The sequence below is a fragment of the Geobacillus sp. BK01 genome (assembly GCF_052220245.1).
Taxonomy (GTDB): Bacteria; Bacillota; Bacilli; order Bacillales; family Anoxybacillaceae; genus Geobacillus.
In genome coordinates this window covers 1-52788 of record NZ_JBQPTH010000017.1, presented here as the reverse complement: position 1 = coordinate 52788, position 52788 = coordinate 1, and the positions used below count along the sequence as shown (strand labels likewise).

Below are 52788 nucleotides of genomic sequence, written 5' to 3'. Positions count from 1 at the left end.
GGCACGCCGCCAGCGTTCGTCCTGAGCCAGGATCAAACTCTCCAAAAGAAAGTTGATTGGCTTCATTAGCGTCGACACCGAAGGTGTCGAAACGCTCGCGCTTCGTTTCGTTCAGTTTTCAAGGAACGATTTTACATTCCTTTCTTCATGGAGCGGGTGATGGGAATCGAACCCACGACATCAGCTTGGAAGGCTGAGGTTTTACCACTAAACTACACCCGCATAATATTTGGCTTAACATCCGCCACGCTTCTTCCATACCTCTTCCTCTGCAAGCATATTCGAAGATGCCAAGTGCGTCGAGGCAACTCGAAGCAGATTCGATGATGTAATGCTCGTGGCTGAGGTTTTACCACTAAACTACACCCGCATAATAACAATTCAAAGATGTTCAAATCGGGAAGACAGGATTTGAACCTGCGACCCCATGGTCCCAAACCATGTGCTCTACCAAGCTGAGCTACTTCCCGATCATGGCGCGCTCGAGAGGATTCGAACCCCTAACCTTCTGATCCGTAGTCAGATGCTCTATCCAATTGAGCTACGAGCGCAATATTTTTTAAAGAGAAACAAAATCTATTTTATCATTTTCATTTGTCTCTGTCAATGTTTTTTTATTTGAGTAAAATGCGGTCGAGAGGACTTGAACCTCCACGGGGTTGCCCCCACTAGGCCCTCAACCTAGCGCGTCTGCCATTCCGCCACGACCGCGTATTTAATTGAGTGCGGGTGGAGGGACTTGAACCCCCACGCCGTGAGGCGCCAGATCCTAAGTCTGGTGCGTCTGCCAATTCCGCCACACCCGCGAAATGGTGAGCCATGGAGGACTCGAACCTCCGACCCTCTGATTAAAAGTCAGATGCTCTACCTGCTGAGCTAATGGCTCATATTTTCAATAACACTCTGAGTATCGCTTTGCTCTACCTGCCCCTTCCTCTGCAAGCTTATTCACGGAAGTCAAGTGCGTCGGGGCAACTCGTAGCCTATTCGACGATGCATCGCTCGTTGCTGAGCGAATGGTTCATAAAACTCCCACCGGGCTGGTCGCCCGAGGTATGTATTAATAATAAAAATGGCTGGGCCAGCTGGATTCGAACCAGCGCATCACGGAGTCAAAGTCCGTTGCCTTACCGCTTGGCTATGGCCCAGCGATTGGTGTAATGGCGGTCCCGACGGGACTCGAACCCGCGATCTCCTGCGTGACAGGCAGGCATGTTAACCACTACACTACGGGACCGTTCTCGCGGGGAATCCCCGCGCTGTAAATGACCCGTACGGGATTCGAACCCGTGTTACCGCCGTGAAAGGGCGGTGTCTTAACCACTTGACCAACGGGCCACGCGACTATTGAAAGTGGCGGAGAAGGCGGGATTTGAACCCGCGCGCCGTTAAGTCACGACCTAACGGTTTAGCAAACCGTCCCCTTCAGCCACTTGGGTACTTCTCCATACGATGGCTCCGCAAGTAGGATTCGAACCTACGACCTACCGGTTAACAGCCGGTTGCTCTACCGCTGAGCTATTGCGGAATAATGCAACCAAATCTTTATCCACTGTTTCGCAATCGACATTGTTTATTATATTGAGCTGTTGATTCTTTGTCAACATGTTTTTTGCTGTTTGTTTCATCGCCGTTTGGCGACGGCTTTTATAATTTAGCATATTTCCACTTCAATTGTCAACCTCTTTTTTGCAAAAGGTGATGCTGATGTCTTTTCGAAGAGGAAGTCCGCATGTCCGTGCCGTGATACAAGAACTCCATAAAAAGCTTCGTTTCCTTCGCGAGAAACACGTCGAATGTTCTTAAAAGGGTTCGGCATAAGCAAGGAAGCGTTCAACAGAGCTGACCTGTTAGTTTAAGTCGGCCATGGCAACGTCCGCAGACGTAGCGGGCGATGTTCATGCGCTTTTTTCGGGTGTACGTCAGGCCGCAAGATGTGCAAATGTATGTATAGATCGTTTTCGGCCTGTCTGTTTTTTGGCCGAGCGGGCGGCAATAACGAGGCGCGTCTACTTTTTTTAACAGCTCGCGGAAGTCGCGGTCGCGGTGGCGATATCCCTTTCCTTCCAAATGCAGATGGTAATGGCATAGTTCATGTTTAATGATAGCCACGAGTTCTTCTTCGCCGTACGTGTCGTAATGTTTTTTGTTTAACTCAATGTTATGAGTTTGCAACACGTAGCGCCCGCCGACGGTGCGGAGCCGAGGGTTGAAGGTAGCGGTATGGCGGAACGGCTTGCCAAATGTGCTCATAGAAATTTGTTCAACGAGTGTTTGCAACCGTGTTTGATCCATGGCGGGCGTCCTCCTCCATCTTTTTGGCACGAGACAATGTATAGCTACATATATTATATACTACCTTTCCGTTGTTAGGGGGGTGACTGCTTTGCCTACATGGCTGAAAAATCAGATGAGACGAGCCTATTATGAGAAAAATCGCGATCAAATTAAACTGTTAAACCAATGTTGGTTTTTTTATCGGAGAAGACACTGTTCGTGAAATGTGTTTGGGGCTGTCCCACTGTTTATTGAACAGTATGGGACAGCCCTTCCGTCTTATTCCGGCGGAAGCATCGATAATGAAATTCTCCCTTTCGCTGCGTCTACACTTTCTACCCACACTTTGACGACGTCGCCGACGGAGACGACATCAAGTGGATGGCGGACGTATTGTTTGCTCAGTTTGGAAATATGTACAAGCCCGTCCTGTTTGACGCCGATGTCGACAAAGGCGCCAAAGTCGACGACGTTGCGCACCGTTCCTTCGAGCTCCATGCCCGGCTTTAGATCTTCCATCTTCAAGACGTCTTTTCGCAATATCGGTTTCGGCAGCTCATCGCGCGGGTCGCGCTCCGGACGGCGCAAGGCATCGATGATGTCATGGAGCGTCAGTTCGCCGATGCCGAATTCAGCCGCCGCTGCTTTCACGTCGATGGCTTGGAGCGCTTGGCGAAGCTCATCGCTGCCGATGGCGGCGGCTGTAAATCCTAATTGTTGCAACAACTGCTTCACTTCCGCGTAGCGCTCAGGGTGAATTGGCGTGCGGTCAAGCGGCTCGTCGCCGTCGACAATGCGCAAAAACCCGATGCATTGCTCGTATGTTTTCGCCCCAAGACGCGGGATCGCTTTCAGCTCCTCGCGGCTGCGGAATTTTCCTTGCTCTTCACGGCGTTTGACAATGTTTTCCGACACCGTTTTCGTCAGTCCCGAGACGTATTGGAGCAACGAAACGGAGGCGGTGTTGACGTTGACACCCACTTGGTTGACGACCGTCTCCACGACGAAACGGAGCGACTCAGCCAACTTTTTTTGTGAGACGTCATGCTGGTATTGGCCGACGCCAACCGATTTCGGGTCAATCTTAACCAGTTCGGCGAGCGGGTCTTGGACGCGGCGGGCGATGGAGACCGCGCTCCGCTCTTCAACTTGCAAATCGGGAAACTCGGCGCGCGCAAGGTCGGAGGCTGAGTAGACGCTCGCCCCGGCTTCGTTGACGATGAGATAAAAGATGTCGCGCTCGACTTGCTTGAGCGTGTCAGCAACAAACTGCTCCGTCTCCCGCGATGCTGTGCCGTTGCCGATGGCGATCATATCCACATGATAGTCGTCAAGCAAACGAAGAAGCTTTGCCCTCGCTTCATCCTTTTTCTCTTGCGGCGGGTGCGGGTAAATGACATCAATACGAAGCAGCTTCCCTGTTTCATCAACGACAGCGAGCTTGCATCCCGTCCGGTAGGCCGGATCGACGCCGAGCACCGTTTTTCCTTTCAATGGCGGCTGAAGAAGCAGTTTGCGTAAATTCTCGGCAAAAATATGGATCGCCCGCTCTTCCGCCTTTTCTGTCAGCTCGTTGCGGATGTCGCGCTCAATGGCGGGCTCCATCAGCCGTTTGTATCCGTCTTCCACCGCTTCGGCCACGAGCCAGGCTGCTGGCGATAACTCATTGGCGACTGTTTTTTGCTGCAAATAGCGGATGATTTCTTCGGCAGGCGCTTGGACTGAGACGCGCAGCACGTCCTCTTTTTCGCCGCGGTTTAGCGCCAGGACGCGATGGGGAACGATTTTCGCCACCGGTTCTTCGTAGTCGTAATACATCTCGTATACGTTTTTTTCGTCCTTCTCCGGCGCCTTCGCGGTGGACACGATCGTCCCTTTCCGCCACGTCTGTTCCCGCACCCATTGACGAAGAGCAGCATCGTCGGCCACCCGCTCGGCGATGATGTCTTTCGCCCCTTGCAGCGCCTCGTCTGCCGTTGCGACCCCTTTTTCTGCGTCAATGAACACCCGAGCCTTCTCTTCCGGAACCGGGGCGGCAGGGCAAGCGAGAAGCCAATCGGCAAGCGGCTCAAGCCCTTTTTCTTTCGCGATCGTCGCCTTCGTGCGCCGCTTTTGCCGGTATGGGCGGTACAAATCTTCGACTTGCTGCAGTTTCGTGGCGCTTATAATCGCCTTTTTTAGCTCTTCGGTCAATTTCCCTTGCTCATCGATCAGCCGAATGACCTCTTCTTTCCGCTGCTCTAAATGCTGCAAATACTCCCAGCGCTCAAGCACCGCACGAATTTGCACTTCATCAAGCGCCCCGGTCATCTCTTTCCGGTAGCGAGCGATAAACGGGATGGTGTTGCCTTCTTGATGAAGTGTAATGACATTCTCGACTTGTTTCACCGCCAACTGTTGTTCGGCGGCAATGATTGAAATGAGCCGCTGTTCGTTCGCCAAGCGTTTCCCTCCCTTGTGTACGGCATAAAAAAAGAGCTACCTGTCCGCAGCTGCTTTGTGCACCTATATAAAAGCGGAAGGACAGACCGTTATGGCAGCCGATCTGCCCATCTTTGCCATTGGCGCGAAAATTCCATCATAACGCCCGGCGTCGCACGCCAATGCCGCTTCTCCTATCCGCCCGTTTGCCCTTGGCAAACAAAACATCGCTCCTCCTACTGTTTAACTCGCTAAAGCAGGGGGCTTCATACCACGGTGAACGACTCACCACTTAGCGAACGCTTGAAGTGGGGGCTTCTCCGTTCCACGGTGAACGCAACCTTTCATCTCCCTGAGCGTGACTTCGGGTCGTTCCCACCCTAGTCATCCGATGATTCGGAGTTCTTTCGCACCTCGGATCTTTTCCGCATGAAAGGCTTTGCTTGGTTTTCGCATTGGGTTTTCTCCATGCAACCCCCTCATCTCCCGTTCACAACGAACATGATCGAGACGGATTGTATCATGCGTTTTGACTGAAGCCAGCCGACATTCCTCTCCCACCTGCTCACTGGGCTGTGCCCCTCACGTTCCTTGAGGCGGGAGACTTCTTTTGGAAATTCGTTAAAAGTCGATCAGTCCTAAGCTGATTTGCAGCGCTTCATCGACTTTGTCCATCATCTCATCATCCAGGTGGGTGATTTTGTCAGTCAGCCGCTGCTTATCAATCGTACGGATTTGTTCAAGCAAAATGACCGAGTCCCGCTCAAACCCGTAGCGCTTCGCATCGATCTCGACATGGGTCGGCAGCTTCGCCTTCTGGATTTGCGCCGTGATCGCCGCCACAATAACCGTTGGACTGAAGCGATTGCCGATATCGTTTTGGATCACCAACACGGGGCGCACGCCGCCCTGCTCTGAGCCAACGACCGGGGAAAGGTCCGCAAAATAAACGTCGCCACGTTTGACAATCAAAGCATTACCCCCCGCTAACTAAGCGTTCAACGGTGTGGTCGGCCTCATATTCAGCATGAAACGCTTCAGAAGCAATAGATAAATTGATTTTGGCCATTTCCATGTAGCCTCGTCTCATCGCCTCGCGAATTTGCCGTTTTTTCCGCTCACGAATATACATTTTCGTCGCCTGATAAATGAGTTCATTGCGATTGCCGTTCTCCTGCTTCACAAGCCCGTCCAGTTCCGTCAGCAGCGACTGCGGCAAACGAACGATGATTTCCGTTGTTGCGCCAGATTCCGACACGAATCATACACCTCCACGAACTGCAGCCATTCATTGCTTCCATTTCATGATACCATTAAACAACGGCGCTGCAAAGTCATTTCTCCATTTTCTATCCTTTGTCTTCTGAAGCAGATTATGCACCGCTTCACCCGTGACAAACAGCATTTCTCAATTCCATTATACGCTTATTTCGGAAAAAAATACGGGGCACGCGGTAACTGATCGTACAAGGCACTTCATAATTAATCGTTCCCAAATGGCGGGCGACGTCATCGATGGAAATGGTTTCATCTCCCTGATGGCCAATGAGTGTCACCTTTGTGCCGATTGGCAACGGTTCAGGCAGGCGGATCATGCATTGATCCATGCAAATGCGCCCGACAATCGGCACCTTTTGTCCGTTCACAAGCACATGAAAATGTTGCAGGCGGCGCAGCCATCCGTCCGCATAGCCGATCGGGATCGTGCCGATCCACTCTTCCGCTTTTGCGGTATATGTTGCTCCGTAACTCACCTTTTCACCCGGTTGCAGCTTTTTCACGTGTACGAGGCGGCTATGGAGCGAGAATGCCTCCTTTAGTTCGTATGGAAGCAGCGGCTTGATGTCTGTCGACGGGGCGAGCCCATACATGGAAATGCCAAAGCGAACCATATTGAATGCCCGATCGGGGAAGCGGAGCGCCGCCGCGCTGTTGGCACAGTGAACGAGCGGCGGCCGCGCTGGCAGCCATTCAAGCATATGCAAAAAGCGGCTGTATTGATAAGAAAGATAGTCTGTGTTCAATTCATCGGCCGTCGCAAAATGCGTGTATGCACCTTCAAGGATAAAGCGGGGGTGGCGATTAATCAGCGTCATAATGCGCTTTGTCTCCTCCCCGTCTTTTACCCCAAGCCTTCCCATTCCGGTATCCATTTTTAAATGGAGGTAAACCGGGTCCGGACCGGTGTAAACAGATGACGCCTGTTCTAACCAATCGGCACGAAACACAGTTAGCGCAATACGATGTCGAGCGGCTAGCGCCACATCCATCGGCCGGGACGCCCCGAGCACTAAAATGGGTGCATTGACACCTTTTTTCCTTAAAGCGAGCGCCTCGTCCAAAAAAGCGACGGCTAAGTAGGAAGCGCCGGCTTCTAGCGCCGTTTCCGCTACTTGGGCGTCACCATGTCCGTAGGCATTCGCCTTTACAACGGCCATAACCCGCGTGCCATCCGGCAAAAAGCGGCGCAAATTCGCGACGTTGTCGTGAATGGCATCCAAGTCAATTTCCGCCCATGTATCCCGGTGAAAATCGTCCATCCTCTCTCGCTGCCTTTCTAATCACGCAAGTTTGAAAGCGTTTGAATCCGTGTTTATCCTTTCTTAGTTTACCACGTCTTTGACGAAGAAGAAATAGTTGAACGTCAGAAAAGCGCCTGAACACAACGGAAAAGGCTGGTTGCCTTGTTCCCGCTCATGAGACAGCCTATGCCGGCTGTTAGCACGCTGTTTTTAGATGGTGACACCGACTTCTATTCGTCCGGGTCTTGCGCGTCGAAAAAATAAGGCGGCTTTCCGCTCTGAAAGCGAAAAGGCGCGCCTTTTTCACCAGTCGTACGGTTATTTTGTTGCTTTTTCTTGCACTGAGCTGGCGACCATCACCATTTCCTCCGGAGTGAGATCATCGGAAGCGAGCGTAAATTCCACTCCGTTGTACGACCATGTCAATGTTTGGTCCGTGAGGGCGCCAACCGTAAAGCCTAAATCAACCGGATCCCCGTTGACAAGCACTGGCATGCTCGTTGCCGGGAGCACTTCCGCTTTTTCTTGAACGAGCGTAAACGATTTCTTGCCGCCAAATGTCATAATGACTCTTGTGCCGTCTTCGCTTTTCACTTCTTTTTCCTCAAGCGCTTGGACGCCTTCCGGGAGCTGGCTCGGATACATGACTTCCATCACTTGTTCTTTCCCTTCCGCCATCGCTGGCACTTCGAGACGCGCCCCGGTCATGTTTTTCGACGTATCGAATGCATCATCATCGAATTTTTTGTTAAATTCAACGTTGGAAAATTCCACTGTCAACAGCGCCTTTCGGTCTGTATCCATCACTTTGACCGAGACAGGCGTCAAATCTTTTTTGCTCAATGTAATTTCCTGGGTCGGAACGACTTCGCTATTTGGATAGTTCGTTTTTGTCTCAAATACATAGTGATCCTTCGTCGCCTTAAACTTCGCCTTTGAGTCGCTTAAAATGTCTTTGACGAGCGATTCATACAAATACGCTTGGCTGCTGTTCTTCGGCCAGTCGCTGACAAACTTAAAGCTTTTGTTGAGGGCAGGTGTAAAGACGAATACTCCCTCATCGTTGCGCAAAATCATTTGACTTTGCCCTTTGTCGGCGTTTTTCAAGCTGACGCGGTAATACGACGGCTGCTTATGCCACACTTCCACATGGTACACTTGCGGCTCGGCGCCGGTGCGGAACGTCATTTTCGCCTCAGCTTGGTAACCTGTCATCTCATCCATCTTTTCATTGAGCGCCTTGAGCACTTCCTCCTGTGATTTCGCCCCGCACCCGGCTAAAGCAAACAAAAAGATGATGCCGACCAATGCCAAAAGCACCTTTCTGCCCATCTCTTCAACCCCTTTGCCTCATATATCGATTTCTGCACATGCACTACAATATATGAGACAACACCCGGGAATATGCAGACTAGCCGTGGCAAGCATCCGATGGCCCGTTCAGCCCGAAGCGCTCAATGATGACTTGGGCGACCGCATAATCCCGGCTATGGGAAATGGACAAATGAATGACTTCCCCGCTGCGGCGGGCGGCAATGCTCGGCTTTCCATACGCATCAGAAACAACCTCGATATCCTGAAACGAGATGTGCCGCCCAATCCCTGTCCCAAGTGCTTTGGCGTACGCTTCCTTCGCCGCAAACCGTCCGGCGAGAAATTCCACTTGCCGCGCGGGCGGCAACTCATCAAACCGCGCCTTTTCCCGCGGCGTTAAAATCCGGTCAGGGAATTTACCGTTGCGCTTAAGGAGCGAATGAACCCGCTGCAACTCTACAATATCAATGCCGATGCCAACGATCATCACTTTCCCCACCTAATCCGTGCTATAGAGTCCGATCGATTTTTTGCAATCTTTGCGCATAAGATGGCTTATAGAACATGGACATAGCCTCTAGCCACATCACCCTGCCTACGAAAGGATAAACGATTTTCGATAAAGAAGGGAGACAAAAGTATGTTTCACTATACTGGGGGCGTCCGCTCACTCATCCGTCTCTGCCCGGTCGTATCAACCTTGCTGTTGGCGCATATCGTTTTGTGGTTGTTGTTCGTCATCCCCCTCTCGGCACTTGAACCGATTTGGCAGCATGTCATCGGGACGAATGATGCCCTCCGCAACGGGGAGTATTGGCGGCTGATTAGTCCGCTCGTGCTGCACTACGATTTCAACCATATGGCGGCCAACAGCCTTTCGTTATGGCTGTTCGGCCCCTGGCTGGAACGCGCGCTCGGGAAAGGGAAATTTTTACTTCTTTATCTTGGGGGCGGTGTCGGCGCCAATATCGCTACCGTATTGCTTCTACCGCCGATGTACAGCCATGTCGGGGCGTCAGGTGCCATTTTTGCCTTATTTGGCATGTACAGCTATCTCGCCCTTTTTCGCCGTGACCTCATCGCCCCCCGGCACGCCCAGTTGCTGTTGGCCGCTATGGCCATCAACCTGCTGCTCGGCTTGATGGAGCCGGACGGCAACCTCATCGCCCATCTGTTCGGCTTTGTCACCGGCGGGCTGCTCGCTCCGTTTTTGGCTGTCCGCCCCGGACCGCCGTCGTTTCATGTGGTTCGGCCATGAAAAAACGGCGCTTAATGCGCCGTAATCCGCCGTTTTTTCGTCCGGCCGCGCGCTGAGCTGTCCGGGCGGCCGCCTCGCTTTTTCTCCCGTTTGACCGCTAAAGGCGGCTCTTCCGTCAACTTCACCGGCGTCGTGTCCGGCTCGCGCGTCAACATTTTCAGGCAGGCCGCGACGATCGTTACCGAGTCATGCTCTTCAAGCAATTCCTCGGCGGCCCGCTTGTAAAATGATAAGTTTTCCGTTTCCGCGACATTGAGAAGCTTTTCAATGGCGACGCGCTGTTGGCCTTCAAGCGCCTCGTCGAGGGTTGGCGGCTTCATCCGCTCCATTTTCCGCTTCGTCGTCCGCTCAATATGATGGAGCTGACCGATTTCCCGCGGTGTCACAAACGTCATCGCCATCCCTGTCTTGCCGGCGCGCCCGGTGCGTCCGATCCGATGGACATAGCTTTCCGGGTCTTGCGGGATGTCAAAGTTATACACGTGCGTCACGCCGGAAATATCGAGCCCGCGCGCGGCAACGTCCGTTGCGACTAAAATTTCAATCGATCCTTCCTTAAATTTGCGCAACACCGACAGCCGCTTTGCCTGGCTCAAATCGCCATGGATGCCTTCCGCCGCATAGCCGCGCAAGTTGAGCGCCTCGGCAAGCTCATCGACGCGCCGCTTCGTGCGGCCAAACACGATCGCCAACTCCGGCGCCTGGATATCGAGAAGCCGTGTCAAAATGTCAAATTTCTTTTTCTCGTGCACTTCTAAGTAGTACTGTTGAATGTTCGGCACGGTCATTTCCTTCGCCTTCACTTTGACGAGCTCCGGCTCATTCATGAACCGCTCGGCAATGCGGCGGATCGGATCCGGCATCGTCGCAGAGAACAACAGCGTCTGCCGCTCGGTCGGCACATGGCGTAAAATCGCTTCAATGTCCTCAATAAAGCCCATATTCAACATTTCATCGGCCTCATCGAGCACGACGGTATGCACGTGCTCAAGGCGCAGCGTGCCGCGGTTGATATGGTCAAGGATGCGGCCCGGCGTGCCGACGATGACGTGCGGATGTTTTTTCAAGGCGCGAATTTGCCGCTCAATATCCTGTCCGCCGTAAATCGGCAGGACGCGCACCCGCTTGACCGCGCCGATTTTATACAGTTCTTCCGACACTTGAATGGCGAGCTCCCGCGTCGGTGCAACGACGAGCGCTTGAACGGCGCCGTTTTTGACGTCCACTTTTTCGACGATCGGGATGCCAAACGCTGCGGTTTTCCCGGTTCCGGTTTGCGCTTGGCCGATCACATCTTTATTTTGCAGGCTGAGCGGGATCGTTTTCGCTTGAATCGGGGTCGTTTCTTCAAACCCCATCCGCTCGACAGCTTTCATTACGTCTTGACTTAATCCTAGTTCTTGAAATGTCGTCAATGTTATCCAAACTCCTTATAAAAAATCGTCCCTAAATTCGTGAGAAAGGTTTGACAGTTATCATACCATGTTATGCCGTCATTTGCAATGATAGGCGGCGCACAAAAATTTTTCCGTCTCGGCAAACAGCGTGTGCCGGTCGACGCTATGACAGACGTGGTGATACGAATTCGGCAAAAGCAGCAGTTTTTTTTCGGGCGAACCGATCCGTTCATATAAATAATAGGCACTTTTAGGCGGCACAATCCCGTCTTTTTCCCCTTGGACGATGAGTACAGGTGCCTGAACATGCGGAAGACGGGGACGTACATAGCGGACGAGTTTGTGAAATTCCCTGACAGCTGAAAGCGGAGTCGCTATCATTTTGTTTCGGTAACGGAGAAACAGCGGGTGCTCCCGCGCTCCGCGCCAGCCGTTGGCAAACATCTCACGGATGTCACACCACAATTGGCGCGGATTGACGTAATAAAATGCTGCACTTAACAGCACGAGCCTGGCAACCGGATATTTTTCCGCCAACTTGACAGCGATCACCCCGCCCATCGAGAAACCGATCACATATACCGTATCACAACGCTGATAAAGCGCTTGGAACGCTTGCTCAGCCGCTTCGACCCATCGGTCATATGTAATCCCTTTGAGACTCAACTCGTCCCCGTGCCCAGGCAATGTGGGCGTTTCTACGACCCAATCGGTCCGCTCCCGCAAATAATCAGCCAGCGGCGCCACTTCTTCCGGGTTGCCGGTAAACCCGTGAATGCATAAACAGCCGATCATCATCTCCACCCCCGCCTGAGTGAAAAGCGGCGCCGATGACGCCGCTTTTAGTTTTTCCTCCACCCGACCGATTTTACACCCAATGACGGAGCAGTTCTTCCAATTTCATCCCGCGCGAGGCCTTCAACAACACGATATCGCCCGGAGAAGCGACGGAACGCACCGCTTCGGCCAATGCCGCCTTATCGTCGAACGCCCGCACCTGACCATCGGCAAAAAACGGTGCGGCGGCCGCTGCAATATGGTGCGCCAGCGGCCCATAAGCAAATACGTAATCCGCCATCTCCGGCCGCAGCATCGCCCCGATCTCTTCGTGAAACTCGGCTTCTTTTTCGCCAAGCTCAAGCATATCACCTAGCACCGCAATTTTTTTTCGATAGCCACCCAGTTCCCTAAGCAGCGTTAACGCCGCCCGCATTGAAGTTGGACTCGCATTGTAAGCATCGTTAATCACCGTGAAGCCATACTTTGTTTTAACGACTTCGGTGCGCATGCGCGTCACTTGCAGACGGGACAAGGCCGCATCAATGCCGTCCCAGCCGATGCCAAAAAAGCGAGCTACCGCAATGGCCGCGAGCGCGTTGTATACATGATGTTTTCCCAACACCGGCATAAAGAGCGTCCGATCCGGAAGCGCGTTAATGGCAAATGACGTCCCCCCCGCTTCAATGCGCACATCGGTCGGGTAGTAGTCGTTTCTCTCCTCTGCTCCAAATGTCGCGACATGGCGGGGAAGAGACAAGTTCGGCACCCGCTCAGCCAACAGCGGTTCGTCGCCGTGGTAGACGAACAAACCATCGCGGTGCACCCCCGCCAAAATTTCCAGTTTGGCCTTGGCGATGCCTTCCCGTGAGCCAAGTTCCTGCAAGTGCGATTCACCGATATTTGTGATCACGGCCGCATCCGGTTTGGCAATCGAGGTGAGCCGCTCAATTTCGCCAAATCCGCTCATCCCCATTTCCACGACAGCAATGTCCGTTTCCTCATCGAGCGCGAGGAGCGTGAGCGGTACGCCGATATGGTTGTTTAAGTTCCCTTCTGTTTTTTGCACGCGATATTGGACTGCAAGAAGAGCAGCGATCATATCTTTCGTCGTCGTTTTGCCGTTGCTGCCGGTCACGCCGACGACTTTCAACCCGAGCTGTTGGCGGTAGCGGGCGGCGAGACGCTGCAGCGCCGAAAGCGTATCATCGACGACAATCGCCGGGACACTCTCCGGCGGCGTCCCTTCCGTTTCGGACCATAGCACTGCCGCCGCTCCTTTTTGCACCGCCTCGTTCACAAAGGCGTGGCCGTTAAACTTCGCTCCAATGAGTGGAACGTACAAGTTGCCAGCTTGGATCGTTCTCGTGTCCGTCGATACGCCGCTGACGGCGATCATCTCCCACTTCGGCTTCGCGCAACGGCCGCCTGACATCTCGGCAATTTGCCGCACCGTCCGTTTCATCATCCGCTCTCACCCTCTTTATTTTTCAAATGTGTACGTAATCGTCTGCTTTTCTTGATGCCGTTCTAGAGCCAGCGCAATGAGGCGCTCGATCAGTTCCGGATACGGCACGCCGCTGTGCTGCCAAAGAAGCGGGAACATGCTGTATGGCGTAAATCCTGGCATCGTATTGATTTCGTTAATATAAACCGTGCCATCTTCGGCGAGGAAAAAGTCGGCACGCACGAGCCCGGACAAGTCGAGCGCTTTAAACGCGGCAATGGCCATTTCCTTGATCGTCTCATACTGCTCTGGCGTCACTTTGGCAGGAATAATTAATTCCGTTTGCCCGTCTTCATATTTCGCCTCATAGTCGTAAAATTCCTTTTTTGGCACAATTTCTCCGACGACCGAACAAATCGGTTCATCATTGCCGATAACGCCGATCTCGATCTCCCGGCCGACGATCGCTTCTTCAATGATGATTTTCCGGTCATACTTAAACGCCTGAGCAAACGCTTGGTGCAAATCGCCGCGCTGTTTACATTTCGAAATGCCGACGCTCGATCCGGCATTGGCCGGTTTGACAAAGCACGGGTAGCCAAGCTCTTGTTCGATCCGGTCGTAGACGGCTTCCCCGCCTTTTTGCCAGTCATATTTGGTCACCGCTACATATTTCGCCTGGCGCAGCCCGGCTTGGGCAAACAAGTTTTTCATCATCACCTTATCCATGCCGACGGCCGAGGCAAGCACGCCGTTGCCCACGTACGGGAGGTTTAACATTTCGAGCAGGCCTTGTACAGTTCCGTCTTCGCCGTTTGGCCCATGCAAAAGCGGGAAGATGACGTCGATCGTTTCCTCGCTGTCCGCAGGCGACGATTCCGACGCCGGCACCTGGTTTAAAGATACCGGGATCATAGCCGTCGCTGTCGACGTGAACTGCAGCTGTTTCACTTCTTCGACCGGTCCAGTCAATCGTTTTCCTCTGATCCACTGTCCTTCAGGGGTAATATAAATCGGAATCACATCAAATTTATGAGGATCAATGGCGTTCATCACTGCCATCGCCGTTGACAACGACACTTGATGTTCCGGCGATTTCCCGCCGTACAACACTCCGACTCTCGTTCTCATCCTTGTTCCTCCTCTTTCCTTGGCCATCGTTCCTATTGTATCACGTTTCGCACCCAACGGCCTGATATTTTATATGTACGGTGCAGCTTGTTTCGCCACCCCTCTGGTGCATCCGCCCAACACAAAAAATGCCATCTAACGTCCGTTAGATGGCCTACGCTACGGGTGAAGCACACGCCAAACCAACCGCCGCGGCATCGCTGTCACCATTTCAGCGAGCGCCTCTTGTCCCGTTTTCTCCACCCCGGCGAAATAGTCAGACACGCGGCGAAAAAACCGGTTTTTCTCGACGTCATCATTGAGCAAGCGGAACATGTTCTGCTCGCCGCCATTCGGTTCAGCTAAATCGTAAATCAAACCGTTCCGCTGCAAATATTGCAAATTGATGCGCTCCTGACCCGGCAGACAATCGATCGTAAACATCGGAATGCGCTTATGGAGCAGTTCACTCACCGTCACCCCGCCCGGCTTTGTCACCACCGCGTCCACCTCATCGTACAGCCGGTTCATTTCTTGCGGATCGGCAATGTACGGGAGCGGACGGATGTGGGGGAGCTTCCAGCTGGCAATTTCGTCGTACAACTCGCGATTGGCGCCGCATAGCACCGAATAACGAAACAGCGTCGATGCCCGGGCCGCCCGCAAAAAAGCCATCATATTGCCAAGCCCCTGGTTTCCGCCGGCGACAAGTATATGAATCGGCCGCCTCTTTCGCCGCGTCTCCACCGTGTTCATAAACACATCATGAACCGGGATGCCTGTGACCACGATGCGCCCCTCGTCAACCCCGTACTTTGTGACCAGCTCCCATTTCGCCTCTGGATGGGGGACGAAGTGATAATCGATAAACCGTTTTCCCCAGACGCTGTTCATGAAAAAATCGGTATAGACGTTCACCACAGGAACAAACAGCGCCTGTTTCCGCTTGAGTTGCTGCAAAATGCGCGATGGAAACGAGTGGGTGCAAACGATCAGATCCGGCCGTTCCTGCTCGAGCATTTTTTTCATTTTGCTTTCGAAATATGGCAGCCACGGCTCAAATGAAACAAACTCGAACCGCGGTGGCTCTTGATACATAAACGTTTTGTACACGCGATGATAGGAAGTGGGATGTGAGCGAATCCAGCGCAAGTAGGCTTCTGACACCATTTTTTCCATCAACTCATTGCAATAGCTTAAAAAATCGATTTTTTTGCTTTCGACCGCCGGAAACTGGCGGCGCAAAAAATCGATCAGCGTATCCGCGACTTTATGGTGTCCCGTGTTCATTTGAAACAACGGCAAGAACAACACTTTCATCATCGATCGCACCCTTTAGCCTTCGAAAGATTTTTTGCGCCTCCGCTGCCCAATCCACGCCACAAGCAAAAACAGCAAAAACAACGCCAATCCGACAAGCGGAAAAGAAACGAGGGGAATATGAACATGGCGACCGAGCAGCAACCCAATGAACATCAACGGAGCGACCCATCCGGCCGTTCCGAACGCCGCAAGCAGCAAAAACGACCGAAATGGAAACCGGCTCACTCCTGCCATATACGGGCAGATTTGCCGGACACCTGGCGCATAACAGCCGAACAAAATGCCCCATTTCCCATAGTGGCGGAACCAAAGCTGGGCCCGCCCCCACCGTTCGTCCGTAATTCCGACGTATTTGCCGTACTTTTTCATAAACGGCGCGCCCCACCATCGTCCGACGCCATACGCCGCCACCATGCCGACCATCGCTCCTCCCCAACATGACGCGAGCGACGGCCAAAGCAAAAGCTGCTCTTTGGCGACGATCAAACCGACGAAAAAAAGCAAACTTTCCTCCGGCGCCGGGATGCCGACAATGCCGCAAAATAAAAACAAAAACAGCATCACATATCCGTACGACTGAACGTACGGCAACCATACACTCGTTTCCATGGCTCCCCCATCACATCGACGAGATTCGTTTGTTAGTTTGCGCGTTTCTCATTTCTGTAATCGTCACCCAGCGCATCTTTTTCGCCGCTTCATCTTTCAGCAACAGCTCAAGCGCTGACAACATTTGCTCCGGCGCGCGCCGGTCAGCGCCTAATGCATCGCCGTTGTCGTGAAGAACAATGACCGCTCCGCCGCGCACTGCTTCTTTTAACCGGCGGAACAACTCCATTGCCCCCAGTTTGGCGTTCCAGTCGCCAACAATATGCGTCCATAACACGGTCGTATACCGTTTTTGCACAATGGGCGTCCATGCGTTAAAATGTCCCCACGGCGGGCGGTAATAAACCGGTCGTTGGCCTGTCGCCCGCTCAATCGCCGCAGCGGCGCGGCGCACCCCCCAATCGAGCCAAAGCGGCGGCAAAAGCCAGTTGCTCATATGGCGGTAATTGTGAATGCCGATTTCATGGCCTTCCTCCACCATGCGCCGCACAATATCCGGGTAACGCTCCGCTTTGCGGCCGACGACGAAAAACGTCGCCTTGACGCCATATTTCTTTAATAAATCTAACAGCTTTGGCGTATAATACGGGTCAGGGCCGTCATCAAACGTCAAAGCAAGACAATCCGGGGCTGTTCCTTCCCGAAACAACAGCACCCGCTTTTTGCGAATGACGATCGTCGGCACAACCCCGTAAACGACGATTCCAATAAGCAGACAACCAACAAGCCATGCCAACATCGTCTTTCACCTCTCGATAGTACTTTATCAACATTTCCTTCCTTTGAAAATAGGAAGCTAGCCTTTTATTTAAATAAATACACTGCTAGACTTATAAGCATATAGAAGCAGAACAAAAAAACAACGGGAAAATAATGCTAGCCCTATAGGATCGGGTTTGTACAAGTTTTCTTCACTTCGTACGAAATACAAGGCTGCCCGGTTTCCTCCCTAAATGATATGGCATCTGCTATAATACATATCGGTATACGACACCGAACGTGCGAAGAGCGATCGGTTCTCCAGTGTGTCCGCTCATCGGATGGAGCGAAACAACGGTATTCCATGTTTCCATAATTGCAAAAAAGACAGGTGATTTGCATTGCGAAAGAAAATCGTCTTAACCGGCGGTGGCACAGCCGGCCATGTGATGGTCAACGTCGCCTTGATTCCGAAACTAAAAGAACAAGGCTGGGACATCGTCTACATCGGCTCTCACGAGGGAATTGAGCGGGAGATCATCGGCCGCATCGACGGCGTGCCGTACTATTCGGTTTCGACCGGAAAACTGCGCCGTTATTTTGACTGGAAAAACTTCAAAGATCCGTTTAACGTACTAAGGGGGGTTTTTCAGGCGTACCACCTCATCCGAAAAGAAAAGCCGGACGTCGTTTTCTCCAAAGGCGGATTCGTCTCGGTTCCCGTCATTCTCGGCGCCTGGCTGAACGGTGTGCCGTCGGTCATTCATGAATCCGACTTGACGCCCGGCCTTGCAAACAAAATCGCCATGCCATTTGCGACGAAAATTTGCCTCACCTTTCCGGAAACGAAGCAACACGTCAGCGCCGATAAAGCGGTCTACGTCGGCGCTATCGTCCGCGAGGAACTGAAGCACGGCAGCGCTGCCCAAGGACGACAGATGTGCCAGTTCGACGGAAAAAAACCGGTGTTGCTTGCGATGGGCGGCAGCTTAGGCTCGAAAAAAATCAACGACGCCTTGCGCGCCAACTTATCGACACTGCTTGCCGAATTTGACATCATTCACATTTGCGGCAAAGGGAACATCGACCAAAGCCTTGTGCACCAAAAAGGATACAAACAGTTCGAATACGTCAACGAAGAGCTGCCGCACTTGTTGGCTCTGGCCGATATCGTCGTCTCCCGCGCCGGGGCGAACGCCATTTTCGAACTGCTCGCCTTGCGCAAGCCGATGCTGCTCATCCCGCTTTCGAAAGCGGCAAGCCGCGGCGACCAAATCCTAAACGCGCGCTCGTTTGAAAATGCGGGCTATGCCGAAGTGTTGATGGAGGAAGACTTGACAAACGAATCGCTCCATACTGCCATTCGCCGCCTATACGAAAACAAAGACCGCTATCAAAAAAACATGGAGAAAACCAACACAAGCGACCCGCTGCAAACATTGCTTGCGGTCATTCACGATACCGCAGCACGATAAACAAACAGGCTATGCCCCATACATAGTTGGGGGGCATAGCCTCGTTGTTTGCGCTCGTTTAGAAATGTTTTCTGCAAATATGAATGAAAAAACTCTCTCCTTTGTCTCCCTTTCTTTTTCACCCATTTCAACGTAATTTCCGTTCAATCAAAACCGCCCGATGGAGTGGATCCACCAGGCGGCATGATTAGAAGTATAAGAAGTAAATGACAACGGCCAGCACGATCCGATACACGGCAAACGGCACGAGACGGATGCGGTTGATAAGCTGCAGGAAAAAGCGGATCGCCAGCAAAGCAAAGACGAAGGCGCTCAAAAATCCGACGATGAAAAACGGGATGTCGGCGGCCGTAACGTACTGCCAGTTTTTCAACAGCGACAGCCCGCTCGCCCCGGCCATGATCGGGACAGCCATAATGAACGTGAAATCGGCCGCAGCGCGATGGCTCATGCCGACGAGCACCCCACCGGCGATCGTTGAACCGGAGCGGGAAAAGCCCGGCCATAACGATAAACATTGCACCAACCCGACGAGAAACGCCTGTTTGTATGTAATGTGGTCGACCGTCTGCGCCCGCGCAACCCTTTTCGCGAATTTGTCAGCGGCGATCATGAGCAGCGCGCCGAGCACAAGGCCGATCAGCACTGTTTTGGTCGAGAACAAATGTTCATCGATGTAGTCTTCAAACAACACGCCGAGCACCCCGGCCGGAAGTAGGCCAATGATGACGTGAATGAGCGTCAGCCGCGGTTTCCCGCCCGGATGGCGGCCGCGGAAACCAAGCAAATCGAGAAATCGGTCTTTAAACACCACAACGGCGGCCAAAATCGAGCCGAGCTGGATGACAACTTTAAATGTATTCGCCGCGTACTTGCCTAAAAACTCAGTCGATCTCAGCCAAAGATCGTCCACAATGATCATATGCCCGGTCGAAGACACAGGGGCGAACTCGGTCAGCCCCTCGACCATCCCTAACATAACCGCCTTCAACAGCTCGATCCAGTGCATTCGTTCCATCCTTTCTGCGCGGGGTCGTCCTTTTTATACATATGGGCCGGGCGGGCGAAATAACACCCCGCTTCGGCCGCGCCTGCTCTATTGTACTACAAATCATTCGTTTCTACTACCCGCGCTTTTTTGGATGGGCGTTATACCGGGAAGAGCGCCAAGTCATCAGTCAACGGGCGGAAATGGGCCCGCCCCCAGCTCCCCGCGCCGTTCTAGGTAATGGTATAAAGCGCCGAGCAAGTTCGCATCGTTTTTGAAGCGGCACGCCTCCACAACGGGGCGGACTTTCGCGATCGAAACAACCGACAGCAGCGCGGAAAGCCGCTTGTTGATTTCACCGACGAAATCGGGACGGCTGCTAATGCCCCCGCCGACAATGATTTTTTCCGGATCGTACGCATACTGCAAATTAAAAATGCCTTGCGCCAAGGCGAAGTAAAATCGGTCGATCGCCTTTTGCGCGGCTTCATCGCCGCCCTCTGCCAACGCAAATACTTTTTCTCCGTCCAATTCACTTTCTTGCATCCCTTTTTCCTCGGCCACCATCCGGATCAGCGCACTCGTCGCCGCCAGCTCACTCCATGTTTTGCATTCAACGGTTCCGTTTGCATAACGGACATCCATCAACATATAGCCAAACTCTCCGCCGTGCAAGTGCGCTCCTTTATGAATGCGTCCGTCTTTCACGATCGCTCCGCCGATGCCGGTGCCGACGATGACAAAGACGATGTCACGGCACCCCCGGCCCGCCCCCTTCCATAATTCGCCAAGCGCCGCGCAGTTCGCATCATTTTCCAGCTCCACCGGCAGCCCCGTCTCCCCGCCGAATACGGCTTTAAAGTTGGGGCCGTGAATGCACGGCAAGGCACTGCTTCCGCCGATGATGCCGATGTCGCTGTCAACGCTGCCTGCCGAACTGATCGCAATGCCGGAAAGTTTGTAATTCGCCTGCGCTTGGCGGACGACGCGAAGCAAGTCGTCGCGAAATCGTTGAAAGTCATGACGCTCTGAACGATAGCGCCCCTTTTCCAAAAAATCGCCGTGCTCGTTTATGACGGCATGTTTCACATACGTGCCCCCAATGTCGAAAACGATATAGCAACGCATCGATGGCGCCTCCTCCATTCTTTTCACTGTTCCCGTGCTTTATGTATTCGTTATCCAATCATCCGCTCCTCCCTGCCGCAAGGAAAGAAACCGCCCCGTTGGGCGGGGGCGGATCGCTTCCATCATCGCTCATATCCCATTGACAGCGCCTTTTGCGCATTGCGGACATCGTTATGCAGCAGCTGAGCGAGGTCGTATGCCGGGTAATAGCCGCGTTCATGCATGTAGTTGAACGCCTTTTCATGCGTTTCAATCGCCTTCAGCAAGTGCTTGACAAACGTCTTCCGCAATACGGGCGTAGCCGTTTCCGTGATGACAGCGGCGTAATTGCGCACCGACGTTTTCGCAAAGCCAAGCAAGTCGCCCGCATGCAAGGCCCGGTCGCCATCATCATGGTCGCGGCTTTCTTCCATCATCGGCGCCGCCGGGATGAAGGCAAGCAGCTCACGCAAGTTCGTTTCCAATCCTTGAATCGTTTCCGTATAAAGCCCTTTGAGCTCAGGACAATCGATCTTGCCGACAGCCTTTTTCATTTTCATTAACGCGTTGGCCTGAAAAGCGATCAATTCATGCAGCTCCAACGTTTCGTGCCATGCCAAATGGCGATGGCCGTGCATTTGCCCATGCATATGGTTCATCACATTTCCCCCTCATTTTTTATCAGTCCATTTCCATTTACTGTTATATGCCTATGAAAAGGAAACGGTCACCATTGTACGGGCCTTCCGCATCGGCAAAAAAGGCGTTCCGCCCAAGCGAAACACCTTTTTCCATCCCGTTTACAGCCAATCCCCGCCATCAAATCCATCGCCACCATCAAACCAGTCATCAACATCCAGACCGTCGGCCACATCATCAAGGGCATCGTCGAGCAGCTCTTCCGCCACCATCCCCGCCAACATGCCAGCCGCGAATCCGCCAATGGCGCCGGACCATCCATGTCCGCCATGGCGCGAATGATGGATGGATGAATAACGGCCGGACGGATGGCCGGGGATTGGCGAATGCGGCGCCATCCATGGATGTCCGGATGGCTGGGCGGCTCCAGCCGCGCGCACAGCCCCGTCGATTGCTTCTTTCAATAAACCGGCTGCAGTCGCCGGATCACGAAGCTGGTCGTTCGAAATAACCAACTCCTGCCTGATCTCGCGTTCGCCTCCCCAACCACTGCGGGCATCAATTTCCAGATGAAGGCGCACCCCTTGCTCTTCGGCAAGGGCAAAAAACTCGACTTCCTGGACGATCCCTTGAAATTCGCCCGTTGGAAAGAATGAAAATTCCTGTCCGTACGGTGTAATGGTCCCGGATGCCGGTTTCTCGCGAAAACCTAAGGCTGCCAAAGCGGAAAACACTTGCTCCAAGGCTGTCGGCGGCAAAATGTGAATGGCGTCTTGGTCGTACGCATCAGCTCCATCCGCAATATCGAGATGAGTCACGAACGTATAGCGCACGGTCGGGCGGCTGATCGGCAAATGGAGCGGCAGTGTGTACGAAAACGGCAGCACTTTCCGCTCGCCAGGCTGAATCGTAAACGACGAGGCCACCGGGATGACAGCTGCCCGACGGCGGTATGTCTTGCCGCCTGCCTCTACGTCAAGCTGAAGCACCACTTCCAGCTTGCGGATTTGTTGGGCGACCGAACCGCCTTCCAACAAAAACTCTCCTTCCATCGTTTCACCAAGGCGCACATGCGGGCGATGCAGCGCGAGATCCACTTTTGCAGCGCCAATGCCGAGCTTCGATAAAAACTTTTTCCACATCGTGCCTCTCTCCTTTTTTCATCCTCATGTCACCCTTGAATTACGAACAAGCCGCCAACATGGTGTCACCGACATCACTTGATCGACCTTGGGGCGATCAACACAGCCATTGAAAGCATCGTCGCTTTTTCATCATTCCCATTTTCGACACTATATACCTCAATGATAAGCCGACTCGGGTGAATCTATCGACAGAGCGATCCCGGAGCAACAACGCTTCTATTATGAATCCCTCGTACGATAGGCAATTTCGTACGGAGAGGGGGACTTTCCCGCCATTCGACACGCGTCGATTTCCAGGGAAATGTTTCCCCTTTTCTCGACATTATTCCCGCAAATGGTACGGCAATGTCGCGATGACTATATCTTTTTTCATAATTTAAGAGGAAGTGCAAAATAAATGCCGTTTGGGTATGCAAAAATGTATGTCAACTTTAACCTTACCCAATCATAATTTTTCCTTTCGGGTACCGGAACGGATCCGGCTGGCGGCGCAGCGTGACCGCGTACGCGATCGTCAGCGGGCCGACGCGGCCGGCAAACATCGTCAAGATAATGATCACCTTTCCTAACGGAGACAACTCCGGAGTCAGTCCCATCGACAGCCCGACGGTTCCAAACGCCGACGTCGCTTCGAATAAAATCATGAGAAAGTCTTTTCCGCTCTCAGTGATCGTCAACACCATCGTGACAAACATGACGATAAACAGCCCGCTCATTGTCACGGTCAGCGACTTGTACACCGTATCGTACACGATCCGTTTCCGGAATAAAATGACATCCTCTTTTCCGCGAATTTGCGACCATACCGCACCGAGCAATGTCGCAAATGTCGTCGTTTTGATCCCTCCGCCTGTTGAACCGGGGGAAGCGCCGACAAACATGAGGAAAATGATCAAAAACAGCGTCGGCTGCGTCAAATCCGGGATATTGAGTGTATTAGACCCCGCTGTTCTCGGAGTGACCGCCTGGTAAAACGCCGACAAAAACTTTCCTGACAGCGACAGCGGCCCCATCGTCTTCGGGTTGTCCCACTCAAGCAGCAAAATCAGCGCCATGCTGGCCACTAGCAGCCATGCCGTCGTAATGGCGACGACCTTCGTATGGAGGGAAAGGCGGCGCGTCTGTCTATACTCGTACACTTCATTCATGACGATAAAGCCGATTCCGCCTAAAATAATCAAAATCGGCACAACAAGGCTGACGACCGGATCGTCCACGTAGCCGGTCAAGCTGCGGAACTCGCCCATTAAATCAAACCCGGCGTTGTTAAAGTTCGAAATCGCATGGAAAAAGCCAAAGTAAATCGCCCGGCCGAGCGGCATGTCAAAGGCAAAGCGGATCGAGAGCAGCACCCCGCCGATCCCTTCGATCACAACAGTAAAAAGGAAAATGCGTTTGACAAGACGGACGATGCCCTCGATCGTCAAATTGTTGAGCGCCTCTTGGAGGATGAGCCGCTCTTTCAACGAAATGCGTTTGCCAAGCAAAAAGGCAAACAGCGTCGCAAACGTCATAAATCCGAGCCCGCCGACTTGAATGAGCGTCAAAATGACGAGCTGGCCAAACAGGGTAAACGTCGTCCCGGTATCGACGACGACAAGTCCGGTTACGCACGTCGCCGAAGTCGCTGTAAACAACGCGTCTAAAAACGGCATCCCTCTTCCATCGACGGTCGCAACAGGAAGCGTCAACAGCAGCGCTCCAATGAAAATAATGAGCGCAAATCCAGACACGAGAATTTTCGGCGGATCAAAAAATTTGCCTTTCGGATTCACTGGCATGGCCTCTCCTTTCCCTTCATCCAGTTCTTCCTTATAGTTCTGGATGATGCATAGAAAAAATATACCAAAAACAAGCCGATTCCGGTACAGCGAACAATTTTTATCATAATGTCCTAGTTGTCTAATAAAATGGGTAAAGGGCATGACCACATGCATCGGAACGTTTTCAGAAGGGCGGCTGAAACCTTTTCGCTTTCCATTCGTCTATATGAGTGGCAGTCCATCGACATACAGGGAAATGGGGCGGCAAGGAAGGGGGCATCCGTCAGTCTTTAAAAAACATTCCATTGACTTTTAGCAAAAGACGTATTATGCTACTTGACATGGAGACGTTCCAATGTAAAATGATGTAAGGACAAAATGTTGGCTGCTATGTGCAGCTGCTGTTCATAGAAATATAGAATGGATCTTCCGAGAATATGAGGCAAAGGAGGAGAAGAGGACGTGAAAGCGATTGGAGAAAAGCTGTTAACAAAATGCCGTTCTCTCCCTAACCAATATATTGGTTTTTTTATTTTCGCCGTGCTCCTGTTTTGGCTGAAGACGTACGCTGCCTATCTAGCGGAATTTAACCTTGGCATCAGCAACTCCATGCAGGAGTTTTTGCTGTTTATCAACCCGATTAGTTCGGCGGTGTTTTTCCTTGGTTTAGCACTCTTAGCCAGGGAAACGCGGGTGTATAAGCGGCTCGTTACTATTAATTTCATTTTGTCGTTTATTTTATACGCGAATATCGTCTATTACCGCTTTTTCAGCGATTTTATTACGTTGCCGACGTTGACGCAAACGAAAAACTTCGGCGATCTTGGCGGCAGCATTTGGGAGCTGCTTAGATGGTATGATATGTTCTATTTCTTGGATACGATCATTTTAGCGGTCATCGTATTCTCGAAACGGTTCTCGCTCCCGCCAGTGCGCGCCGGCCGTATCAAAAAAGGCGTTATTTTTGCCTCGGCCATTTTATTGTTCAGCGTCAACTTGGCGCTTGCGGAAGCCGACCGCCCACAGCTGTTGACAAGAACGTTTGACCGCAACTATATCGTCAAATATTTAGGTGTATACAACTACTTGATTTACGACGCGATCCAAAGTATGAAATCGTCGACACAGCGGGCGTTCGCGAACAAAAGTGACATCACGACCGTATTGAACCATGTGCAGGCGACGTACGCTGAGCCGAATCCGAAATATTTCGGTGTGGCGAAAGGAAAAAATGTGATTTACATTCACTTGGAGTCGCTGCAAAACTTTGTTATTCACTACAAATTGCACGGGGAAGAGGTCACCCCGTTCTTAAACTCGCTCACCCGTGATCCGAATACGTTCTATTTTGATAACTTCTTCCATCAAACGGGTCAAGGGAAAACATCGGACGCGGAGTTTATGCTCGAAAACTCGCTCTATGGCCTGCCGCAAGGGGCCGTCTTCACGACAAAAGGGCAAAATACGTACCATGCGGCACCGGCCATTTTGCGCCAATACGGTTACACAAGCGCGGTTTTTCACGGCAACTACAAATCGTTCTGGAACCGTGATGAAATTTACAAATCGTTCGGGTTCGATCATTTCTTTGACGCCAGCTACTACAGCATGAAAGACGAAGACGTCTTAAACTACGGGTTGAAAGACAAACCGTTCTTCCGGGAATCGATCCCGCTGTTAGAAACGTTGAAAGAGCCGTTCTACGTGAAGTTCATTACATTATCGAACCACTTCCCGTACCCGATCAGCGAAGAAGACGCGACGATCGCGCCGGCAACGACGGGAGACGGCTCGGTCGACCGTTACTTCCAAACGGCCCGCTACTTGGATGAGGCCGTCAAAGAGTTCTTTGACTACTTGAAAAAATCCGGTCTGTACGACCGCTCAGTCATCATTTTATACGGCGACCATTACGGCATTTCCGAAAACCATAACAAAGCCATGTCGCAAATTTTAGGCAAGGAAATTACGCCGCATGAGCACGCCCAGTTGCAACGGGTGCCGCTGTTCATCCATGTCCCGGGCGTCAAAGGTGGTACGATTCACGAGTTCGGCGGCCAAATCGACTTGTTGCCGACTTTGTTACATTTGCTTGGCATCGATACGAAAAATTATGTCCACTTTGGAACGGACTTGCTGTCGCCTGACCATCAGGAAATCATCCCGTTCCGCAACGGGGACTTTGTCACACCGGAAGTAACAGCGGTTAATGGCAAATACTATGATACGAAAACGGGCGCACCGCTCGAAGAGACACCGGAAATTCAACGTCTTGAACAAATCGCCCAAACAAAACTCGATTTGTCCGATAAAGTCGTGTACGGCGATTTGCTCCGGTTCTACACTCCGAAAGGCTTCAAGCCGATCGACCCGTCGAAGTACGATTACAATAACCGCGAAAATGAAGAGGGAAGCGCACCATAAGCGCTTCCCTCTTTTTTTCTAGCGCTGCAGCAGAAGCTCCACAGCGCGTTTGGCGTTGACATAGCCGGCTCCGTAGACGTTCGGGTCGCGTCCTTTCCATAAATCGGCGCCGTCTTTTAACGCCTGCTTAACTTCATCCGGCGTTGCCCCCGGTCTCGCCTCGAGCATTAAGGCGACAATGCCGGCGCAAATCGGCGTCGCCATCGACGTGCCGGACATCGATATATAATGATCACCGACCCGGCTTTGCTTATTCAGCTTGTCAAGAAATGAGCGTGGGGCGCGAAGCGATATAATGTTGACCCCTGGAACGACGAGATCCGGTTTTGCCACTCCATACTCGGTCGGCCCCCGGCTCGAAAACGGGGCCACCTCATCATCTGTGCGTGTCGCCGCCGTATCGCGGTCATCAAGGGCTCCCACTGTAATGATGCGGTCGCTAATGCCCGGGCTGGCAATCGTGCCGTAACTTGGCCCTTCATTCCCCGCTGCCGCGCAGACGACAATGCCGTGCTCCCACGCCCGCTCCGCCACCTGCACGAGCGGGTCGTCATTTTCGGTCGGAAACGGCTGCGGCTCCCCACCGAGCGATAATGAAATAATGTTGATCCGCCCCGCCGGGTTTTGCTCGTTGTAATCAAGGCACCATTCAATGCCACGCATAATCGTTTCCAACGTCCCGCTCCCCGAACGGTCGAGCACTTTCACGCCAACAACGTTCGTCTCGTACGCCGGCCCGGCGTACAGCCCGTCCGACATGCGCCCATTTCCCGCCGCATCGCCGGCGCAATGCGTACCATGCCCGTTGTCATCATACGGCGCCGTGCGTCCATTGACAAAATCGACAAAGGCGGTAATCCTTCCTTCTAAATCCGGGTGCGGGTAAATGCCTGTGTCGACAATGGCGATCGTCACCCCTTTGCCGCTTAATTCCGTCCCGTTGACAGCCACATGTTTCGCCTGTGCCGATGGCACTGCATTGTTTAACAGCGCCTTCACTTGCCGGTTGAGGTATACTTTTTTCACTTTCGGATGCTCGAGCAGCTGCTCAAGCGCCGCCGGTGTCACCCGCGCGCTATAAATCGGGACATGGCGGAAATGGTGGTGCATTTTCATGCGGAAATGATCCCGCTCCGCCTTGACTAACGCCTCAACGCCCTCGCTGTCTTCAACCTCGATCAAAACGGAAACGGTTTTCCATTTGCGTAGCCATCGCTCTATCCAGCGGTGAAAAATGCACGGCATGCGCGTCATTGGTTTATACATATTCACAAGCTTATGACGGAGCGGACGGTCAAGCCGTCTCGCATGACGGCGGGCGAGCTGCACGATCGAATAACCAAACATCGCCTTCCTCCTCCCTTTGTTTGTTGCTATACTCATATGACATATAGAGAGTGAAGGAAGCGGCGTTTTGATTAGGACGTATGAACGAAAAAACGCCTGCCTGGGCTGACACCAGGCAGGCGTGTCTATTCATCCTCGACCTTCTCAAGCACAATTCGCTCCGCTTTTCCTAAATAATGCTCAACTTGGCGCAACACATTGTCCGGCTCGGCAAACGCCCCGACTTGCGTCCCGTCAACGATGACGCGCGTCAAATAGCTTCCGCTTGGCGCCCGCCCGTCCCCCTCATCCGGCCTGCTTGGCGGAGGATTGTTCGGGGCATTCGGTTTCTTCCGCAATCCGAGCGCTCGCTCAAGGCCGTTCACATGGCCGCGGGCAATCGTCCGTAAAAAATTGGGGTCAGCTAGCTTTTCCGCGTCCTCCTTATGGTCGATAAACCCGTTTTCCGTCAACACGGCAGGCATTGTCGTTTCCCTTAGCACATGGAAATTCGCTTCTTTTTTGCCGCGGTCGCGAAATCGCGTCGCCCGGATGATTTCTTCATGCAGCACATCGCGAATGCGGGCCGTTCGGGAATTTCTCGACAACTCATGGTAAATGTAATCCTCATATCCCGTGCCACCGCCCGCATTCACGTGGATGGACACATAAACATCAGCCCCCCAACGGTTGGCTCGGTTCGTCCGTTCCTCAAGCGACACCGTTTCATCGCTCATGCGGCTCAGCTGGATCAAAACCCCTTCATACTCACTTTGCAGCAGGCGGCGCATCTCAAGTGCAATCGATAACGTAATATCTTTCTCCTGCAGCCCGTTGCCGACTGCGCCGGTATCTATTCCCCCGTGGCCGGGGTCGATGAAAATTTTGGGCATATCTATCCTCCTATTGGTGATCATCGCTTCGCCGTTACTATATCATATAAGCGATGGCACCAAAAGGAAACCGGCAAATGCCTACATGAACGAACACGTGCACAGTTTAGCTGACACGAAACCGGCTTAAAAATTGCTTCAATCGCTTGTTTTTAGAACGTGCAAAAATTTGTTCAGGTGACCCTTCTTCCACAATATAGCCATTGTCTAAAAACACGATGCGATCAGCGACCTCCCGGGCAAACTCCATCTCATGAGTGACCAACATCATCGTCATTTTCCCTTCGTGTGCCAGTTCGCGAATCACTTCCAATACCTCGCCGACCAGCTCTGGGTCTAACGCAGAGGTCACCTCATCAAAGAGCATCACTTTTGGGCGCATGACTAGCGCTCTTGCCATCGCCACCCGTTGCTTTTGTCCCCCGGATAATTGTGCAGGATAAACATCCAACTTATCGCCGAGCTTTACTTTCTCGAGCATTGTTACGGCCCGTTCCTTTGCCTCCTGCTTAGACAATCCAAGTACATGAATGGGTGCAACAGTACAATTTTCAAGCACTGTCATATGCGGGAACAAATTAAAGTGTTGAAAGACCATCCCTATATTCTTTCTGACATGCCGCAAATGCCTTTCATTGGCGGGTATAACCCGCCCGTCGATGTTCATATGCCATAACGGTGTTCCATCTACTTCAATGAAGCCAGATGTCGGTTGTTCTAACGTCATTAACATGCGGATTAACGTTGTCTTGCCTGAACCGCTTGGGCCGATTAATGCTACTTTCTCCCCCTCGGCAATCTCCAGATTAATCCCTTTTAACACTTCCGTTTTTCCAAACGATTTTCGGACATCCTTGTAACGCACCATCGTTTTCATTTATGCAATCACTCCCTTCTGTTTCTGTTGACGCAATATTTCCTTTTTATCCAGCCGTCGATTCATTTTCTTTTCAAGGTACTGAATCAACAAAGAAGATGGATAGCTCATCACCAAGAAGAAAAAGGCAACGATCGTGAACGGTTCGAGATATACCCAATGTTGCGCCCCATACATTTTCGCCGTCAACATCATCCCCATCACCCCAATCGAGGCGGTAGTCGGAATCTCTTTGAACATAATAATTAAGTAATTTCCAAGCATAGGGATGATAGGAGGAATCGCCTGCGGCAAAATAATTTTCGTCCATGTACGCACCCGGGAAAAATTCAATGCAACAGCTGCCTCCCACTGCCCTTTATCAACGGCATCAATGCCAGAACGGTACACCTCAGCTGTATATGTGCTGTAATGCACCCCTAGCCCGATGATCGCTGCTGCAACAGGAGATAACGTCACCCCGACGTGCGGAACAAGCGGCCAAGCATAAAACAAAAAGTACAATTGGACAAGCGGAGGGGTCGAACGGATAAACTCCATCACCGCGGTGACTGCCCATCTGCACCATGCCCACGGTATCCGCCGCAGCAGTATCCATCCGATTCCGAGAATTAATGAAACGGCATAGCAAGCTAATGTGAGGCCTAACGTCAACCACATCGCTTGAAAAATCAATGGGAATACATCTTTCGCCACATTCCAATCCCATATCATCGGCTTGCCACCCCTCTCGATACCGACTGTTCCGCCCGCCGGGTCATCCAAATAAACGGAAGCGCCAATAAGAAATAGAATATGAGCATCATAGCGAAAGTAAGAATGCCAAGGTCAATATGATTGTTGCGGAAAACCATCCCTGCATATGTAATATCGGTCAGCCCGATAAGTGAAACGAGAGAAGTCGATTTTAACATTTGAATAAAGTTGTTCCCAAAATCAGGGAGCATCATCCGCACGGCCTGAGGCAGAATGATCAACCTCATTCGCTGAAAACGGGTCATATTGAGAGCAATCGCTGCCTCATGCTGCCCGCGGTCAACGGCTAAGATGCAACTACGGACCGTCTCAGACGCATACGCACCGTAGTTCAGCGAAATGGCAATGACTCCCGCCCAAAATGATGAGAGGTTTAGCGGCGGCAAAAACGGAAGCGCCTGTGCAAGCATGGGTAAGGCATAATACACCCAAAATAGCTGCACGACCAACGAAGTGCCGCGAAAAAATTCCACATACACCCTAATAGTCCACCGGATCCAACGGGATTTAGCCAGCCTTCCCAGCCCGGCCATCACCGCAATGATGAACGCCAACACGGCGGAAGTCAGTAACAGAAGCAAAGTCGTTTGAATCCCTTTAGAAAGAACTTGAAACACATCGACAATGTCTTGAACGGAAATAACCGCTCACCCTTTCCTATGTTAAAATCATTTGATGATGTTTACTGCGTGGCGTTTCCGCACAATTGCGCCGTCGTCATATCCCCCGGAAGATTTTCCTCCCCGAATCCATTCTTTTGCAAAATATTCAGCAATTCCCCTGACTCCTTCAATTTTTGCAGCTCTTTGTTGTACGCCTCTCTTAACTCATCATCATCCTGACGGAAAACAGCTGCTCCGTAGCTTGGGATCCCTTCCACATCAGGCTGCTTGAAATCGCTGACTAGTTCTAGTCCTTCTTCACCTGCTGACTGCAGCGCGTTTTTCATCGTCAACTGAGTTCCTGTCGCCGCATCCGCCCGTCCGGTTTTCACAGCATCCATAACCGCAGGAATATCAGGAACAAGCACGATTTGTTCATCTTTCACACCGGATTGTTTTAAATAATCCACTTCCATCGAAGCTGACATAACTGCAATTTTCGTATCCGGCTGCTTGGCAATATCTTCATAGCTATGGAGATTTTTCGGGTTCCCTTTTTTCACAACTAACGCATCGCCGACTTGATATTCCGGCTCCGCAAAATCGACTCGTTCACACCGGTTTGGCAAAATCGCCATTCCTGCCGTGATGACATCAAATTTGCCAGCATTCAACCCCGGTATTAGCTCATTAAACTCTGCAAGCCGACCTTCGATTCTTTCAATCCCCAGTTGTTGAAAAATCTCTTTCGCAATATCGACTGCTTCTCCTTTTAATTCACCATTTTCCTCATAAGCATACGGTTTTTCATTCGCAAATCCCACATACACCACTCCTTTTTCCCGGAGCTCTTCGAGTCGACTGTCACCCGATCCCGCCGTATCAGACGAACTGCACCCAACTAAAGCAAGCATAAGCAACAACACCGTTACCCCTATCCTTTTCACCAACATCGTCCTCCTTTTCTAGTATGATTAAGGAAAAAATAAGTAAAATAGGGTACAACAAACATTGTAACAATCGTTTTAGCCGTTGATCAAATTGCATATCAATTCTTAAAATTCGATAACGTCGGATATGAATTCGTTTGCTAGCAAATGATTCTGTTTCTTCCAAATTGCTAGCATATCATCCAAAATCCTTTTATATGCTCCTAAATCTTGCTCATGTTCTATTATGAACATTCGCCCCTGTCCTTTTTTCGCTATTTATACAGCACTTCCGTGACCATACTGTTCGCGAAGAAAGCGCATTATTTATGAGACATGGCTTTATTGTGATATAATGGAAAAGGATCGTTGACTGAAAGGAGAGTGATCACGATGTCCCGCGCACAACAATGGGTGCAATATTTCCTTTCGCACCGTCATGTCACGTTGGAACTGATCAACAAAATCGATGAAGCGCACTATGATTACAAACCGACGCCGACGTCAATGCCAGCGAAGCAGTTGGCGACGCATATGCTGTTTAGCTTTTACAGCTTCGCCAATGCGGCCAAACACGGCGATCCGGCGCTGTTTGGGCAAAAAATCGAGGATCCCGAGACGAATTTGGCCAAGCTGGCGGAAACGTATACGGAAAAAACGAAGCAGCTCATCGAATCGATGAGCGATGACGATTTCGACCGGATGCTCGATTTGACCTCCATCTTCGGCGTCCAAATTCCGGCCAAGCAGTTTTTGCAGATGGCGATGGACCACGAAATTCATCATAAAGGCCAGCTGTTCGTCTACGTCCGCGGCATGGGGCATACAGACTTGCCGCTGTTTGTGAAACGGGGCTAATCTTCTTCCCCTTTGTTTCATTATGAGGCTTCGAAAAAAAAGCCGGCTAGGCATCCCTAACCGGCTTTTCCTTTTGATTTCTCCTCTTAAATCGAGCACCCTTCGTCGGTGCACGTCCCGCCTTGGTCGGTCGCCAGCGGCTGCAGCGGGGAAGTTTGTTGTTCTTCCTCCCATACTTTCTCAAGCGCCTGGCGGAACACCTCCACCGGCTGAGCGCCGGAGACGGCATACTTCCGGTTTAGAACGAAAAACGGCACACCGCGGACGCCCAACGCCGCCGCTTCTTCCTCATCGCGGCGCACCTCTTCTGTGTAACGGCCGCCGGCCAACACCTCTTCGGCTTCCGTCCGGTCAAGCCCGGCCGCTTCGGCGAGCGCAAGCAACACATCGCGGTCGCTAATGAACTTCGACTCCGTAAAATACGCATAAAACAGTCGTTCCACCATGTCGTTCAGCTTCCCTTTTTCCTTGGCGTATTGCGCCAACCGGTGGGCGTCAAACGTATTCGTCGGCTTCATCGTTTCAAAGCGGAACGTCAAGCCGACCGCCTCCGCCTGCCGGCCGATATCGGCGTTCGCCCGCTTCGCTTCTTCGAGCGAAATGCCATATTTGTTGGCGATGATTTCATGAATCGTCAAGGGCGTTTCTTTTTTCGCATTCGGATCCAACTCAAAGCTGCGGAAGACGATCTCGACGTTTTCCCGGTGTGGAAACTGCTCAAGCGCCTGTTCCAGTCGACGTTTGCCGATATAGCAAAACGGGCAGACAAAATCGGACCATACTTCAATTTTCATGGCCATCCTCCTCTACTTTTGACGCGCTTCCTCTCCATTGTAGCCTATGAACAATCAAATGGCTAACGAAAGACATAGGGGCGGACCCACCCGCATACATTGTACTACCATGCTGTCTGGACAAGGAGGAAGAAACCGATGCATTCCCGTGAACTAGGCGCCTTTCTGCTGCGGATCGTCACCGGGTTCATCTTTTTCGCCCATGGCTGGGTGAAATGGCAGCGGGGGCTTGAGGAAGCGGCGGATTCGTTTGCGGCGATGGGGCTTCCTGGCCCGCTCGCCTACATCGTGACGATTGTGGAGCTTGCCGGCGGCTGGGCGATGATGCTCGGCCTTGGCACGCGCCCGATTGCGGCGGCGTTTGCCATCATCATGATCGGGGCGATCGCCACCGCCAAAACAGACGCCGGCTTGCTTGGCAACGGCCGGGAAACAGGCTATGAATTCAATCTCGCTTTGCTCGCTATGTCGATTTATTTGTGGCTAAACGGCAGCCGGCTTTGGTCGTTAGAAGCCGTAGTCCAACGCGTACGAAGATAAAAGGACAAAAAAGAAGGGGGCTGGCCCAAAACGCGAGTGCGTTTTGGGTCAGCCCTTCTCGTTTATACCCGCACTTTTCCGTATTCTCTCCGCAGTTCGCTCGCGATGATGTTGCGTTGGATTTCCGAAGTGCCTTCGTAAATTTTCGTGATGCGGGCATCGCGGAAATAGCGTTCGATCGGGTAATCTTTCATGTAGCCGAGGCCGCCGTGGATTTGCACGGCAAGATCGGCGATTTTGTTGTACACTTCCGAGCCGAACAGTTTGGCAATGGCCGCTTCTTTAACGACACGCATCTTTTGGTCGACCATCCAGGCGACGCGGTAGACGGTAGAGCGCAGCACTTCAATCAACATGCTCATCTCTGCGAGCATATGCTGGATCGCTTGCTGCTCAATGATCGGCTTGCCGAACTGCTCGCGCTGTTCGGCGTATTCCATGCAGTATTCGAGCAGACGGATGCAGGAGCCGAGATTGCGGGCGGCGAGACCCGCGCGGCCGTTGGCAAGGATTTTGAGAGCGTTGACATACCCTTCGCCTTCTTTTCCGAGCACGTTTTCGACCGGCACTTCCAAGTTGTCAAAAAACAGCTCGGCCGAATGCGATCCGCGCAGTCCCATTTTCCGCTCGACATTACCGACGATAAAGCCGGGGAAATCTTTTTCCACGATAAACGACGTAATGCCTTTCGGGCCTTTCGACGGATCGGTGACCGCCATCACCGTAAATACGTGGGCGTCAATCGCATTGGTGATGTAATGCTTCGAGCCGTTAATGATATAGCGGTCACCTTTGCGGACGGCGGTCGTTTTCAAAGCGGCAGCGTTTGAGCCGGCGCTCGGCTCGGTTAAAGCGAAGGCGCCGATCCATTCGCCTGTCGCCATTTTCGGCAAGTAGCGCCGCTTTTGTTCTTCAGTGCCGAGCTCGACGATGCCGACCGTGCCGATGCCAGTATGGGCGCCGATTAATGTGGTGTAGCCGTTATGCGTTTTGCCGAGCTCTTCGTAAATGGCGCATTTGTCGACCATCGACAAACCAAGGCCTCCGTACTCTTCAGGAATGCTTAAGCCGAACAGCCCCATGTCTTTCGATTTTTCAATAATGTCTTCTGGAATTTGGTCGTTTTCTTCAATGTCCATCGCCACCGGCTCAACGACTTCCTTCACAAATTTACGAACATTTTCTTTTAAAAACTCAATCTCGGCTGGCAATGTAAAATCCATCGTCTTCCCCTCCCGATGATCGGATTCCATATTTTTGCGCTTTGCGCGCGAGTGTCGAAGCATCGACGCCTAACAGCTTGGCCGCCCGCCGATACGTGCGCACACGGTAGAGCGCTTGGATGGTCAACTGGCGCTCAACGTCTGCCACCGCTTGTTTGAGCGGGACGATCTCCCCGATTGATACCGGATTGGCGGTCGGCAGCGCCTCAAGGTAAAGCCATTTCACCACATGGTCTTCGTCAACGACCGGCGCGGCAGACGTTACAAACATGCGCTCGATGGCGTTGACGAGCTCGCGAACGTTCCCGGGCCAATGGTAGTCCATCATCGCCGCAAGCGCCCCGTCAGCAAACATAAGCGGTAGGCCATCGCCGGCGCCTGGTAAATAAGGTCATCGCCTTCCCACCGGCTTAACGTATGGAGAAGCCGCTTCGTCTCTTCGAGTTCAGCGCGGAGCTGCTTCATCTCGGTCATATCTTTGACATACACGGCAGCCCGCTCGGCTCGCCCATCTTCCTCAATGATCGGCACTGCGGAGACGATCAATGTATTGCCCGTTTCCGCTCCTTGATGAATCATCTCCGGCTATTCCTCCTTCGCTGTTGCATACGATGACACCGTCGAGCCCGTGCTCAGCCAACGCGCGAGCCGCACGTCCAAGGAGACCGCTTTCAAAAATAGCCGTTTCGGTTCTTGTCATTGCGTCTTCCACCTTCATCACCATTCCTGCCCTTCCGCCTTCATTATTCTACTTAAGCAATTTTTGTGCCACGAATAATGATTTCGAATATTCAAAAATAATCGTCCCTATGCTTCATCTTACCTGCTTTTTTGTTGCGAAACAACAACGATTTGTTGCAAAACTACAACAGTTCAATACAAAGTGTTGCGCTTCACCCATAAAACATCTAAACCGCTTGTTGCATTTTCGCAACAGCATGACGGAGGCAGATGGCTTGCTATCTATATAGTTTGCCGTGACAGTGTACCGTCCCGCGGCGGATCACAGCCCTGTGAGAGGCCGAGACACCTTTTACACTTCATACAGCATCAAGAAAGATTGCCAAATACGGTTCCTCCTCCAACATTGATCCTTCTTTCCCTGTCCGTTTCGCCCTGATCCCGTGTAATTTCCCCTTTGTTTTGAACGGCTTAGGCCCTCTGTTGCCAATTAAATTCATCGTTTATTCACAAAAATGTATTGTCTTTTTTTTAACGAATTCGCTATAATGGAGTTTAGGAATGATATTGATATTGATTCTCATTTTCCAACTCAAAAGGGGGTGACCGCATGGTCCGCTTGTACGCCGAGGAGCTGACCGTCCGCTACGATGACCGGACGATTTTTGAACGCTTGTCCGTTCACATTCCCGACCGGCAAATTACGGCCATTATCGGGCCGAACGGATGCGGGAAGTCAACGCTCTTGAAAACGTTGACGCGCATCATTTCCCCGCAGTCCGGTGCGGTCATTTTGGACGGCCAAGCGATTTCGCAGCAGCACACGAAAGAGCTGGCGAAAAAAATGGCCATTTTACCGCAGACGCCGGAAGCGGCAAGCGGATTAACGGTCGCCGAGCTCGTCTCGTACGGCCGCTTCCCGTATCAAAAAGGGTTTGGCCGTCTGACGAAACAAGACTACGAAGCGATCGACTGGGCGCTTCACATGACGAAAACGGCCGACTTAAAACACCGGCCGGTCGATGCGCTCTCCGGCGGGCAGCGGCAGCGCGTCTGGATCGCCATGGCGCTCGCCCAGGAGACGGACATCATCTTTTTGGACGAACCGACAACGTACTTGGACATCGCCCACCAACTTGAAGTGCTCGAGCTGCTGGAGCGGCTGAACAAAGAAGAAGGGCGGACGATCGTCATGGTGCTTCATGACATCAACCAGGCGGCCCGTTTCGCCGACTATATCATCGCTATGAAAGGAGGAGCCATCATCAAGTCCGGGCGGAGCGAAGACGTCATCTGTCGCGAAGTGCTCCGCGACGTGTTCGGCATTGACGCCGACATCGGCCGCGATCCGCGGACGAACAAACCAGTTTGCTTGACGTACCATCTGCTGAGGGAGGCTTATTCATCATGAGAAAAACATGGCTTGCATTGCTGCTTCTTTTTGCGCTTGTGTTGAGCGCGTGCGGCAACACAGCGAACGACAACAAGGAAACGAACGCGTCGCCGGCTGAAAAAAAACCGGAAACGATTACGTATCAATCGGAAAACGGACCGGTGGAAGTGCCGGCTGATCCGAAGCGCGTCGTCGTCTTATCGACGTTTGCCGGGCATGTGCTGGCCTTGGACGTCCCCGTTGTCGGCGTGGATTCGTGGTCGAAAATGAATCCGCTTTTTCAAGAGAAACTGAAAGACGCCGAAGTCGTGACCGATGAAGACATTGAAAAAATTATGGCATTAAAACCGGACTTAATTATCGGATTATCCAATACGAAAAACGTCGACAAGCTCAGCAAAATCGCGCCGACCGTCACTTTTACATATGGGAAGGTCGATTATTTGACGCAGTTTTTGGAAATCGGCAAACTGTTGAATAAAGAAAAAGAAGCGAAAGCGTGGATCGACGACTTTACACAACGGGCGCAACAAGCCGGGGAAGAAATCCGGGCCAAAATTGGCGAAAACGCGACCGTCACCGTAGCTGAAAACTTTGATAAGCAGCTATATGTCTTTGGCAACAACTGGGCGCGCGGCACCGAGATTTTGTACCAAGAAATGAAATTGAAAATGCCCAAAGCTGTGGAAGAGCAAGCGCTCAAACCGGGCTACTATGCCGTTTCCCTTGAGGCGCTGCCGCAGTTTGTCGGCGATTATCTCATCTTAAGCAAAAACGGGGACGGCGACACATCGTTTATGGAGACGAACACGTTCAAAAACATCCCTGCTGTGAAAAACGGCCATATGTTTGTCGCTGATGCGAAGGCATTTTATTTCAACGACCCGATTACGTTAGACTACCAGCTCGATTTCTTTCAAAAACACTTTTTAGGCCAATAACGAAGAGACGGGGCGTTCACCGAAGTGAATGTCCCGTCCTTTCTTGTGTCAAAGGGGGAGTCACCGATGGATGCAGACCGCCGGCGTTGGCCGTTTCGCTATACGTTTGTTCTGTCGCTTGGCCTGCTTGCCGCCGTTTGGTTTGGTTCGATGCGAATTGGCGTCGCCGATACGACATGGAGCGACGTATGGCGGGCGTTGTTTTCCGATCAACAAGGCAAACAGCTTGACCTCATTCGTGAGCTCCGCTTGCCGCGCGAAACGGCGGCGGCTTTTGTCGGCGCCGGCCTTGCCGTCGCCGGGGCGATCATGCAAGGGATGACGCGCAACCCGCTCGCCGATCCGGGGCTTCTTGGCCTCACCGCCGGAGCGAACGCAGCGTTGGCCATGACGATGGCCTTTTTCCCTTCCGCCCATTATCTGTTGATCACGGTCGCCTGTTTGCTTGGTGCGGCCGTCGGGGCAGGCGTCGTCTTTGGCATCGGCTCCATACGCCAAGGCGGGTTTTCCCCGCTGCGCATCGTCCTGGCCGGCTCGGCGGTTTCGGCGCTTTTGTTTGCCATCGCCGAAGGAATCGGACTGTATTTCCACATTTCCAAAGACGTCTCGATGTGGACGTCAGGCGGGGTGGCCGGGGTCTCATGGAAACAGCTGGCCGTTGGCGTCCCGCTCATTGCAATCGGTCTGGCCATTGCCGTTTCGTATGCGCGGCCGCTGACGATCCTTAGCTTAAGCGAAGACGTCGCCGTCGGCGTCGGACAAAAAACAGCAGCGGTGAAAATGGCGCTGTTTTTGGCGGTGTTTTTGCTGACGGGAGCATCGGTCGCGATCGCCGGCAACATCACCTTTATTGGATTGATGATCCCCCACCTCGTGCGGGCGATCGCCGGCGCCGACTACCGGTTCGTCATCCCGCTGTCAGCCACCGTCGGCGCCGGCGCCATGGTGCTGGCCGACACGGCGGCGCGCACGATCCATGCGCCGTTCGAAACGCCGGTAGCCGCCATCATCGCCGTCATTGGCTTGCCGTTTTTCCTCTTCGTCGTCCGGAAACAAGGGAGGGGCTTTTCATGAGAAAAAAAAGTTCTTCGCTCTTTGCCTTGCTTGCGCTGCTCATTGCCGCAACGGCGGCCGTCGCCTTAGGCACCGGCGATGCGCCGCTCTCATATAACCGCATCGTCCCGACACTGTTTGGCTACGGTTCGATGGAAGAGGAATTCATTTTGTTTTCCCTTCGCCTGCCGCGCCTTTTCATCACCTTGTTGGCCGGCATGGCGCTCGCCTTATCCGGGGCCGTATTGCAAGGCCTCACGCGCAATGACCTCGCCGACCCGGGCGTGCTTGGGATCAACGCCGGCGCCGGCGCAGGCGTCGCCTTGTTCTTTTTGTTTTTCCCGATTGAGGCCGGAACATTTCTTTACACCTTGCCGCTCGTTGCCTTCGCCGGAGCGCTGCTGACGGCGGCTGCCATCTATGCTGTCTCCTACAATAAAACAACCGGGCTGCAGCCGGTGCCGTTTATCTTAACCGGCGTCGGGTTTTCGATGGCGCTCTCCGGGCTGATGATCGTCCTCATTTCTGCGGCTGACCGGACGAAAGTCGATTTTATCGCCCGCTGGCTTTCCGGCAACATTTGGGGTGATGACTGGCCGTTTATTTCGGCTATGTTGCCGTGGCTGGCGGCGGGCACACTGGTGGCGTTGTATCGGGCGAAGCATCTCAATATTTTGCACTTAGGCGATCCTGTTTCAATCGGGGTCGGCGTCCACGTCCGCCGCGAGCGGCTCGTGCTTATGATAACAGCTGTGGCCGTCGCAGCCGCCGCCGTCTCCGTGACGGGAGGCATCTCGTTCATCGGCTTGATGGCGCCGCATATCGCCAAAGCCATTGTCGGCCCGCGCCATGAACGGGTCATTCCAGCGGCGATGCTGATCGGCGGCTGGCTGCTGCTTGCAGCCGACACGATCGGGCGCAACGCCCTCGCCGAGCCGCTCCCCGCCGGGGTCATCGTCTCCTTGATCGGTGCGCCGTATTTCATTTACTTATTGCTGAAACGTTGACATCCGCTGCTCGTTATTAGAGCGGATTCGAACGATAGCACCCACAAAAAAGGCGCCGGTTCATGAAACCCGGCGTCTTTTCCAAAAGCGGACAACCACAACGGCAAGGACAATCGCGATGATGACATAGACGACTTCAGCGTACGCGCCAATCACGTCGGATACTTTTCCCCACGACTGGCCGAGCGCCGCGCCAACGGAAATTAAAATCGTATTCCAAATGAGCGTCCCTAATACCGACAGCCAGACAAACAGCCATACGTTCATCTTCGCCATGCCGGCCGGAATGGAAATCAAACTGCGCACAAGCGGGATCATGCGGCCGAGAAACACCGCCCATACCCCGTAGCGTTGAAACGTCCGGTTCGCTTTGGCGATATCTTCCGGCTTCACCCGCAGCCATCCGCCCCAGCGCTCGACGATCCGCTCAAGCCGCTCGACAGACAACAGCCGGCCGACGCCATACAGCACCAACGCCCCGACGACCGAGCCGGCAGTCGCCGCCGCAATAACGCCCGGCACCGTCAAAGACGTGTATGTCGTCATAAACCCGCCAAACGGCAAAATGACTTCCGACGGAATCGGCGGGAAAATATTTTCAAGCGCGATCATCAAAAAAATGCCGATATATCCGAATTGCTCCATAAAATCGGTGATCCAAGCCTGCACGCGTTCTTCCTCCATTCGCTCGCCCTTCGCTTATGTAGGATGTTTATGCATCGTCAATGCAATCCTTTCCCTATCTTAACAGAAAACCGCCATTCCCCGCAAAACAAAAAGGCGCCCCGCCGTATTTTCGGGACACCCTTTCTCCGTTTCTTTAAACAGCGGCCGGTTCGGACAGCACCTTTACAATCCGCTCAATCGCCCAGTCGAGCTCTTCTTTCGTAATAATAAGCGGCGGCGCAAAACGGATGACCGTTTCGTGCGTCTCCTTGCAAAGCAGTCCTTGTTCTTTCAGCGCTTCGCAATACGGACGCGCCGGTCCATGCAGCTCGACACCGATAAACAAGCCGCGGCCGCGGATTTCTTTAATGTCCTTGTTTTGGATTTGCTTTAACTTCGCTAAGAAATATTCGCCAAGCTCAAGCGACCGCTCCGCCAGCCGCTCTTCTTCGATCACCTCGAGCGCGGCGATCGACACCGCGCATGCGAGCGGATTGCCGCCGAACGTCGACCCGTGCGAGCCGGGTTCAAACACCGACAAAATGTCGCGGTTGGCGACGACGCACGAAATCGGAAACACCCCGCCGCCTAACGCTTTTCCTAAAATATACATGTCAGGCACGACATCTTCCCAGTCGCAGGCAAACAACTTTCCGGTCCGCCCAAGGCCGGTTTGGATTTCATCGGCGATAAACAAGACGTTATTCTCCTTGCACACGTCATACGCCGCTTTTAAAAACCCTTGCGGCGGGATGCGGATGCCGGCCTCCCCTTGGATCGGTTCAAGGAGAAACGCTGCTGTATTTGGGGTCAGCGCCGCTTTTAGCGCTTCAATGTCGCCGTACGGAATGATTTTCACCCCTGGCAAAAGCGGACCAAAACCGCGTTTATAGGCCGGTTCGGACGACAATGACACCGCAGCGAGCGTCCGGCCGTGGAAATTGCCTTCACAGACGATGATTTCCGCCTGATTGTCCGGGACGCCTTTGACGTCATACGCCCAGCGGCGCGCCGCCTTGAGCGCCGTTTCGACCGCCTCGGCTCCCGTATTCATCGGCAAGACCATCTCTTTTTTTGTCAATCGGCACACTTTTTCATACCACGGGCCGAGCTGGTCGTTATGGAACGCGCGCGACGTGAGGGTGACGCGCTCAGCTTGCCGCTTTAACGCCGCAATAATTTTCGGATGGCGATGCCCTTGGTTGACAGCCGAATAGGCGCTTAACATGTCCATATAGCGGTTTCCTTCCGGGTCTTTCACCCATACTCCTTCTGCTTCGGAAATGACGATCGGCAGCGGATGATAATTATGCGCCCCGTATCGCTCCGTCTGTTCGATGAGCTGTTCGGATTTCGTTGTCATCAGGATCACTCCTCTTGGTTTCTCCTGCACGTTATCCTTTTCCCACTTCAGCCCCGCCTTGAAGCGGAAAACTCCTTGCCAGGACGTTGAACGCCCTCCGACCTACGCGGACGCTTCAAGAGGGAAGATTCTTAGGAACCCTTGCCCCACGGCGGGCTGTCCATCAATCCGCCCCCGTGCGCCCCGTGATTCTGCTGTCTTGCCGCGACAGCAAACAAAGCCCTACATTCAAACAATTTCGGGCGGCTTATACTTTTGATTCATTGAAGGCAAAGGGAAGATGGACGGTGAACACCGGTTCATCCTCCACTTACGCTCACGCGCAGAAACGGGGGTCTCCTTGGCGCAGATGAATAAAAGAGGGCGGCCGCGGCCGCCCCGGCGTTAAAACATTTCCGACACCGTTTTTGCTTGCATATGGAGGATCAAGTAGTCCGGACCGCCTGCCTTCGAATCGGTGCCTGACATGTTGAAGCCGCCAAACGGCTGGTAGCCGACAATGGCGCCTGTGCAGCCGCGGTTAAAATACAAGTTGCCGACATGAAACTCGTGCCGCGCTTTCTCAAGGTTCGCCCGGTTGCGCGAAATGACGGCTCCCGTCAAGCCGTATTCCGTGTTGTTCGCGATCTCCAGCGCATGATCAAAGTCGCGCGCTTTCGCAAACGCCACGACCGGCCCGAAAATTTCTTCCTGCATAATGCGCGCGTTCGGGTCGACATCGGCAAACACCGTCGGCTGGATGAAGAAGCCTTTCGAATCGTCTCCTTCTCCGCCCGTCATCAAGCGACCTTCCTGCTTGCCGATTTCGATGTACTCGATAATTTTGTTGTACGCCCCTTGGTCGATGACCGGGCCCATAAATGTCGCCTGTTCGGCCGGGTCGCCGACGTTGAGCTGTTTGGTCAGCTCGACGACGCGGTTTAGCACTTGGTCGTAGACGTCCTCGACGATGATCGCGCGCGAGCACGCCGAACATTTTTGCCCCGAGAAGCCAAACGCCGAGGCGACAATCGATTGCGCCGCCAGTTCGAGATCGGCTTCTTTGTCGACGACAATGGCGTCTTTTCCGCCCATTTCCGCAATGACGCGTTTCAACCAAATTTGCCCCGGCTGCACTTTGGCCGCCCGCTCATAAATGCGTACTCCGACTTCACGCGAGCCGGTGAAGCTAATAAACCTTGTGCGCGGATGGTCGACCAAATAGTCGCCGACTTCCGCCCCGCTTCCCGGGATATAGTTCAACACGCCGGCCGGAAGCCCAGCCTGTTCGAGCACTTCGACAAATTTATACGCCACAACCGGCGTTGCGCTCGCGGGTTTCAAGAGCACTGTATTGCCCGTCACAAGCGAAGCGACCGTCGTGCCCGCCATAATGGCAAACGGGAAGTTCCACGGTGAAATGACGACCCCGACCCCAAGCGGAATATAGAAAAACCGGTTCGTTTCCCCCGGACGGCTTTCAACCGGAATACCGTCTTTCAGCTTCAACATTTGCCGCGCGTAATATTCCATAAAGTCGATCGCTTCGGCCGTATCCGCATCCGCTTCGCGCCACGGTTTGCCCGCTTCTTTCACCATCCAAGCGGAAAATTCATGCTTGCGCCGGCGCACGATCGCCGCTGCGCGGAACAAAATATCGGCCCGCGCTTCCGGGCTCGTTCGGCTCCATGTACGGAACGCTTCATCAGCGGTTTTCATCGCCCGCTCCGCCAGCTCTTTGTTCGCCTTCGCCACCCGGCCGATCACTTCCGCTTTATTCGCCGGGTTGACCGACGTGATTTTGTCTTCCGTCATCACCCGTTCTCCGCCGATCACGAGCGGATAATCGCGGCCCAGCTCAGCTTCGACTTTTTTGAGCGCCGCTAAAAACGCTTCACGGTTCGCTTCTACGGTAAAATCAGTGAGCGGTTCATGTTTATACGGCTGCACCATCGAGTTCGTCCCCCTTCATTAGGCAAAAAAATTTTTCTCAATAAAACGCTTCCATAGTTATATTATGCAAATCTTTATGGCGCATTTCAACTTTTTTCTTTTGTCACCACCAGCTTTTTTCTAGTATCCCCTGTTTCCCCCGTCTTTACAACCCCATCGACCAGCTTCCGCCTTTCGCATTTTGCGAACGCACGTTTCAAGCGTCCTCCCTTCCCGTCGGCGTGGAATACCCATCCTTCTTGTTCATAGTATGCAAAATTTTTTTGCCTTCTTTATCTATGCAACAGCAGGCAATGTGGTATAATAGTTCCTAAAAAAAGAGGGGTATGTATGAACCGCGATGTGAAAGCGCTCCTATCCATCTACGCGCAAGTGATCGAGCTGATCGACCTCGGCATTCATGCCGTCGACAAACAAGGCAAAACGATCATTTACAACCAAAAAATGCGCGACATCGAGAGCATGGACATCGAGGATGTGCTTGATAAGAACATTTTAGATGTGTTTCGTTTTGACCCGAAACAGCCGAGCACACTGCTTCAAGTGTTGCAAACCGGCGAAAGCATCCTCAATCAACAACAAACGTATTTTAATAATAAAGGGCAGGCGGTGACGACGATCAACCACACGTATCCGCTGCGAAAAGACGGGGAAATCATCGGAGCGGTGGAAATCGCCAAAGACATGACGAAATTCCGCAAACTGATGGAAGAACAGCGGCAGCGCCAAGAGTCGGCGCGCACGTTCGCGGATATGATCGGTCAAAGCGCGGCCATACAAGCAGCGATCCGCCTCGCCAAATACGCCGCCCGCTCCGATGCGCCCGTCCTGCTTATCGGCGAAAAAGGAACGGGCAAAGAGCTGTTCGCGTCAAGCATTCACCACGAAAGCGGACGGCGGACGAAACCGTTTTTCGTGCAAACGTGCTTGGCGCTCCCTGACGATTGGCTCGAAACGATGCTGTTTGGCTGTGAAGAAGGAGATGAAATCCAACTTGGCTTGTTTGAACAGGCGGATGGCGGCACTGTGCTGCTTGACGATATCGACGCTTTAAGCTTGCCATTGCAGGAGAAGGTCGCACGTTTTTTGCAAGAAAAACAATTGATTCGTGTTGGCGGTCAACAACCGGTTCAAACCGACGTCCGCTTGATCGCCTCAACAAGCGGCGATCCGATCGACGCTGTTCAAGCCGGGGAACTATTGAAACCGCTATACTATCAGCTCGCCGTCCATTGCATCGTCCTGCCGCCATTGCGCGAACGGAAAGAAGACATTTTGTCGCTGGCAACCCATTTCATCCGCCAAGGCAACGAGCACTACGGTTTAAACGTCGAAAGACTCAGTGATGACGTACAAGAGGCGTTTCTTGCTTACCGTTGGCCCGGCAACGTGCGCGAACTGGAAGCCGTCATTTTGGAAACGATGGCGACGATGGAACAAGAGGAGACGATCACCCTCGCCCATTTGCCTGCCTCTTTTCGGGCCAAGCTCGCTCCCGATGATGCTAAAACCGACTTTTTATTTGATACCGAAGACATGTTGCCGCTTGACAAATACATGGAGGAAGTCGAAATTTACTACATCCGCAAGGCGCTGCAGCACCACGGCTTCAACATTACGAAAACAGCCAAAGCGCTCGGCTTAAGCCGACAAAACTTGCAATACCGCATCCGCAAGTATCAGATTGATAAAGAGAGGGAATAAACAGCAAGACAATGGAACCAAGAACGGCCGTTCAACAAAGAAAAGCACACGTTCGGAGTGATGTCCACTTTTCCGCAACGTGTGCTCCCAAATGAATTCCCGGTAAAGAAGCGGGGAAATCTTGTCTTATTGTTAGTTCTTTGATGATTCGAAAAATTTATTGTCCAAGGCAAATAACCGGCTGCCGCTAAGACAAAGAGCAATCGCCACGGACAATAAGGTGACATCCAATTCATACCCTGCTGTTTGCCCATTGCCCAAGAAACCGGCCGACAACTTGGCGGTGAAAATGGCGCCAAGCATCACACATGCAAGCAGCGCCGAAATCATTCTCGTTCCCAATCCCAAGATTAAGGCCATTCCTCCGATCAGTTCAATGAAGGCGACAACGTAACCAAGAAACCCGGCCACACCAATGCTTTCGAACCAACCGGCTACGTTGCCAAGACCCATTTGGAATTTGGCGATGCCGTGAATCAGAAATGTCACCCCTAAAACGACCCGTAAAATCAACAACGCCCATTCGTATTTTTGCGCCATTCTTCGTTCTCCTCCGTGTTATCGCACGGTTTTTAACGCCCGGCTCCATAATAAAAGCTCATCCAGCATCGCATTGACTTGTTCAACATGGAACGCTTGAGGCTTAAACACTGTTCCATTCTCAAAATCCGTAAACAGCGACAATGTCGGATGTGTACGGACGTCAGCGATTTTGAGCTCGCCGCAAATTCCGCGCAAATGTTCAGCGGCACGGGCCCCGCCGGTCGAACCGTAACTGACAATTCCTGCCGCCTTATTGTTCCAAGCTTCACGAGCCCAATCAAGCGCATTTTTTAACGCCCCGGTAATGCTATGGTTGTATTCCTGGACGATGAATACGAACCCGTCAAGACTAGCCAGTTTCTCGTTCCAAGCAGCGATGCCCGGCTCCGTTCCGTCTGTTGTTCCGAAAAACGGCAAGTTAAAATCAGCAATATCCACAATCTCATAATGGGCATCCCCACGTTGATCGGCAAGTTCTTTCACCCATTTTCCGACTTGCGGACTGACGCGCCCTTGCCGAGTGCTTCCTAAAATAATCCCGATCTTTAACGTTTCATTGGCCATGGTTGGTTCCTCCTTCGTTTCTTTTTTCAGCAATTTATCAAAAAAACCCATGTTTTACACCGCCTTCTTCTATGATGAATAAGTTTCTATGTGGAAATTTGCAAAAGGATACGGTTTCCCGAAGGATCCCATGTCATCAATACTCCATTTTCCTCCTTGACAGAAGCGCCGACTTCCCTCAACCCGGCGGCCACTTTTTCCTTTGCCGCTTCATCCGGCAACATGAGTGTAAAAGATTCAAGGCCAACGCTGTTCGCTGGCGGCATCGGCGCGCCGACGCCATTCCACGTATTTAGGCCAATATGGTGATGGTACTTTCCTGTCGAAAGAAACAGCGCCTGGCCTCCGTATCGATTGACAACGTCGAATCCTAACCCTTTCGTATAAAACTGTTCAGCCTGCCGCAACTCTGAAACGTGCAGATGAATGTGCCCGATCAACGTCCCGCGCGGAAGGCCATGCCAAGCTTCCTCTTTCCCTTCGGCCAGCAGTCCTTTCACATCCAATGGCTCCGTCGACATAGCCACCTCTTCGTTCGCCCATCTCCATGTGGAAGACGGCTTGTCGGCATATAGCTCAATTCCATTTCCATCCGGATCGGCCAAATAAATGGCCTCACTCACCCAATGGTCAGCGCCCCCTTGCAGCGGATAGCCAATGCGAAGCAAATGGGCGAACACTCTTCCTAAGTCGGCCCGCGTCGGAAGCAAGATCGCAAAATGGTACAGCCCTGTTGTCCGGCCCTGCTTCGGAATGACGTTTTCCGGCTGTTCAACCGACAACAAAACCGTTTGGCCATCAGCCGTAAACAACGCCTGCCGGTCTGTTTTTTTCCACACTTTAAAGCCGATGACTTGTTCATAAAAATCGATCGAACGCTCGATATTCTCCACCTTGATGCTGACCTGGCTGACGAACGTTGCCGGCTTGCGATGGAAATTCATGTCGCCACCTCCTTATCACTGTGGATATAAGTGAATATTAACTTACTTTATGTAAGTAAGTATATATTTATAATTTAGTTAAGTCAAGTTAATTTATTTATAAAATATAATTAAGTTATCCCGTAAAATCAGTTACAATATGAACAAGGAACAAAAGTTTCCTTGACTTCGTCCACTTCGCCCCTGACAGGCTCACGTGAATGAACATCATAGTTGTTCAGCCGCTGGAACCGTTTATAATAAAGGTAAGGAGATGATCGAATTGGATAAAACGCTTTGTCCTCGATTTGAAAAAGCCATGGGATTATTAAGCCAGCGGTGGACGGGATTAATTATTTACCAGCTGCTGACCGGACCGCAGCGTTTTTGCCATATTGAATCCGCGATCGGCATCAGCGGCAGGGTCTTATCAGAGAGACTAAAGGATTTGGAAAATGAGGGGATTGTCAAGCGGGAAGTGTTTCCGGAGACGCCGGTTCGCATTGAATACTCGTTAACAGAGAAAGGGCAGGCTCTTGAACCGGTTATGCGTGAAATTGAAAAGTGGTCAAAAACGTGGCTTATGGACAACGGAGGATAACGCGGCCATGATCGATGCCCATATCCATCTCGACCAGTATCCGAACATCAGCGAACAAATCGAGCGCTGGCAAGAGGCTGGCATCACCGGTGTCGTCGCCGTCTCCACCGATTTGCGCTCGAGCTACCGGACGCTCGAACTGAAGCAGCAGTTCCCTTCCTTCATCTATGCGGCTATCGGCTTTCATCCCGAACAGCCGCTGCCAAGCGAAAGCGACTGGAACGAATGGACAAAGCTCGTCAAGCAAGAGCGGCCGCTGCTCGCCGCCATCGGCGAAGTCGGGCTGCCATACTATTCCGCAGAAGCGGGCGCCAAGCTGCCCGCCTATCAAGAACGGTTAGCCGAAATCGCGGCCATCGCCGCCGATGCCTCCTTGCCGCTCGCCCTTCACGCCGTCTACGACCGTGCCGAAACCGCCTTGGCCATCTTGCGGCAAGCCGGCGTCCGACACGCCCATTTCCACTGGCTGAAGGCTGATCCAACGGTGGTCAGACAAATCGTCGCATGCGGCTACTACATTTCCGTCACACCGGAAGTGTGCTACCGCGAACGCGACAAGCAACTATTATCTTTTGTTCCGATCGAACAGCTGCTCTTAGAAACCGACGGCCCATGGCCATTTGCCGGCCCGTTTGCCGGAAAACCGACAACGCCGCTATGGCTGCTCGACTCCGCTCGTACCGTGGCCGCCCAATACAGACGGGATGTCGAACAAGTGAAAGCGGTCACCACAGCGAATGCGAAGCGGCTTTATGGGAAAGCAACAAGATGACAAAGCCGAGCAGCAAGAAATCCCCTGCTCGGCTTGAAATCTATTCCGGGAAACTGTTCTACCCATGGCCAGCCTCTTCCCGGTCTACATATTCCTTCTTCACCTGCTTTAACGTCGCCACGATGAGAAAACTGACAATGACGAGCAAACACCATGAACTCACCTTCCCAAGATGAACGAGGCTCCACGCCTTCGCTTGGTTCGGATATTGCCAAGCGCCAAAAAAGGTGGCGATGTTTTCCGCGATCCAGATGAAAAACCCGATCAGCAAAAACGACAAAACAAGCGGCATCCGGTAGCGCACTCCCCCGACCTCATACGTCACCCATGACCGCCAAAAGACAAGCATGACGAAGCTTGAGAGCCACCAACGAACGTCCACCCAATAATGGTGGGTGAAAAAATTCAAGTAAATCGCCGCCGCCAACGGAACGACGAGCCAAAACGGCGGCCATTGCACAAGCTCCACCTTCAGCCTTCGCCACGCCTGGCAAAGGTAGCTCGCCACGCTCGCATACATGAACCCGCTGTACAGTGGTACGCCAAAGAGTTTCGTATACCCCTCTTCCGGATACGACCACGACCCCATGCGCACTTTAAACAGCTCGAGCGCAAGCCCAATGATGTGGAACAAGGTGATCACCTCAAGCTCATCCCGCGTTTCCAGCCCTGACCGCACCATCCACCATTGCATGAGAAGGCAAATGACAAGCAGCCAATCATAACGCGGCAACAGCGGAAGCGGCACGAGCTTCGTCAGCGCCAATGAGGCAAAAATGACGACCGGAAACACGCACGATCGCGCCTGCTCCCAGCCAAAACGAATCAGCTGCTTCAATGCCGTGACGATAGTCCACTTCCGCGTCCTAACCACCAACGGCTGACAAAACGGATCGCTCGCCCCATATTCTCCTTTCATCGGTCGCCCCTCCCCACCTTCACGAATTTGCCTCCTCGTCCTCGCTCCGGTACTCCAAAATATCGCCAGGCTGGCAGTCGAGCGCCTTGCAAATGGCTTCCAATGTCGAAAAGCGGATCGCTTTTGCTTTCCCATTTTTCAAAATCGACAAGTTCGCCATCGTGATCCCGACTTTCTCCGACAGCTCGGTCACGCTCATTTTCCGTTTGGCCAACATGACATCCAAATTGACGATAATCGGCATGCCGTCCACCTCAAATCGTAAGCTCATGTTCTTGTTTGATTTCCACCGCCTGCTGCAGCAGCTTTTGCAAGACAGCGGCGAACACAGCGATGACAAGCGACGCAAACGGCACAATCAGGCCGACGAAAATGACGCCCGGAGCGTCGTCTTTCTCGGCGTACAAGTAAAACAGCGGCAAGGCGAGCAAATGCAGCCCGCTGATGGCGACGGCGCAACGTTTGATCGTCCTTAACGCTTTCACCGACGCCTCGGAAAACGCATCGTTTCGGTCAATATACACTAACAGCCGAAACGCCTGGTACAAAGCAAAATAAAACGGCAGCGCGGACGCCTCAAACACAACATAAACAAAATACTTGACCGAAGGGAACGTTGGCACGAGCTTGACAGCCACCTTCGCAAGCGCAGGCACCAAAAATAGGCACAATGCCAAAACCGGAAGGCCGATCAACACTAAAGACGCCTTCAAAAACAACGTTTCCCGTTTCATCGAAACACCTCACTGACCGGTTTTCGATTTTATTGTAACGGTTGATTTATCGTTTTTCAATAAATAATTATTGATTTTAATTAAATTTTTGTTGCAAAACACGATAAGCAAAAAAGCATTCCCGGCACAGGGGAACGCCTGATTACAAACGTTGATGCAACATAATCCTTGATTTTGGATCATTGCACAACCATATTCACTTCCACGCCGCCCATTACCAATCAATTCGCTTTCCATCCTGGAAAAATCCGCCGTTCGGCCCGTCAGGCCCGATCTCCGCCAGCCAAAGGATCGACTCGGCTGCTGGCTTTTCGGATTGCCGTTCATCAAACATGGGTGGGGCAAGCCCAACGCCGATCATAAGGTCATCTCGACGGTCTAGTATATATGGTCTAAGAGCCGATATTCGTGACGTGATTTCAACTTTTCGGGATGCTTCACTTTTATGGATGCAACCTCTCCGCAATCAAGACAAACCGTATCTCCAACAAACGGTCAAATCCATCACCGATGAACAGCTTTGGCTTCTGCTTTCGTTCTGTGTATCGTGCCAAACGGATGCTCAGGCGGAGCATAAATGGAATACAGCTTCAGAGGGACATGTCCTGTGTTGATCACATTATGCCACGTCCCCGCTGGAATCATGATGGCGTCATCTTCGGACACATTCCTTTCAAAATCCAGAACGTTTTTTCGTTTCCCCATTTGTACAAGCCCCTGTCCTTGTTCAATGCGGATGAACTGATCGACATCGGGATGCACTTCCAGACCGATATCGCCTCCAACATCGATGCTCATCAACGTCACCTGCAAATGGTTGCCCGTCCAGATCGCTGTCCGATAATTCGGATTCTGTTTGGCGGCTTGCTCGATATTGACCACGAACGGTTTCCCGCCGTAATCTTTCAATTCGATTTGAGGGTTCCTGTTATTCAGCAAGTTTTCAGAATAACCATGTGAATAAAAGTTTCGCCGGTCTTGTTGAAGGGTCCAGTAAGAAGGCATCGGATAGGGCCACTGCGTGCTGTAATACGGATGGACATAATAAGGATTCAATTCCGTGTTCACTCTCCTCACGCTTGGAATTTGTGGAATCTGCGACTAGTTTATGCAATCGCCCAGTAAGGAGTGACAAGAGCACATGGGCAAACGGAGCATCGTGAGGAGGAGAAACCGACAAAAAGCGGTGGCCATTCATTGTAAATTATCACTTTATTTCGGAACAAAAGAGCCATTTTTTTGCACATTCTTTCAGAAAGCTCTCTCCCCGTTTCTGAAAGAATGTGCTAAATTTTTTGTGAATGATTTCGAAAGAGAAAATCCATCGGTTCAGAGGAGGGGAGGAGGACGTGATTCAATTTCATGACTTTGGCATTGACGTCCAAACGTATGCAGAGCGTGGAAAAGAAAACGACTTCCCTCTTCTGACACAGTGTCCGCATTGCCGGGCCAAGCGCCCGTTGCACCGCCACGGTTACTATGAGCGAAACGCATTGACC

50 protein-coding genes, 11 tRNA genes and 2 pseudogenes are annotated in these 52788 nt (G+C 52.4%); 14 read left to right on the top strand and 49 right to left on the bottom strand.

Annotation, left to right across the window (positions count from 1 at the left end):
- Window positions 1-148: 148 nt before the first annotated feature.
- The 12 genes from ACTVDO_RS14080 to ACTVDO_RS14025 form a co-directional block, all read right to left on the bottom strand.
- Window positions 149-222, bottom strand: a tRNA-Gly gene (locus tag ACTVDO_RS14080).
- Window positions 223-396: 174 nt separating this feature from the next.
- Window positions 397-470 (bottom strand) — tRNA-Pro (locus tag ACTVDO_RS14075).
- A 4-nt stretch (window positions 471-474) separates the two neighbouring features.
- A tRNA-Arg gene (locus ACTVDO_RS14070) sits at window positions 475-551 on the bottom strand.
- A 77-nt stretch (window positions 552-628) separates the two neighbouring features.
- Window positions 629-711, bottom strand: a tRNA-Leu gene (locus tag ACTVDO_RS14065).
- Between the two features lie 13 nt (window positions 712-724).
- Window positions 725-806: transfer RNA gene (locus ACTVDO_RS14060), tRNA-Leu, on the bottom strand.
- Window positions 807-810: 4 nt separating this feature from the next.
- A tRNA-Lys gene (locus ACTVDO_RS14055) sits at window positions 811-886 on the bottom strand.
- Between the two features lie 187 nt (window positions 887-1073).
- A tRNA-Gln gene (locus ACTVDO_RS14050) sits at window positions 1074-1148 on the bottom strand.
- Between the two features lie 13 nt (window positions 1149-1161).
- Window positions 1162-1237 (bottom strand) — tRNA-Asp (locus ACTVDO_RS14045).
- Between the two features lie 29 nt (window positions 1238-1266).
- Window positions 1267-1338: transfer RNA gene (locus tag ACTVDO_RS14040), tRNA-Glu, on the bottom strand.
- Window positions 1339-1354: 16 nt separating this feature from the next.
- Window positions 1355-1447, bottom strand: a tRNA-Ser gene (locus ACTVDO_RS14035).
- Window positions 1448-1453: 6 nt separating this feature from the next.
- Window positions 1454-1528: transfer RNA gene (locus ACTVDO_RS14030), tRNA-Asn, on the bottom strand.
- 305 nt (window positions 1529-1833) lie between these two features.
- Complete coding sequence (locus tag ACTVDO_RS14025; protein ID WP_020958456.1) at window positions 1834-2295, bottom strand: SprT family protein; 462 nt, start codon at window positions 2293-2295, stop codon at window positions 1834-1836.
- A gap of 91 nt (window positions 2296-2386) precedes the next feature.
- Between ACTVDO_RS14025 and cmpA the strand changes: the two genes are divergently transcribed.
- Window positions 2387-2500 carry a cortex morphogenetic protein CmpA gene (gene cmpA, locus ACTVDO_RS14020; protein ID WP_128754812.1) on the top strand — a complete coding sequence of 38 codons (114 nt, stop codon included), beginning with the start codon at window positions 2387-2389 and terminating at the stop codon, window positions 2498-2500.
- A gap of 56 nt (window positions 2501-2556) precedes the next feature.
- On the opposite strand, the gene ACTVDO_RS14015 is transcribed toward cmpA, so the two are convergent.
- From ACTVDO_RS14015 to acpS, 6 genes are all read right to left on the bottom strand, one after another.
- Entirely contained in the window at window positions 2557-4719 is a 2163-nt protein-coding gene (locus ACTVDO_RS14015) for a Tex family protein (protein WP_020958455.1), read from the bottom strand.
- Between the two features lie 600 nt (window positions 4720-5319).
- Window positions 5320-5670, bottom strand: a complete 351-nt coding sequence (gene ndoA / locus ACTVDO_RS14010; protein ID WP_003253417.1) for a type II toxin-antitoxin system endoribonuclease NdoA — start codon at window positions 5668-5670, stop codon at window positions 5320-5322.
- 4 nt (window positions 5671-5674) lie between these two features.
- The gene (locus tag ACTVDO_RS14005; protein ID WP_020958454.1) at window positions 5675-5956 is read right to left on the bottom strand and encodes a CopG family ribbon-helix-helix protein; all 282 of its coding nucleotides are present in this window, start codon (window positions 5954-5956) and stop codon (window positions 5675-5677) included.
- A gap of 127 nt (window positions 5957-6083) precedes the next feature.
- The gene (gene alr, locus ACTVDO_RS14000) at window positions 6084-7238 is read right to left on the bottom strand and encodes an alanine racemase (RefSeq protein WP_020958452.1); all 1155 of its coding nucleotides are present in this window, start codon (window positions 7236-7238) and stop codon (window positions 6084-6086) included.
- Window positions 7239-7538: 300 nt separating this feature from the next.
- Window positions 7539-8552: a LolA family protein gene (locus ACTVDO_RS13995; protein ID WP_020958451.1), complete on the bottom strand. Its 1014-nt coding sequence runs from the start codon at window positions 8550-8552 to the stop codon at window positions 7539-7541.
- A 79-nt stretch (window positions 8553-8631) separates the two neighbouring features.
- A complete protein-coding gene (gene acpS, locus ACTVDO_RS13990) occupies window positions 8632-9021 on the bottom strand; it encodes a holo-ACP synthase (RefSeq protein WP_442901726.1) in 390 nt (129 codons plus the stop codon).
- Between the two features lie 153 nt (window positions 9022-9174).
- Here acpS and ACTVDO_RS13985 point away from each other — a divergent pair, with 153 nt between their 5' ends.
- Entirely contained in the window at window positions 9175-9792 is a 618-nt protein-coding gene (locus ACTVDO_RS13985) for a rhomboid family intramembrane serine protease (protein WP_020958449.1), read from the top strand.
- Window positions 9793-9803: 11 nt separating this feature from the next.
- Here the strand turns inward: ACTVDO_RS13985 and ACTVDO_RS13980 are convergent, their stop codons facing one another.
- The 7 genes from ACTVDO_RS13980 to ACTVDO_RS13950 all read right to left on the bottom strand — a co-directional run bounded on the left by ACTVDO_RS13980 (window position 9804) and on the right by ACTVDO_RS13950 (window position 17194).
- Window positions 9804-11168: a DEAD/DEAH box helicase gene (locus tag ACTVDO_RS13980; RefSeq protein WP_420480331.1), complete on the bottom strand. Its 1365-nt coding sequence runs from the start codon at window positions 11166-11168 to the stop codon at window positions 9804-9806.
- Between the two features lie 117 nt (window positions 11169-11285).
- The gene (locus ACTVDO_RS13975) at window positions 11286-11984 is read right to left on the bottom strand and encodes an alpha/beta hydrolase (protein ID WP_041267820.1); all 699 of its coding nucleotides are present in this window, start codon (window positions 11982-11984) and stop codon (window positions 11286-11288) included.
- A gap of 73 nt (window positions 11985-12057) precedes the next feature.
- Window positions 12058-13434 carry a UDP-N-acetylmuramoyl-tripeptide--D-alanyl-D-alanine ligase gene (locus tag ACTVDO_RS13970; protein ID WP_020958446.1) on the bottom strand — a complete coding sequence of 459 codons (1377 nt, stop codon included), beginning with the start codon at window positions 13432-13434 and terminating at the stop codon, window positions 12058-12060.
- Window positions 13435-13449: 15 nt separating this feature from the next.
- The gene (locus ACTVDO_RS13965) at window positions 13450-14544 is read right to left on the bottom strand and encodes a D-alanine--D-alanine ligase (RefSeq protein ID WP_020958445.1); all 1095 of its coding nucleotides are present in this window, start codon (window positions 14542-14544) and stop codon (window positions 13450-13452) included.
- 159 nt (window positions 14545-14703) lie between these two features.
- The gene (locus tag ACTVDO_RS13960; RefSeq protein ID WP_020958444.1) at window positions 14704-15846 is read right to left on the bottom strand and encodes an MGDG synthase family glycosyltransferase; all 1143 of its coding nucleotides are present in this window, start codon (window positions 15844-15846) and stop codon (window positions 14704-14706) included.
- Between the two features lie 12 nt (window positions 15847-15858).
- Window positions 15859-16455: a DedA family protein gene (locus tag ACTVDO_RS13955; RefSeq protein WP_020958443.1), complete on the bottom strand. Its 597-nt coding sequence runs from the start codon at window positions 16453-16455 to the stop codon at window positions 15859-15861.
- Window positions 16456-16465: 10 nt separating this feature from the next.
- The gene (locus ACTVDO_RS13950) at window positions 16466-17194 is read right to left on the bottom strand and encodes a polysaccharide deacetylase family protein (protein ID WP_020958442.1); all 729 of its coding nucleotides are present in this window, start codon (window positions 17192-17194) and stop codon (window positions 16466-16468) included.
- 361 nt (window positions 17195-17555) lie between these two features.
- Here ACTVDO_RS13950 and ACTVDO_RS13945 point away from each other — a divergent pair, with 361 nt between their 5' ends.
- Window positions 17556-18629 (top strand): undecaprenyldiphospho-muramoylpentapeptide beta-N-acetylglucosaminyltransferase, encoded by a 1074-nt coding sequence (locus tag ACTVDO_RS13945; RefSeq protein WP_442901725.1) that lies wholly within the window; start codon window positions 17556-17558, stop codon window positions 18627-18629.
- Window positions 18630-18816: 187 nt separating this feature from the next.
- Here the strand turns inward: ACTVDO_RS13945 and ACTVDO_RS13940 are convergent, their stop codons facing one another.
- The 5 genes from ACTVDO_RS13940 to ACTVDO_RS13920 all read right to left on the bottom strand — a co-directional run bounded on the left by ACTVDO_RS13940 (window position 18817) and on the right by ACTVDO_RS13920 (window position 24283).
- Window positions 18817-19638, bottom strand: coding sequence for an undecaprenyl-diphosphate phosphatase (locus ACTVDO_RS13940; protein ID WP_020958440.1), 822 nt, complete (start codon window positions 19636-19638; stop codon window positions 18817-18819).
- A 165-nt stretch (window positions 19639-19803) separates the two neighbouring features.
- Entirely contained in the window at window positions 19804-20745 is a 942-nt protein-coding gene (locus ACTVDO_RS13935; RefSeq protein WP_020958439.1) for an ROK family protein, read from the bottom strand.
- 122 nt (window positions 20746-20867) lie between these two features.
- The gene (locus ACTVDO_RS13930) at window positions 20868-21374 is read right to left on the bottom strand and encodes a spore coat protein (RefSeq protein WP_041267819.1); all 507 of its coding nucleotides are present in this window, start codon (window positions 21372-21374) and stop codon (window positions 20868-20870) included.
- 150 nt (window positions 21375-21524) lie between these two features.
- Window positions 21525-22505, bottom strand: a complete 981-nt coding sequence (locus ACTVDO_RS13925; protein WP_442901724.1) for a sporulation protein — start codon at window positions 22503-22505, stop codon at window positions 21525-21527.
- 440 nt (window positions 22506-22945) lie between these two features.
- The gene (locus ACTVDO_RS13920; protein WP_041267818.1) at window positions 22946-24283 is read right to left on the bottom strand and encodes a TrkH family potassium uptake protein; all 1338 of its coding nucleotides are present in this window, start codon (window positions 24281-24283) and stop codon (window positions 22946-22948) included.
- 450 nt (window positions 24284-24733) lie between these two features.
- On the opposite strand from ACTVDO_RS13920, the gene ACTVDO_RS13915 reads away from it, so the two are divergent.
- Window positions 24734-26695, top strand: a complete 1962-nt coding sequence (locus ACTVDO_RS13915) for an LTA synthase family protein (RefSeq protein WP_442901723.1) — start codon at window positions 24734-24736, stop codon at window positions 26693-26695.
- A gap of 18 nt (window positions 26696-26713) precedes the next feature.
- Here the strand turns inward: ACTVDO_RS13915 and ACTVDO_RS13910 are convergent, their stop codons facing one another.
- The 6 genes from ACTVDO_RS13910 to ehuB form a co-directional block, all read right to left on the bottom strand.
- Complete coding sequence (locus ACTVDO_RS13910; protein WP_442901722.1) at window positions 26714-28042, bottom strand: S8 family serine peptidase; 1329 nt, start codon at window positions 28040-28042, stop codon at window positions 26714-26716.
- A gap of 125 nt (window positions 28043-28167) precedes the next feature.
- Window positions 28168-28914, bottom strand: coding sequence for an N-acetylmuramoyl-L-alanine amidase family protein (locus ACTVDO_RS13905; RefSeq protein ID WP_020958433.1), 747 nt, complete (start codon window positions 28912-28914; stop codon window positions 28168-28170).
- Window positions 28915-29020: 106 nt separating this feature from the next.
- Window positions 29021-29791, bottom strand: coding sequence for an ectoine/hydroxyectoine ABC transporter ATP-binding protein EhuA (ehuA, locus tag ACTVDO_RS13900; RefSeq protein ID WP_020958432.1), 771 nt, complete (start codon window positions 29789-29791; stop codon window positions 29021-29023).
- Window positions 29792-30505 carry an ectoine/hydroxyectoine ABC transporter permease subunit EhuD gene (ehuD, locus tag ACTVDO_RS13895; RefSeq protein WP_020958431.1) on the bottom strand — a complete coding sequence of 238 codons (714 nt, stop codon included), beginning with the start codon at window positions 30503-30505 and terminating at the stop codon, window positions 29792-29794.
- Window positions 30502-31173 carry an ectoine/hydroxyectoine ABC transporter permease subunit EhuC gene (gene ehuC, locus ACTVDO_RS13890; protein ID WP_420480330.1) on the bottom strand — a complete coding sequence of 224 codons (672 nt, stop codon included), beginning with the start codon at window positions 31171-31173 and terminating at the stop codon, window positions 30502-30504. Before ehuC ends, ehuD begins: the two co-directional genes overlap by 4 nt.
- A 56-nt stretch (window positions 31174-31229) precedes the next feature.
- Entirely contained in the window at window positions 31230-32102 is an 873-nt protein-coding gene (ehuB, locus tag ACTVDO_RS13885; RefSeq protein ID WP_023817424.1) for an ectoine/hydroxyectoine ABC transporter substrate-binding protein EhuB, read from the bottom strand.
- 369 nt (window positions 32103-32471) lie between these two features.
- On the opposite strand from ehuB, the gene ACTVDO_RS13880 reads away from it, so the two are divergent.
- A complete protein-coding gene (locus ACTVDO_RS13880) occupies window positions 32472-32936 on the top strand; it encodes a DinB family protein (protein WP_442901721.1) in 465 nt (154 codons plus the stop codon).
- Window positions 32937-33022: 86 nt separating this feature from the next.
- On the opposite strand, the gene ACTVDO_RS13875 is transcribed toward ACTVDO_RS13880, so the two are convergent.
- Window positions 33023-33730, bottom strand: coding sequence for a DsbA family oxidoreductase (locus ACTVDO_RS13875; protein ID WP_442901720.1), 708 nt, complete (start codon window positions 33728-33730; stop codon window positions 33023-33025).
- A gap of 138 nt (window positions 33731-33868) precedes the next feature.
- Here ACTVDO_RS13875 and ACTVDO_RS13870 point away from each other — a divergent pair, with 138 nt between their 5' ends.
- Window positions 33869-34270, top strand: coding sequence for a DoxX family protein (locus tag ACTVDO_RS13870; RefSeq protein WP_020958425.1), 402 nt, complete (start codon window positions 33869-33871; stop codon window positions 34268-34270).
- A 62-nt stretch (window positions 34271-34332) separates the two neighbouring features.
- On the opposite strand, the gene ACTVDO_RS13865 is transcribed toward ACTVDO_RS13870, so the two are convergent.
- Both ACTVDO_RS13865 and ACTVDO_RS13860 read right to left on the bottom strand, forming a co-directional pair.
- Window positions 34333-35493, bottom strand: a complete 1161-nt coding sequence (locus ACTVDO_RS13865; RefSeq protein WP_020958424.1) for an acyl-CoA dehydrogenase family protein — start codon at window positions 35491-35493, stop codon at window positions 34333-34335.
- Window positions 35465-36072 (bottom strand): annotated as a pseudogene (locus ACTVDO_RS13860) (helix-turn-helix domain-containing protein); the annotation flags it as partial. The gene ACTVDO_RS13865 and the pseudogene ACTVDO_RS13860, both read right to left, overlap by 29 nt.
- A 712-nt stretch (window positions 36073-36784) precedes the next feature.
- Between ACTVDO_RS13860 and ACTVDO_RS13855 the strand changes: the two are divergent.
- The 4 genes from ACTVDO_RS13855 to ACTVDO_RS13840 all read left to right on the top strand — a co-directional run bounded on the left by ACTVDO_RS13855 (window position 36785) and on the right by ACTVDO_RS13840 (window position 40568).
- Complete coding sequence (locus ACTVDO_RS13855) at window positions 36785-37585, top strand: ABC transporter ATP-binding protein (protein ID WP_020958421.1); 801 nt, start codon at window positions 36785-36787, stop codon at window positions 37583-37585.
- Window positions 37582-38508, top strand: a complete 927-nt coding sequence (locus ACTVDO_RS13850) for an iron-hydroxamate ABC transporter substrate-binding protein (RefSeq protein WP_020958420.1) — start codon at window positions 37582-37584, stop codon at window positions 38506-38508. Before ACTVDO_RS13855 ends, ACTVDO_RS13850 begins: the two co-directional genes overlap by 4 nt.
- 66 nt (window positions 38509-38574) lie before the next feature.
- The gene (locus ACTVDO_RS13845; protein ID WP_442901719.1) at window positions 38575-39582 is read left to right on the top strand and encodes a FecCD family ABC transporter permease; all 1008 of its coding nucleotides are present in this window, start codon (window positions 38575-38577) and stop codon (window positions 39580-39582) included.
- The gene (locus ACTVDO_RS13840; protein WP_442901718.1) at window positions 39579-40568 is read left to right on the top strand and encodes a FecCD family ABC transporter permease; all 990 of its coding nucleotides are present in this window, start codon (window positions 39579-39581) and stop codon (window positions 40566-40568) included. The genes ACTVDO_RS13845 and ACTVDO_RS13840 overlap by 4 nt, the downstream gene beginning before the upstream one ends.
- Before the next feature lie 60 nt (window positions 40569-40628).
- Here the strand turns inward: ACTVDO_RS13840 and ACTVDO_RS13835 are convergent, their stop codons facing one another.
- The 3 genes from ACTVDO_RS13835 to pruA form a co-directional block, all read right to left on the bottom strand.
- A complete protein-coding gene (locus tag ACTVDO_RS13835) occupies window positions 40629-41237 on the bottom strand; it encodes a DedA family protein (RefSeq protein WP_442901727.1) in 609 nt (202 codons plus the stop codon).
- A gap of 151 nt (window positions 41238-41388) precedes the next feature.
- The gene (locus tag ACTVDO_RS13830) at window positions 41389-42597 is read right to left on the bottom strand and encodes an ornithine--oxo-acid transaminase (RefSeq protein WP_442901717.1); all 1209 of its coding nucleotides are present in this window, start codon (window positions 42595-42597) and stop codon (window positions 41389-41391) included.
- Window positions 42598-42981: 384 nt separating this feature from the next.
- Entirely contained in the window at window positions 42982-44529 is a 1548-nt protein-coding gene (gene pruA / locus ACTVDO_RS13825) for an L-glutamate gamma-semialdehyde dehydrogenase (RefSeq protein ID WP_020958415.1), read from the bottom strand.
- Window positions 44530-44859: 330 nt separating this feature from the next.
- Here pruA and ACTVDO_RS13820 point away from each other — a divergent pair, with 330 nt between their 5' ends.
- Window positions 44860-46233, top strand: a complete 1374-nt coding sequence (locus tag ACTVDO_RS13820; protein ID WP_442901716.1) for a sigma-54 interaction domain-containing protein — start codon at window positions 44860-44862, stop codon at window positions 46231-46233.
- A gap of 132 nt (window positions 46234-46365) precedes the next feature.
- On the opposite strand, the gene ACTVDO_RS13815 is transcribed toward ACTVDO_RS13820, so the two are convergent.
- From ACTVDO_RS13815 to ACTVDO_RS13805, 3 genes are read right to left on the bottom strand one after another with little or no spacing between them, the layout of a single operon-like run.
- Window positions 46366-46773 (bottom strand): DoxX family protein, encoded by a 408-nt coding sequence (locus ACTVDO_RS13815; RefSeq protein ID WP_020958413.1) that lies wholly within the window; start codon window positions 46771-46773, stop codon window positions 46366-46368.
- Window positions 46774-46791: 18 nt separating this feature from the next.
- Window positions 46792-47391 carry an NADPH-dependent FMN reductase gene (locus ACTVDO_RS13810; RefSeq protein ID WP_020958412.1) on the bottom strand — a complete coding sequence of 200 codons (600 nt, stop codon included), beginning with the start codon at window positions 47389-47391 and terminating at the stop codon, window positions 46792-46794.
- Window positions 47392-47426: 35 nt separating this feature from the next.
- Window positions 47427-48284 carry a VOC family protein gene (locus tag ACTVDO_RS13805; protein ID WP_020958411.1) on the bottom strand — a complete coding sequence of 286 codons (858 nt, stop codon included), beginning with the start codon at window positions 48282-48284 and terminating at the stop codon, window positions 47427-47429.
- A gap of 253 nt (window positions 48285-48537) precedes the next feature.
- On the opposite strand from ACTVDO_RS13805, the gene ACTVDO_RS13800 reads away from it, so the two are divergent.
- Both ACTVDO_RS13800 and ACTVDO_RS13795 read left to right on the top strand, forming a co-directional pair.
- Window positions 48538-48864, top strand: a complete 327-nt coding sequence (locus tag ACTVDO_RS13800) for a winged helix-turn-helix transcriptional regulator (protein WP_020958410.1) — start codon at window positions 48538-48540, stop codon at window positions 48862-48864.
- A 7-nt stretch (window positions 48865-48871) separates the two neighbouring features.
- Entirely contained in the window at window positions 48872-49636 is a 765-nt protein-coding gene (locus ACTVDO_RS13795) for a TatD family hydrolase (protein WP_020958409.1), read from the top strand.
- A gap of 58 nt (window positions 49637-49694) precedes the next feature.
- On the opposite strand, the gene ACTVDO_RS13790 is transcribed toward ACTVDO_RS13795, so the two are convergent.
- From ACTVDO_RS13790 to ACTVDO_RS13775, 4 genes are all read right to left on the bottom strand, one after another.
- Window positions 49695-50555, bottom strand: a complete 861-nt coding sequence (locus ACTVDO_RS13790; protein WP_442901715.1) for a DUF817 domain-containing protein — start codon at window positions 50553-50555, stop codon at window positions 49695-49697.
- 19 nt (window positions 50556-50574) lie between these two features.
- Entirely contained in the window at window positions 50575-50799 is a 225-nt protein-coding gene (locus tag ACTVDO_RS13785; RefSeq protein ID WP_020958407.1) for a helix-turn-helix domain-containing protein, read from the bottom strand.
- Between the two features lie 10 nt (window positions 50800-50809).
- Window positions 50810-51289, bottom strand: coding sequence for a DUF2975 domain-containing protein (locus ACTVDO_RS13780; RefSeq protein WP_442901714.1), 480 nt, complete (start codon window positions 51287-51289; stop codon window positions 50810-50812).
- Between the two features lie 504 nt (window positions 51290-51793).
- The gene (locus ACTVDO_RS13775) at window positions 51794-52294 is read right to left on the bottom strand and encodes a cupin domain-containing protein (RefSeq protein ID WP_051391574.1); all 501 of its coding nucleotides are present in this window, start codon (window positions 52292-52294) and stop codon (window positions 51794-51796) included.
- Window positions 52295-52638: 344 nt separating this feature from the next.
- Here ACTVDO_RS13775 and ACTVDO_RS13770 point away from each other — a divergent pair.
- Window positions 52639-52788 (top strand): annotated as a pseudogene (locus ACTVDO_RS13770) (DUF6431 domain-containing protein); the annotation flags it as partial.

Excerpts from the sequence above, each read along its gene's own strand:
- ACTVDO_RS14025 (WP_020958456.1), bottom strand. The coding sequence starts at position 2,295 with ATGGATCAAACACGGTTGCAAACACTCGTTGAACAAATTTCTATGAGC.
- ACTVDO_RS13790 (WP_442901715.1), bottom strand. The coding sequence starts at position 50,555 with ATGAAAGGAGAATATGGGGCGAGCGATCCGTTTTGTCAGCCGTTGGTG.
- acpS (WP_442901726.1), bottom strand. The coding sequence starts at position 9,021 with ATGATCGTTGGCATCGGCATTGATATTGTAGAGTTGCAGCGGGTTCAT.
- ACTVDO_RS13950 (WP_020958442.1), bottom strand. The coding sequence starts at position 17,194 with ATGTTGGCATGGCTTGTTGGTTGTCTGCTTATTGGAATCGTCGTTTAC.
- ehuD (WP_020958431.1), bottom strand. The coding sequence starts at position 30,505 with ATGATATGGGATTGGAATGTGGCGAAAGATGTATTCCCATTGATTTTT.
- ACTVDO_RS13800 (WP_020958410.1), top strand. The coding sequence starts at position 48,538 with ATGATCGAATTGGATAAAACGCTTTGTCCTCGATTTGAAAAAGCCATG.
- ACTVDO_RS13995 (WP_020958451.1), bottom strand. The coding sequence starts at position 8,552 with ATGGGCAGAAAGGTGCTTTTGGCATTGGTCGGCATCATCTTTTTGTTT.
- pruA (WP_020958415.1), bottom strand. The coding sequence starts at position 44,529 with ATGGTGCAGCCGTATAAACATGAACCGCTCACTGATTTTACCGTAGAA.
- ACTVDO_RS13815 (WP_020958413.1), bottom strand. The coding sequence starts at position 46,773 with ATGGCGCAAAAATACGAATGGGCGTTGTTGATTTTACGGGTCGTTTTA.
- ACTVDO_RS13780 (WP_442901714.1), bottom strand. The coding sequence starts at position 51,289 with ATGAAACGGGAAACGTTGTTTTTGAAGGCGTCTTTAGTGTTGATCGGC.
- ACTVDO_RS13845 (WP_442901719.1), top strand. The coding sequence starts at position 38,575 with ATGGATGCAGACCGCCGGCGTTGGCCGTTTCGCTATACGTTTGTTCTG.
- ACTVDO_RS13875 (WP_442901720.1), bottom strand. The coding sequence starts at position 33,730 with ATGAAAATTGAAGTATGGTCCGATTTTGTCTGCCCGTTTTGCTATATC.
- ACTVDO_RS13975 (WP_041267820.1), bottom strand. The coding sequence starts at position 11,984 with ATGATCGGCTGTTTATGCATTCACGGGTTTACCGGCAACCCGGAAGAA.
- ACTVDO_RS13905 (WP_020958433.1), bottom strand. The coding sequence starts at position 28,914 with ATGCCCAAAATTTTCATCGACCCCGGCCACGGGGGAATAGATACCGGC.
- ACTVDO_RS13855 (WP_020958421.1), top strand. The coding sequence starts at position 36,785 with ATGGTCCGCTTGTACGCCGAGGAGCTGACCGTCCGCTACGATGACCGG.
- ACTVDO_RS13960 (WP_020958444.1), bottom strand. The coding sequence starts at position 15,846 with ATGATGAAAGTGTTGTTCTTGCCGTTGTTTCAAATGAACACGGGACAC.
- ACTVDO_RS13930 (WP_041267819.1), bottom strand. The coding sequence starts at position 21,374 with ATGCATGGGCAAATGCACGGCCATCGCCATTTGGCATGGCACGAAACG.
- ACTVDO_RS13850 (WP_020958420.1), top strand. The coding sequence starts at position 37,582 with ATGAGAAAAACATGGCTTGCATTGCTGCTTCTTTTTGCGCTTGTGTTG.
- ACTVDO_RS13795 (WP_020958409.1), top strand. The coding sequence starts at position 48,872 with ATGATCGATGCCCATATCCATCTCGACCAGTATCCGAACATCAGCGAA.
- ACTVDO_RS13965 (WP_020958445.1), bottom strand. The coding sequence starts at position 14,544 with ATGAGAACGAGAGTCGGAGTGTTGTACGGCGGGAAATCGCCGGAACAT.
- ACTVDO_RS13785 (WP_020958407.1), bottom strand. The coding sequence starts at position 50,799 with ATGCCGATTATCGTCAATTTGGATGTCATGTTGGCCAAACGGAAAATG.
- ACTVDO_RS13805 (WP_020958411.1), bottom strand. The coding sequence starts at position 48,284 with ATGAATTTCCATCGCAAGCCGGCAACGTTCGTCAGCCAGGTCAGCATC.
- ACTVDO_RS13970 (WP_020958446.1), bottom strand. The coding sequence starts at position 13,434 with ATGATGAAACGGACGGTGCGGCAAATTGCCGAGATGTCAGGCGGCCGT.
- ACTVDO_RS13775 (WP_051391574.1), bottom strand. The coding sequence starts at position 52,294 with ATGCCTTCTTACTGGACCCTTCAACAAGACCGGCGAAACTTTTATTCA.
- ACTVDO_RS13910 (WP_442901722.1), bottom strand. The coding sequence starts at position 28,042 with ATGTTTGGTTATTCGATCGTGCAGCTCGCCCGCCGTCATGCGAGACGG.
- ACTVDO_RS13810 (WP_020958412.1), bottom strand. The coding sequence starts at position 47,391 with ATGGGTTTTTTTGATAAATTGCTGAAAAAAGAAACGAAGGAGGAACCA.
- ACTVDO_RS13865 (WP_020958424.1), bottom strand. The coding sequence starts at position 35,493 with ATGGATTTTACATTGCCAGCCGAGATTGAGTTTTTAAAAGAAAATGTT.
- ACTVDO_RS13980 (WP_420480331.1), bottom strand. The coding sequence starts at position 11,168 with ATGAAAGCTGTCGAGCGGATGGGGTTTGAAGAAACGACCCCGATTCAA.
- ACTVDO_RS13985 (WP_020958449.1), top strand. The coding sequence starts at position 9,175 with ATGTTTCACTATACTGGGGGCGTCCGCTCACTCATCCGTCTCTGCCCG.
- ACTVDO_RS13870 (WP_020958425.1), top strand. The coding sequence starts at position 33,869 with ATGCATTCCCGTGAACTAGGCGCCTTTCTGCTGCGGATCGTCACCGGG.
- ACTVDO_RS13935 (WP_020958439.1), bottom strand. The coding sequence starts at position 20,745 with ATGCGTTGCTATATCGTTTTCGACATTGGGGGCACGTATGTGAAACAT.
- ACTVDO_RS13925 (WP_442901724.1), bottom strand. The coding sequence starts at position 22,505 with ATGTGGAAAAAGTTTTTATCGAAGCTCGGCATTGGCGCTGCAAAAGTG.
- ACTVDO_RS13840 (WP_442901718.1), top strand. The coding sequence starts at position 39,579 with ATGAGAAAAAAAAGTTCTTCGCTCTTTGCCTTGCTTGCGCTGCTCATT.
- ACTVDO_RS13820 (WP_442901716.1), top strand. The coding sequence starts at position 44,860 with ATGAACCGCGATGTGAAAGCGCTCCTATCCATCTACGCGCAAGTGATC.
- ehuB (WP_023817424.1), bottom strand. The coding sequence starts at position 32,102 with ATGTTGGTGAAAAGGATAGGGGTAACGGTGTTGTTGCTTATGCTTGCT.
- ehuA (WP_020958432.1), bottom strand. The coding sequence starts at position 29,791 with ATGAAAACGATGGTGCGTTACAAGGATGTCCGAAAATCGTTTGGAAAA.
- ACTVDO_RS13830 (WP_442901717.1), bottom strand. The coding sequence starts at position 42,597 with ATGACAACGAAATCCGAACAGCTCATCGAACAGACGGAGCGATACGGG.
- alr (WP_020958452.1), bottom strand. The coding sequence starts at position 7,238 with ATGGACGATTTTCACCGGGATACATGGGCGGAAATTGACTTGGATGCC.
- ACTVDO_RS13880 (WP_442901721.1), top strand. The coding sequence starts at position 32,472 with ATGTCCCGCGCACAACAATGGGTGCAATATTTCCTTTCGCACCGTCAT.
- ACTVDO_RS13940 (WP_020958440.1), bottom strand. The coding sequence starts at position 19,638 with ATGCACTGGATCGAGCTGTTGAAGGCGGTTATGTTAGGGATGGTCGAG.
- ACTVDO_RS13955 (WP_020958443.1), bottom strand. The coding sequence starts at position 16,455 with ATGGAAACGAGTGTATGGTTGCCGTACGTTCAGTCGTACGGATATGTG.